Here is a 54,816-nt window from a genome sequence, read left to right as displayed (position 1 = left end):
CTGCCGCGATGGCGTTAACCATCGTGCAGGCATCACTTTGCGCCACGTAGCGGCACACCGTCTCAAAGCGCGCCGTTTTCACATCAATCCCGGTCTCCTCCGCAACCGTATCGGAGGGATCGGGCAGGTTGCTCTCCAGATCATATCCAAAGGAGATATCGAACCGGATCAACTGCTCGGCAGGAACCTCATGCGCCCAGATGCTGGTTTTGCGGCTCAAAGGATGACCGGATCGCACCCCGAGATAGAGCGGCTCAAGCCACAGCGATGTGAAATCCGTGGGCCGTTTTGACCCGCGATAAATGTGATCAAAGCTCTTGCGCGCGATAAAAGCCATGTCGATCACGCGGTCCTCGACCATTTTGGCGAGCGCCACAGGATACTCTTCGACAACGATGATCTTTCGACCCGGCGCGGCCTGCGCAAACACATCCCGAAAATAGAGCGACAGATAGGCGGCCAAAGTCGGGGTCATACCCAGACGGATGGGCGCGAGTTCAGTTGTCTGATGCTTGCGCGCAAGATCGCCAATGTTGTTGACGATTTCGACAACCTGCCTGGCTTGCGCAATCAGATCCTTCCCAAACGCGGTCAGATGCACACCATCCTTGCTGCGCTCGAAAATGGGGACACCCAATTCGGATTCGAGCTTTTTAATCTGGTTTGAAAGCGCTGGCTGGCTGACCGCCACGGCCTGGGACGCGCGGGTGAAGTTATGATGCTCCGCCACGGCGATGACGTATTGGAGGTCTCTCAGGTTCATGCGATATGTCGCCCTTTTGCGGTCGTGATGGTCACTCTTATCAGGCCACGGTCGAGGTTCCCGATCGGGCATGGAAGAGCCCGATGTCGCGCCCCGCCTTCACCCGCTCCCTAAATCTTGTCGGTATCGAGGGACACAATCAACGCGTATTGACCAACATCTCTTCTTCGTGAAACACCGTGTGATTTTCGGCAACCAGTTGAAACAAAACTGATCCCGAGAACGCGACACCGGGTCAAAGATGCCCAGAAGAAACCCGTAAGACATAACTCCCTTTCAAACCCATCAAGCGTCTGGAAGACAGATATCTTGTTGCGCGCATGCCTGGGTCGACATCTTATTTCGATATTTATCGAAGTAATGCTTGCGGCACGTGAATTATTTCACTATTTCTAGAATCATGAAAATGAAAGCACAGGATACCCCCGACCTGACAGTGGCGGCAGCGCAGTTTGCGGCCCTTGGCTCCGAGCAGCGGCTGAGCGTGTTGCGCACATTGGTACGGGCCGGCCCGGAAGGGCTGAGCATTGGCGAGCTGGGCAACAGGACCGGTGTAACCGGGTCGACGCTCACACATCACATGAAAATCCTGAACTCGGCGGGGCTTGTTACGCAGGCAAAGCAAGGGCGCAGCATCATCTGCGCTGCCGTTGCCTATGCCGACTTGCAAACGCTGTCGCAATTCTTGCTGAACGAATGCTGCGCTGACAGCACCACCCCAAGCGGAGACCATGATCATGGCTGACACGACAAACTCACAGATATTGTCGAGACGCCTCCCACGTCCCAGTGCTTGGGGAGCAACCTTAGTCCTTCTGGCGCTGGTTGCCGTTTTCGACGGGTCCGAGTTTGTGCCGACTGTGGTCTTTGCCACCAATGCACTACTGCACACGACACCTTTCATTCTCTTTGCCGTGTTTGCCGTCGCCTATCTGAAGGCATCTGGCGCAGAGACTCTGCTTGCAAAGGCCTTTTCCGGCAATCAGGCCCGAATGATCGTCATGGCTGCCTTGCTTGGTGGGCTTTCCCCATTCTGTAGCTGCGAGGTTATCCCCTTCATCGCGGCACTATTAGCCGTAGGCGCGCCCTTGGGTGCTGTCATGGCGTTCTGGCTGGCCTCGCCGCTGATGGACCCGGCCATGTTTGCCATCACCTCCGGGACACTGGGGTGGGAGTTTGCGGTGGCCAAGGCATTCTCCGCCGTCGGGCTGGGCATCCTGGGCGGCTTTGGCACCATGCTGTTCGCCAATTCCCCTGTCTTTGCTGATCCGCTGCGGGAACGGCCTGCTGTTGGCGGATGCTGCGGGGCCAAGAAACCCTTTAGCGGTGCGCCCCTGTGGCAGTTCTGGCAAGAGCCGGATCGCACACGCACTTTCCGCGAGACCACAATCGAAAACGGCATGTTCTTGTTAAAGTGGTTGACATTGGCCTACGTGATCGAAGCGATGATGCTGGCCTATGTGCCCGCCGAGTTGATCGCCAACGTTCTGGGTGGCACCGGCATCTGGCCCATTTTCCTCGGCGCTCTGGTGGGGGCACCCGCCTACCTGAACGGCTATGCTGCCGTGCCACTGATCGACGCCCTGCTGGCACAGGGTATGGCACCGGGTGCCGCGATGTCCTTTGTGATTGCTGGCGGGGTGAGCAGTATCCCGGCGGCTATTGCAGTCTGGGCATTGGTCAAGCCACGGGTATTCGCGGCCTACCTCTCTTACGCCCTGGTTGGTGCGGTCTTGGCGGGCATGGCTTGGCAGGCCATCGCCTGACGATAAATAGGACTTCGCGACCAGGCGCGCGTTGTCTTGTGGCGTTAGCAAGGCGCGCCAGTGGGGTGAGCGATGTGGAAGAATGCAACTGCTTTGCAGTGAAACTCGCGCGATACATGAGGCAATCAGGTTCACACAACTATAGGCCGTCATGCGCTGCGGCAATGAAGACACGGCGGCGAATTACCGCCGGTCTTTGCCTCCGTGCCCCACCGTTACAATTGCACTTTTGTTTCCAATTAAGACATAATTATGCCAAACACGGTAGATAATCCGTTGACAAAGTCTGAGTACAGAAAACAGGCAGACCCGTTACGCGGTCAGAGCAACCGGAGCAGTGATGCTGTCTTTCGAGAACGTGTCAAAATCATTTTGGACCGGGTCCCAACACAAGGTGATCCTGGACCGGGTGTCGTTCAAAGTTGAACTAGGCAACTCGCTGGGCGTACTGGCCCCGAATGGTACCGGCAAAACCACTTTGATCAACATGATTGCAGGTCTTGAGAAACCCGACGAGGGTGAAATCAGGCGTGGCTGCAACATCTCCTTTCCCCTGGGTTTCATGGGCGGAGTGGTGACCAAGGTCTCCGCGATGGAGAACGCCCGATACATTGCACGGCTTTACGGGCTTGATCCGGATTATGTCGAAAGCTTTTGTCGCTGGCTCTGCGGGTTGGGTGAGTATTTCGACCAGCCCATCGGCACCTATTCGGCAGGCATGCGCGCACGGTTTTCCTTTGCGCTGATGCTCGCGCTTGATTTCGACATGTACCTGATCGACGAGGGTATGCCCGGCACCACGGATGTAGAATTCAATCGCAAGGCAGGGGAAATCCTGCAGGAGCGCCTGCAAACCACCACCATTATCATCGTGTCGCATCAGGCACGTACGCTCGAGAAGTTCGCCCGATCAGCAGCAGTGCTGTTGAACGGTCAGCTCCATATGTTCGACACACTGGAAGAAGCGAAACGGCTTTATGACTACGAAACCGACAGCTAGAAAATTCCGCATCAAGCGGACGTCACCGGGGTTGAGCGCGAAGGACGCCAATCCTGCGGATCGTCCTCTGGCACCGGAAACTGCAGCTGAGGAACAAGAAGCCAAGGCGCAATCGCAGAAGCCGGCCGCGTCGGCTGACACCAACACCGAGAACGTGGCGCTGGAGCTGGATGCCATCCGCCGCGAAGGGCTGACAGGCCGGCAGCTGCGCATGGCACGGCGCGTGGCGCATAAAAACGGGTTGGCACCCACGTCGGATTTCGACGCGGTCCGCCTGTTGCGTGCACGTGGCATTGATCCTTTCCAACGGTCGAACATGCTGGAACTCGTGGTGCCCAAGAACCCGAACGATCCCACGCAGGAAACCGGGACCGAAGGCAAACAAAACGATGAGAACAAGAAGTCCGGGCGCATTCAACTGCCCCAAACAATGCCGGTAGACCGTGAAACCCTGCCATCGACTGAACACCTCAGCCCGGCTGAGATGCGTGATCGGCAAATCTCTGAAATTCAGCAGGACATTACGCGCCGCCGCCGCCGCAAGATGGGCATGCTGCTCGCACGATTGGCATTTTTTGTGATGCTGCCGACGGTGATTGCGGGCTGGTACTTCTATGCGGTCGCCACGCCAATGTACTCGACGAAATCGGAATTCCTGATCCTTCAGGCAGACAGTGCAGGTGGCAGCGCCATTGGCGGCCTGTTGTCTGGCACACAGTTCGCCACTTCGCAGGATAGCATCGCAGTTCAATCCTATCTGCAGTCCAAGGATGCCATGCTGCGTCTCGATTCAGATGTCGGATTCAAGTCGCATTTCTCGGCAGCCGATATCGATCCGGTCCAGCGCTTGGCCGAGAACCCCTCAAACGAGCAGGCCTACAAAACCTATAAGAAAAACGTGAAAGTCGGGTACGATCCGACCGAAGGTGTTTTGCGCATGGAGGTGATTGCGGCTGATCCCAATGTCAGCGCGAATATGAGCCAGGCCTTGATCGACTACGCCGAAGACCGTGTAAATAATCTAAGCCAGAAGAAGCGCGGCGACCAGATGGCCGAGGCGCAGACAAGCTTTGAAAATGCCGAAACCGAACGCCGAGAGGCGCAGGAAGCGCTGGTCACCTTGCAGTTGCAGGGTGACACGCTCGATCCGCAAGCGGTCATCGCCGGGCTGCGCGGACAAATCAATCAGGTGGAACTGCAACTGCTTGAAAAGGAACTGCAGCTGGCGGCGCTGCTCGATAATGCACGTCCGAACCAGTCCCGCGTCGATGGCGCGCGTGGCGACGTACGGCGGCTCAATGAACAGCTTGATGAGCTTAATGCACGGATGACGGATGCAAGTCAGGGCGAGAACTCTCTCGCTCAGCTCAACGTGCGTATCCAGATGGCACAGGCAGATCTTGCGACGCGGGACATGTTGTTGCAATCTGCGTTGCAACAAATGGAGCAGACGCGCATGGAGGCAAATCGGCAGGTGCGCTACCTGACCGTGAGCGTGAAACCTCTGGCCTCGGAGGAGCCAAGCTACCCGCGAAAGTTTGAGAACACGCTGGTGGCCTTCTTGATCTTTGCAGGTGTATATCTGATGGTCTCTTTGACTGCTTCCATTCTCCGTGAACAGGTGACCTCCTGATATGACGCATGTTTCCGTCGGCGATCTGACGATCGGCAATGACCGCCCGCTGACCGTGATCGCGGGCCCCTGCCAGCTGGAAAGCGCAGATCACGCGCAGATGATTGCCGGGGTGATGAAAGAGGCTTGTGTGGCAGCCGGCGCGCAATATGTCTTCAAGGCCTCTTATGACAAAGCCAACCGCACATCTCTTGACGGCGCGCGCGGTATGGGGATCGACGAGGGGCTCAAGGTTCTGCAGTCCGTCGGCAAGGCCAACGGTGTGCCGGTCATCACTGACGTACATTCCGAGGCGCAATGCGCCATCGCCGCCGAGGCTGTGGATATCATCCAGATCCCCGCCTTTCTCTGCCGTCAGACCGACATGCTGTTGGCCGCAGGCAACACCGGTGCTGCGATCAACGTGAAAAAGGGTCAGTTTCTGGCTCCCTGGGAAATGGACAACATCGTCACCAAGATCGAATCCACCGGCAATCGGCGCATTTTGCTGACCGAGCGTGGCACGACCTTTGGCTACAATACGCTGGTCGTGGATATGCGCTCCATACCACAAATGGCGCAGACGGGCTATCCGGTGGTAATGGACGCCACGCACTCGGTCCAGCAGCCGGGCGGGCGCGGCGGCTCCTCTGGCGGTCAGCGTGAATTCGCCCCGGTCATGGCACGCGCAGCCGTCGCCGTTGGCGTAGGTGCCGTTTTCATGGAAACGCATCAGGATCCGGACAACGCACCCTGCGATGGGCCGAACATGATCTACCTCGACCAGATGCCAAAACTCATTGAAACGCTAATGGCTTTCGACCGGCTGTCAAAGGCGAACCCTCTGACGCTCTAACGGTGTCACCTCTTGCGCCTAAGGTGGCCTGAAAGCCCACCTTACCTGCCGGTCGTGACCGCGATTTAGCAGGTAGGGTGGGCTTTCAGGCCACCCCTGTATTGCAGCCACGCCAACCCAAACGCCCGATGCGAATCAGCCCAGTTCGCCCCGTTCAGTCGAAGAGCTTGCGCAAAAGCTTTTCCTTGACCTTATCCTTCACCGCGTCCTCCGTCGATTGTCCGTCCTGTCCCGAAATGCCCAAGCGTTCGTTCAGTTTTTCCTTGGCCCTATTTTCCAACTCATCGGTTTTTGCACCGATCTCAGCCTCAAAGGCGGCCTCGAGGTCCGGTCTGATGGAGACGTCCGACCACGGCCCGGTGAAGCGCACAGGGATCGACACGCCCTGCCCGCTGTTGGCCCGCAGCGCGATAGGTGTGACGGTATAGTCCACTGTCTGCGCGCCCAGCCCCACAACACCTTCGCCAGTTGCCCGATAGTTTTTCAGCTGCAGCAAGAGATCACTGTTGCTCAGCACGCCCGAGGCGATTGACCATGTCCCGCCAAGGCTATCGAAAACGGTGGTCCCGCCGCTGGAGTCTCCCGACCGCATGAGCCGGTCCAGGTCAATCCCGAGGATCGTGCCCCGCCCGATCTGAACGGAGCCATCCCCCGACAGAGACCGCATGATCGCATCCACCGAGGCCCCTGCTCCGAGAAACGACAGCCGCGCATTGCCTTGGCCGGTCAGCCGGTCCAAGTCAGCGGCATCCCTCAGCAACGACTGCATCTGGATGGATTGAGCCGCAAGGCTGCCCCCCACGGACAGGCCGGATCGGTTGTTGATGACAAACTCACCGCTCAGGTTGCCACCGTAGGCGGCCACATCCCGCAAATCGAATACCATGCGCGACCGATCATTGCGCAAGAGCGCCCGTGTCGCTCCGAGCTTGAACTGACCCAGATCGATGCTCTGCGCCGTCAATACAATCTCGCCGTTGAACGCGGCAAGCCCGCTTGCGTCGATGGGTGTTTTCGGCCAACCGCTGCCGGCGTTGCCGCCAGCCCCAGCGCCGCCATCACCACCGCCGGTTTCAGGCGCGGCACCGGAACTCAGATCAAACACGCCCAAATTCAGTTGCGCATTAACCTGCGGCACACCGTTCAGCCCAATGTCAGCAGCTCCGGTAATTCGGTTTTTGCCCAACTCTGCAACGACGTCCCTCAATGCCAGTTGGCGATCGGGCGTCAGGGTCAACGCCGTGCTGAGATCAATGCTTCGACCCAGATTTTCAGGTAGTTCCGCGCCGGGCAACCCAAGCACTTGCAAGAAAGCGCCCGTATTGCTGGTTTTCAAGGTCAACGTGCCGGCAACGGCCCCGGTGGTACTACCGCGCCCGTCAAACGAAAGCGTCCCCACATCGGCGTCCACACTGGCGCGGAAAGTCTGCGTGTCGCCGGTGATGAAACCCGCAAAACCGTCGATAACCGCATCAACCGTCACCGGGTCACCGGTGGGCCGCAAGACGGCGGCAATCTCGGCAGGGCCCAGCCGTTCCGGCCAGTCGAGGGTCAGATCAACCCCTTCGTAAGAAACAAGATCACTGCCCTCAGCATCATAGATCAGCCGCGCATCCGTTACTTTCAGCCGCTCAATGCTGATCGGACGGGCGGGCCTACCGGGCGCGGTTTCAGTCTCGATCTGGGCCGCACCGCTTGCATCGGTGAATTGCCAGCTTGCGCGGCCATCCGCCCGCTGCTCCAGCCGAATCGTCGGGCTTTCCGCCTCGATATTGGTGATACGAATCTCACCCTGTAATAGCGCCATGGCATCCACACCAATGGCCGCGTTTGCGGCCTGCAGCATCGGGCCCTGATCCGCCCAGTCAGCATTACCCACTTCCAGACCGCCCGCACGCACCCCCAGCACCGGCCAGAACGTCAGCGCCACATCGCCCGTGATCGACACATCCCGCCCGGTCACGCCGCGCAATTGCTCTGCCGCGATACGTGCCACCCGGTCCGCCGGCAAAAAGAAAATCGAGACAACGCCCACCACGACAATCAGGACGACCAGCCCCAACAGACGGAAGATCCATTTCATGACAACACCTTTACTCTGATCCACCAGCCCTTTTCGGGGCTCCTCACTTCCACTATAGCGCAAGTCATGAGCACAAACCCACCCAATCTGCGCCCCGATCTCGCGCCAAAGGCACGGTTGCAGGACCCTGCACGCCCCGGACAGCCGACCATCGGCATGGTCAGTCTCGGGTGTCCAAAGGCACTTGTCGACAGCGAACGTATTCTGACCCGCCTGCGCGCGGAAGGTTACGGGATTTCACCCGATTACGCCGGGGCAAACGCGGTGATCGTGAACACCTGCGGCTTTCTCGACAGCGCGAAGGCCGAAAGCCTGACAGCCATCGGCGAAGCGCTGCAGGAAAACGGGCGGGTGATTGTCACCGGCTGTCTGGGCGCCGAGCCTGAATACATCACAGGCACGCACCCGAGCGTGCTGGCCGTGACCGGGCCGCATCAATACGAACAGGTGTTGGATGCCGTGCACGACGCGGTACCGCCCAGCCCCGATCCATTTGTCGATCTGCTACCCGCCTCCGGGGTCAGCCTGACACCACGGCACTTCAGCTACCTGAAGATTTCCGAGGGCTGCAATCACAAGTGCAAGTTCTGCATCATCCCCGACATGCGCGGCAAGCTGCAATCCCGCCCCGCCCATGCGGTGCTGCGCGAGGCGGAAAAGCTGGTAGAAAGCGGCGTCAAGGAGCTGCTGGTCATCTCGCAGGACACCTCCGCCTATGGCGTGGACATCAAACATGCAACGGATCGCGGGCATCGGGCACACATCACGGATCTGGCGCGGGATCTGGGGAGCCTGGGAGCCTGGGTACGGCTGCACTACGTCTATCCCTACCCGCATGTGCGCCAATTGATCCCGCTGATGGCGGATGGTCTGGTGCTGCCCTATCTGGACATCCCGTTTCAGCACGCGCATCCGGATGTGCTGCGCCGAATGGCCCGCCCGGCAGCCGCTGCGCGCACGCTTGACGAAATCGCAGCGTGGCGCGACATCTGCCCCGAACTGACCCTGCGGTCGACCTTCATCGTTGGCTACCCCGGCGAAACCGAGGCCGAGTTTCAGACTCTGCTGGATTGGATGGACGAGGCGCAGCTCGACCGCGTCGGATGCTTTCAATACGAAAATGTTGACGGCGCGCGATCAAATGCGCTGCCGGATCATGTGCCCGAGGAGGTGAAGCAGGACCGCTGGGAACGCTTCATGGCCACGGCACAGACAATTTCTGAGGCGAAACTGGCGGCCAAGGTCGGGCAGCGGCTTGAGGTTATCATTGATGAAATCGACGACGAGGCGGCCACCTGCCGAACCAGGGCGGATGCGCCGGAGATCGACGGAAACCTGTTCATCGATGAAGGGTTTGAGGGCTTGTCCCTTGGCGATATCGTAATGGTCGAGGTCGACGAAGCCGGCGAATACGATCTCTGGGGCCGGTTGATAACCTGACAGCAATCCTGTCCGTTGGTCGATCTGCGACAGTGCGCTATGCTCTACCTCACACGCTGATCAAGCCACAGTCTTTGCGCCAGAGAAAGCAACCATATGACCGATACGCCGAAGATCGCCCAGAAATCGCCCTACCGCGTCGAAGTGAGCGCCGGGAAAACCTACTTCTGGTGCACATGCGGCCAATCTTCGAAACAGCCTTTTTGTGATGGCTCGCACAAGGACAGTGCCTTCTCGCCCATGAAGTATGAGGCGCAGGCGGACAAAACCCTGTTTTTCTGCGGCTGCAAGGCGACCAAAACCGCACCTCTCTGCGATGGAACGCATTCCAAACTGTGACGATGCAAGGGCCAATTTAGCCTTGGGCTTGAAAATGTTCTCCATATGTTCTATTTATTAATGGAACTGTTAAGGGGGAGCATCCCATGTCTTTTGAACCCCAGATTCCCGGGCTTTTCGCACCCGGACAGGGTGCGCGTCCTGCCATAAACACTCTGGCAGCCACGGAAAAGCAGCTGCAATACGCACAGGCGATTGCCCAAAGAACCGGAACAGCGCTGCCGCAGGGATTGTCTGGCGATCGCGCCGCGCTTTCCGCCTGGATCGATGCCCATAAGACCAGGGCTCCAGGTGGCCGGTTTGCGAACTACCCGTCCTCCAAACAGGTTGCGTTTGCGGAAAGGATCGCCCGGATCAAGCGTCGTGATATCCCGCGAGAGTGCTTTCGGGACAAGGGCATGATGTCGAAATGGATTGACGGCAACAAGCCGCGCTAGTCTGCGACAATCAGGCGTCTGGACACATCATGGGAGCGATCTAGCTCCCGGCCATGAGCAAAACGGATATTCTCTACAACGGCACTTGCCCGGTCTGCAGCCGCGAAATTGCGCACTATCGGCGTCTCAGCACCGCGCGCGACTTGCCGCACCGCTATGATGATCTGGCGGATGCGGAAAACTTGCGGACATGGGGCGTAGATGCGGCTGACGCCGCGCGGCGCCTGCACGTGCGTAAAGACGGCCGGACTCACATCGGTGTTCCGGCGTTCATCGCGCTCTGGGAGGGCTTGCCCGGATATCGATGGCTGGCTCGTTTTGTGCGACTACCGGTCGTTTTCTTCCTGGCGAATTGGGCATACGACAGGATTCTTGCGCCGCTTCTCTACCAACGCCATGTGAAGCGTCAAAGTGAAAGCGCGGCGACAGATGCCGGACGCCATTCCAAACAGTGATTACAATCCTGCCGCTGTTCTGCGCACAGTCTCAATCCGCTGACTGTTCGGCGGATGGGTGCCGAGAAAGCGATCGCCCGGGTCCGGAATGCGGCTGAAGAACTGCGCCCCGCGCAGGGGATCGTACCCGGCCCGCGCGGTAATGATGGTGCCCAATGCATCCGCTTCCAATTCGAAATCCTTGGAATAGGTCCGCGCGCCGACCCTTGCACCTGTCCGTTGCGCTGACTCTACCGCTTCGCCGGTGCCGCCCAGGAGAACCGCCAGACTGCCCGCGATGACGGCACCTGCAACCGCATTTTGCTGCTGTCGTGCGATATGGCCTGCAATGTGGTGCGCCGCCTCATGCCCCATCACGAACGCCAGTTCATCGACATTGCGTGCATCCGCGATAAGCGCCTGCGTGAAAGCGATAATGGGTCGCCCGGATTTATCCAGTGTTTGGAACGCGTTGGGAGGCTGGTTCGGTCTGCTGTCGACGACGATCTTGAAGTCACAATTCACACGTGACGTACGCGCCCGGCACTCCCGCTCCGCCACAGGTTCGACAGTGCGCACCACTTGGCCAAAGCTTTGCACCGACGCGCGGTTAATCGTACCGCTTTGTCCGGCAGCGGGTGCCGTGGGTCCGGTTGGCCCGGACGTTGTTGTCACCTCGCACCCAGCGAGCACCATTGCGGCAATGATTGTGGCTATCGGCTTCCATCGCATGGGGTGACTCTCTCCGCGCTTGTTACTGCCGTGTATCTTAGCACCTTCACTCCCGGCGACCAGTCCGATCACACAGCTTTGTCCCCCTTGCATCGCGCGTCGCAACCCGTAGTCTGACCCCATGTTTACAATCGAACACGAATTCGACGCGACGGTCGTGACCCTTGTGGATGATGGCAAAGCACCCTTGCAGGAAGACGTGAGCGTGCATGCGACGGAGAGCGCCATTCTGCTGAACCAATACGACCCACGCACGGACCGCACCGTTTCCATCACGCTGTCCCCTGAACAGTGGCGCGATCTGACGGCAGCGCTGAACCTGCCGGAAGGCGTCTACCGCGCCGAGTAACCCTGACCAAAACGGGCTGCGAATTCCCTCTGGCCCCTCTCCCGGAGACCAATAAATGAGCGTCGGCACCAACATTCACACCTATTTCGACGGTCGCTGGCACAGGGGCGATGTGCCGGTGATGCAGGCGGCTGATCATGGCGCCTGGCTGGGCACGACGGTCTTTGATGGTGCGCGGTTCTTTGCGGGTCGCGCGCCGGACCTGGTGCCGCATTGCGCGCGGGTCAACCGCTCTGCCGAGGCGTTGATGATCAAGCCGACGGTCAGCACCGAAGACATGGTCGAAATCGTCCGCGAGGGCCTAAAAAACTACGGGGCTGGGGATGCTGTCTATATCCGCCCGATGTATTGGGCGATCCATGGAGATGACACCGCCATTGTCCCGCGCAGGGATGAGACCGGTTTCGCGATCAGCCTGGAACAGATCCCCATGGCGCCGGCGGATGCGGCAGCCACGCTTGGTCTCACAAGGTTCCGCCGCCCGGTGATGGAAGACAATGTCGTCAACGCCAAGGCGGGATGCCTTTACCCCAACAACGCGCGGATGCTGGCTGAAGTCCGCGCGCGCGGGTTCAGCAATGCGCTGGTGGCGGATGCGATGGGCAATGTCGCGGAAACGGCCACAGCCAACATCTTCATGGTGCGGGATGGTGAGGTCTTTACCCCGATCGCCAATGGCACATTCCTTGCCGGAATTACCCGAGCGCGTCACATCACGAATATGAAGGCCGACGGCATTGTCCTGCATGAAAAGGTGCTGACGTTTGATGATTTCCACAGCGCGGATGAGGTTTTCATGACCGGGAACATGTCAAAAATCACGCCGGTCAAAGCGCTGGAGGACACAACGTATCAGGTTGGTCCCATGGCGCGACGGCTGCGCGAGATGTACTGGGACTGGGCCGCCTCGGAACCTTTATGACGGGTCGTCCTGGGCTGACCTGAAAAAGACTTCGCGAATGGCCAGTTTGGAGGCCGCATGCAGCGCGCCCATGTGCACCTCCAGCGGCGACCAGAGCCAAGACACCGCAGGGTCGTGCTTCATCGCCCAATCGGGAAAGAGCCGGTCGGGCACGCCTTCGGACACCAGCGATGTCACTTCCACATGCCGATCATCCGCGCAAATCCGCTCGTATGTGGCCTCGACCTTCAACCGAGGGCCCTCAAGAAGCTGCAGAAAAACATCCGGCCGACAGATCAGCGCGCCGGTGATGTCGTCCCGCGCGTTTCGGGACCGTGCCGTTGCCAGAATACTGGCCAGCATGTTCAGGTCGTACCCAAAAGGACGCGAGGTATAGATCAGCTGATAGACGGACATTTTCCGGACCTTTCCGCTTGTCCCACCAGAATTGCGCCTTGCGTGCCTTCTGTCCAGAGGCAGCCGGACAGAGATTGCGATTGCGCCGCCCGGAAACTGAGGTCATGATCTGCCAAAAAGGGGGACATCGTAAGATGCGCAAGTTTCTTGTCGTGCTGGACGACAGTCGCGAATGCCTGAACGCCATGCGATTTGCGGCGATGCGGGCGGCCAATACCGGCGGCGGGGTCGAAATCCTCTCGGTCATTCCGCCGGATGAATTCAACCACTGGATCGGCGTTGGTGCTGTGATGCGTGAAGAAGCGCGCGAACGGATCGAAGTGCATTACGAGGTTTTCGCCAAATGGATGCGGGACCGGCAGGGCATTGATCCTGAACTGGTAATCCGTGAAGGCCCGCCCGTGGATGAGATATTGTCGCAGATTCACGAAGACCCGGAGATCGGCGTATTGGTCTTGGGTGCAGGGACCGACAAGAAGGGCCCAGGCCCGCTGGTCACGCAACTCACAAAAAGTGCGGGAACGCTGCCCATTCCGATCACGATTGTGCCCGGCGACCTGAGCAAGGAAAAGCTTGAGGCGATTACCTGAGCGTTTTTATTAATGTGCCGTGGCCCTGCCTAGATTAGAATGATTCCAAACCTTGACTTAACGGGGCACGACCCGCATATCTGAGGCATCCTCAGGAGAAAATCCATGTTCATTCAGACAGAATCGACACCGAACCCCGCCACCTTGAAATTCCTGCCCGGTCAGACCGTGCTGGAGATGGGCACGGCTGATTTCCCGACCGCTGAAACGGCGGATAAATCGCCTCTGGCGACGCGTGTTTTTGGGGTTGAAGGGGTCACCGGCGTCTTCTTCGGGACCGACTTTGTCACCGTGACCAAAAGCGACGCAGTCGACTGGGATCACATCAAGCCCGCCCTTCTGGGCGCGATCATGGAACATTTCCAATCCGGGCAGCCTGTCATGGCCGGGGATCACACACCGGCCTCCGGTCATGCGGAACACACCGGGGAAGACGGCCCGATCGTCAACCAGATCAAGGAATTGCTGGACAGCCGCGTACGACCTGCCGTGGCGCAAGACGGGGGCGACATCACCTTCCACGGCTTTGACCGCGGCGTTGTCTACCTGCATATGCAAGGCGCCTGCGCCGGGTGTCCCTCCTCCACGCTGACACTGAAGATGGGGATCGAAAACCTGCTGCGCCACTACATCCCCGAGGTCACCGAAGTGCGCCCGGTCGCCACGTAAGCAGATCATGGACAAGAACCCGCCGATCACCGGTCGGTGTTACTGCGGAAAGACCCGGTTTTCGGTTTCTGCCCTACCTTCCGTCGTTTCCTACTGCCACTGCTCGGACTGTCGGCGCGTTTCTGGCGCGCCGGTGGCTGCTTTTGCAGCCTTTGCGGATGGGTCCGTGCGATACACGCCCGACCCCGGCACGCCTGTGTCGCATTTTGACGGCGTAGAACGCTGGTTTTGCGACGCCTGTGGGTCACAGCTTGGTGCACGCTACGGCTATCTTCCGGGACAGATTTACGTGCCCCTTGGCCTCATTGATCAGGCGGCAGAGCTGCCGCCAAGCTTGCATTCCCATGCCGCGTCCGGATTGCCGTGGTTGCATATCCAGGACAAGCTTCCTCGAAATGAAACAACCGCCCGCGATGCGCTACGCCCCGGATCAGAGCAGTAATGACCCAACACGCGCCCGTAACCGTGCTGGCATTTGATACCGCCGCGCCGTATTGCGCGGCGGCGGTGTTATCGGATGGGCAGCTTGTGGCGCAGGCGGAAGAGCCCATGCAGAAAGGGCAGGCCGAACGGCTTGTGTCTCTCTGTGACGATCTGCTGACATCTGCGGATTTATCCTTTGGCGCGCTGACGGCAATCGGCGTGGGCATCGGCCCGGGAAACTTCACCGGCATTCGAATTTCTGTCGCGGCGGCGCGTGGGCTTGCCCTGGGTCTTGGCGTCCCCGCCGTTGGCGTGTCCAGTTTCGACGCCCTGCGATATGGCCACGATGGCCCTTGCGCCGTGGCAATCGATGCCCGCCGAGACCACCTCTATTTCCAGCGCTTTGATGGAGCGGCGACCACAGAGCCGCTTATGGCTCCCGCACTTTGCCTGCCCGCCTATGACGGGCCCCTTTTTGGCGCGACGGGTCAGTCGCCCACCTACCCGGTTGCGCAAGCCATCGCTCATCTGACGGCAGAACGATACAGCACGACAACCCAGCGCCCGGCGCCGCTCTACCTGCGACCGGCGGATGCGGCGCCTGCGCGCGACGCACCACCCGTCATCCTCCCATGACGCCGGCAGAGCTGGCCAATCTGCATCGTTCTGCTTTCCAGTCTGAACGAAACTGGTCGGCCGATGAATTTGCCGACCTTCTGCTGAGCCCGCATGTTACTCTCATCGCTCATTCGCAGGGGTTCGCCCTGATCCGCATCGTCGCAGGGGAGGCGGAGCTGTTGACCCTCGCGGTGCATCCCGACCACCACCGTCAAGGCATCGCTACCAGACTGATGACCCAATGGATGTCGGATGCGGCGGCGCAAACGGCATTTCTGGAGGTAGCTGCAGACAATCTCGCGGCGCAGAACCTTTACCGCAAGCATGGATTCGCCGAAGCCGGGCGGCGGCGGGGCTACTACAAGCGTTCTGACGGCACCACGGTCGATGCTGTGCTGATGACAGCGGCATTGCCCTGCGGTCAGGGGCCTGAATCCCCCCGCACACCTTGAAAAACCGGTTGACCCTGCCCGTCAGCTAGGCCCTAATTTGCACAGGAACAGATAAACTCTGCTCATACCGGGCGGCTTTGGGCTATGATTGGCCCGCCGGACGCCCCAAAATCACAAACTGGGAGACCCCTGAATGACTCTTATGCACAAATTTCTCGGCGCAACGGCTGCACTGGCTTTGTCCGCTGGTGCCGCCCTCGCCGAACCCGCGCTGATCTTCGATCTTGGCGGCAAGTTCGACAAGTCCTTTAACGAAGCGGCGTTCAACGGAGCCACACGCTGGGCCGAAGAGACCGGCAACTCCTTCCGTGACATCGAACTGCAGTCCGAAGCGCAGCGCGAGCAGGCTCTGCGCCGCTTTGCCGAATCCGGCGCCAACCCGATTGTCATGACCGGTTTCGCCTTCGGCGACGCGCTGGGTCAGGTGGCGAGCGACTACCCGGACACGGATTTCGTCATCATCGACATGGTGGTGGATGCGCCCAACGTCCGTTCCGTGGTCTTTAACGAACATGAAGGCTCCTACCTCGTTGGCATGCTGGCCGCCAAAGCCTCGCAATCCGGCACGGTCGGCTTCATCGGTGGCATGGACATCCCGCTGATCCGTAAATTCGCCTGCGGCTACGCGCAGGGTGTCAAGGCCGTCAATCCCGACGCCACGGTGATTGCCAACATGACGGGCACGACGCCTGCCGCCTGGAACGACCCGGTGAAGGGCTCCGAGCTGACCAAGGCGCAGATCAGCCAGGGCGCTGACGTGGTCTATGCCGCTGCGGGCGGCACCGGTGTCGGCGTGCTGCAAACGGCGGCGGATGAAAACATCCTCTCCATCGGTGTGGACAGCAACCAGAACCACTTGCATCCGGGCAAAGTGCTGACCTCCATGCTCAAGCGCGTCGATAACGCTGTCTTTGACGCGATGTCTGACGGCCCGGGCATGGAAAAAGGCTTTAACGTCATGGGGCTTGCCAATGGCGGCGTCGGCTATGCCATGGATGAAAACAACGCCGATCTGGTGAGCGCAGACATGCAGGCGGCGGTTGATGCTGCTGCTGACAAAATCGCAGCCGGAGATCTGGCCGTGCATGACTATACATCGGACGACAGCTGCCCGGCTCTGAGCTTTTAAAGCATGAACGGCAGCGATACGTCGGGGCGGCAGGAAACTGCCGCCCCCGCCATCGAACTCCAGGGCATTTCAAAGGCTTTTGGACCGGTTCAGGCCAACAAGGACATTTCCATCCGGGTCATGCCCGGCACGATTCACGGCATCATCGGAGAGAACGGCGCGGGCAAATCGACCCTGATGTCGATCCTTTATGGCTTTTACAAAGCCGACAAGGGCGAGATTTTTATCGCCGGGAAGAAAACCGACATCCCCGACAGCCAGGCGGCGATTGCCGCAGGCATCGGCATGGTCTTCCAGCACTTCAAGCTGGTTGAGAATTTTACGGTGCTCGAGAACATCATTCTCGGGGCCGAAGACGGTGGGCTGCTGACCCCCTCGCTCGCCAAGGCGCGCAAGACGCTGCTGGAGCTGGAGCATGAATACGGGCTCAACGTCGACCCGGACGCGGTGATCGAAGAGCTTGGTGTCGGCATGCAGCAGCGTGTCGAAATTCTCAAAGCCCTCTACCGGCAAGCCGATATCCTGATCCTCGATGAGCCCACCGGCGTGCTGACCCCGGCAGAGGCGGATCAGTTGTTCCGCATCCTCGACCGGCTGCGCGAAGAGGGCAAAACCATCATCCTGATCACCCACAAACTGCGTGAGATCATGGAAGCCACGGATACCGTGAGCGTCATGCGGCGGGGCGAGATGACGGCAACGGTCAAGACCAAAGACACCTCTCCGGCGGAACTTGCCGAGCTGATGGTGGGGCGCAAGGTCCTGCTGCGGGTTGATAAAAAACCCGCCGTCCCTGGCGATGTTGTTCTCGACATCAAGAACTTGCACGTGGTTGACGACAAGGGTGTCGAACGGCTCAAGGGGATTGACCTGCAGGTGCGCGCCGGGGAGATCGTCGGGATTGCCGGTGTGGCCGGGAACGGCCAGTCCGAGTTGCTAGAGGTACTAGGCGGCTATGCCGATGCCAGTGGCGAGATCCGCGTAAACGGCCAGCCGCTTGATCTGTCCGGCAAGCATTCTGACGGACGCTCGCGCCGGGCGCGTGGCATCGCCCATGTGCCAGAAGACCGGCAGCGCGAAGGGCTGATCATGGATTTCTCCGCCTGGGAGAACACCGCTTTTGGCTATCACCGCGATCCGGATTACCAGTCGGGCGTCTTGCTGAACAACGCGGCCATTCGCGCCGATACCGAAGCCAAGATGGAGCGGTTCGATGTCCGCCCGCCCAACCCGGGCCTGGCCGCCAAGAACTTCTCCGGAGGCAATCAGCAGAAGATCGTGCTGGCGCGTGAGATCGAGCGCAACCCCGATCTGCTGCTGGTCGGCCAGCCCACCCGCGGCGTCGACATCGGGGCAATCGAATTCATTCACCAGCAGATCGTGGCCCTGCGCGACAAGGGCAAGGCCGTGCTGCTGGTCTCGGTCGAGCTTGAGGAAATCCTCGCGCTGGCAGACCGGGTTGCGGTGATGTTCGACGGGCATATCATGGGTGAACGGGTATCGGCGGAGACGGACGAAAAAGAACTGGGGCTGCTGATGGCCGGTGTAGGGAACTAAAGCATGGAAGTGATGCCAAAATGGGCCGAGGTCACCCTCGTCCCGCTCATCTCGCTGCTGCTGGCCGCGATCCTGTCGGCGCTGGTGATCCTTGCCATTGGGGAAGACCCGATTGCGGCGGTGAACCTGATGGTCACGGGCGCCTTGGGCAGCACCTATGGCTGGGGCTACACGCTTTATTACGCGACCAACTTCCTCTTTACCGGCCTTGCCGTCTCGGTGGCCTTTCATGCGGGTCTTTTCAACATTGGCGGCGAAGGACAGGCCATGCTCGGCGGGCTGGGCGTCGCCTTGGCCTGCCTGCTGATCCCCTGGCCGCATTGGACGCTGGCCCTGCTGGGCGCGGCGGGCGCGGCGGCGCTGTTCGGGGCGGCGTGGGCCGCCATACCGGCGTTCCTGCAGGCCAAACGCGGCAGCCATATCGTGATCACCACGATCATGTTCAACTTCATCGGCGCGGCCGTGCTGAACTACGTGCTCGTGAACCTGATGCGCCCGGCGGGCAGCATGGACCCGGCCACCGCCCGCTTTCCGGAAACCACGCACCTGCCGACCTTGCATGACATCCTCGCACCCATCGGCATCAACTTCTCCAAGTCCGCGCCCGCAAATGTGACCTTCCTGATCGCGCTGCTCGCCTGCGTGCTCGTGTGGTTCCTGCTCTGGCGCACGTGGTTAGGATACGAAATCCGCAGCTACGGCAAATCTGAACCTGCGGCCAAATACGGCGGCATCTCTCCCACGGCCATCACCATGATCGCCATGCTGATCTCCGGCGGTCTGGCGGGGCTCATGGCGATCAACAACGTGATGGGCGAAGCCGAACGACTGGTGCTGAACGCGGTCGAAGGCGCGGGCTTCATCGGCATCGCCGTGGCCCTCATGGGGCGCAGCCACCCGTTTGGCGTTCTGCTGGCAGCAATCCTCTTTGGGTTCCTCTATCAGGGCGGGGCCGAACTCGCCCTCTGGACATCGATTCCCCGTGAGCTGATCGTAGTCATTCAAGCCCTTGTGATCCTCTTTACCGGCGCGCTCGACAACATGGTGCGCATGCCACTGGAACGGCTGTTCCTGATGATGCGGCGGAGGAATGCCTGATGGATTTCCTGACCCTCATCCAACTGCTCGACAGCACCGTGCGTCTGGCCACCCCGCTGCTGCTGGCCTGCCTGGCCGGACTGTTCTCTGAACGGGCGGGCATTTTCGACATCGGCCTTGAAGGTAAAATGCTTGCCGCGGCGTTCTTTTCCGCCGCGATTGCCGCGCTGACCGGCTCTGTCTGGATCGGTCTGCTCGCGGGCATCACCGCGTCGATGTTGTTCAGCCTGCTGCATGGGCTGGCCTCCATCACCTTCCGCGGCAACCAGTTGATTTCCGGCGTTGCGATCAATTTTCTGGCCGCGGGGCTGACGGTTCTGATCGCGCAGGACTGGTTCAGCCAGGGCGGGCGCACCCCCTCTCTGATGGGCGGCGCAAGGTTCGAGCCCATCACCCTGCCCTTCGCCGAAGCCTTCGGGTCCGTGCCCTTTATCGGCCCGATCTATCAGGAACTGATTTCGGGGCACTCGATCCTTGTCTATCTCGCTTTCGCCATGGTGCCGCTGACGTGGTGGATCCTGTTTCGCACGCGCTTCGGCCTGCGCCTGCGCGCCGTTGGGGAAAACCCTGCCGCCGTGGATACCGCGGGTGTTTCCGTCGTCGGGTTGCGCTACGCCGCCGTGATGATCTGCGGGATCCTCTGCGGCATCGCGGGCGCTTACCTCTCAACAGCTCTGCAGGCAGGGTTCGTCAAGGACATGTCCGCGGGTCGCGGGTTCATCGCGCTCGCCGCCTTGATCTTTGCCAAATGGCGGCCCTGGTATGCACTCTATGCCACGCTGCTCTTTGGTCTTTTTGGCGCGCTGGAGACCCGCCCGGACGTGATCGAAGCGCTATTCGGCATCAAGGTACAGGGGGCTCTCTTGGGCGCGCTGCCCTACGTCATGACCGTGATCATTCTGGCCGGTTTCGTGGGCAAAGCGATCCCACCTCGCGCAGGAGGCGAACCCTACGTCAAAGAGCGCTGATCCCATAAGGCCAGTTCGGCCTTTTATGTCAGTCCTGATTGCTGCAGGGCAGCAAGGGGCATTGATTTTGCACCCCCCTGTGCTCTAACAGAGGACATGCAAATTTACCTTCCCATCGCCGAAGTTTCGGTCAACGCTTTTTTGTTGCTCGGCCTGGGTGGGATTGTTGGCATCCTGTCGGGCATGTTCGGTGTGGGCGGTGGGTTCCTGATGACACCGCTGCTCTTCATGATCGGCATCCCGCCTGCGGTGGCTGTGGCCACCGAAGCCAACCAGATTGTCGCCTCTTCCTTCTCCGGCGTGCTGGCGCATTTGAAGCGAAAGACGGTCGATCTCAGGATGGGCACCGTGCTGCTCATAGGGGGCCTTGTCGGTGCTGCGCTGGGGGTCGTCGTATTCAACTACCTCAAGGCGCAGGGCCAGGTCGATCTGCTGGTCAAGCTCTGCTATGTCGTCTTCCTTGGCGTGATCGGCGGGCTGATGTTCATCGAAAGCCTGAACGCGATCCGCAAGACCAAATCCGGCAAACCGCCTGCCCGCAAGAAGCACAACTGGATCCACGGGCTGCCCTTCAAGATGCGGTTCCGGGTCTCCGGGCTCTACATCTCCGTGATCCCCCCGCTGCTGGTGGGCGTGGCCGTCGGTATTCTGGCAGCGATCATGGGTGTGGGGGGCGGTTTCATCATGGTGCCCGCCATGATCTACCTGCTCGGCATGCCGACCAAGGTTGTCGTGGGCACATCGCTTTTCCAGATCATTTTCGTGACCGGCTTTACCACGCTGCTGCACGCCACGACGAACTTTACCGTGGACATCGTGCTGGCGGTACTGCTCTTGGTCGGGGGCGTGATCGGTGCGCAGATCGGGACGCGCATCGGCGTCAAGATGAAGGCCGAACAGCTGCGCATCCTTCTGGCCCTCATGGTGCTTGCGGTATGCGGCAAGCTGGCCCTCGATCTGCTTTTGATGCCGTCGGAGCTCTACTCCGTCGGTGCGGCCGCGGGGCATTGAACGTGATGCCCCGTTTTCTGACCGCTCTCCTGGCGCTTTCTCTGCTCTGCACAGGACCGCTATGGGCCGAAGAAGTCGTGTTGGGCCTCAGCAAGGACAAGGTGTCGATCACCACGAGCTTTGACGGCTCTGATATTCTTATCTTCGGCGCCGTGAAGCGGGAAAAGGCCATTCCAGAAGGGCCACCCATCGAGGTCATCGTAACCGTTGCAGGCCCGTCCATGCCTCTGACTGTACGGCGCAAAGCCAAACGGTTGGGGATCTGGGTGAACACGGATGCCGTCGAAGTGGATCGCGCGCCCAGCTTCTACGCTGTGCAGACCAGCGGCCCGTTGCGTGAGGTGCTCAAGGATGTGGAGGACCTGCGCCACAAGATATCCGTGCCGCGCGCCATCCGCTCGGTAGGTGCGCCCTCGAACATCAGCGATGCCGAAAGCTTCACCGAGGCACTCATCCGCATCCGCAGCCGATCAGATCTCTACCAGCTGCGCGAGGACGCGGTTACCGTCAGCGAACAGACATTGTTTCGCACGGCCGTCCGCCTGCCGGCCGCACTGACAGAGGGCGATTACGTGACGCGTATTTTCCTGACGCGCGATGGTCAGGTGATCTCCAGCTATGACACGACCATCGATGTGCAGAAAGTTGGTTTGGAACGCTGGCTCTTTGAGCTTTCTCGGGGGCAACCTCTGCTTTACGGGATTATGTCCATCGCCATCGCCATTGCCGCAGGCTGGGCTGCATCCGCCGTCTTCAGGATGTTCCGCGCCTGAGCTCCAAGGGTGGCCTGAAGCCCACCTTTGGTATCACCCGCGCCCGATATACGGCATTGTGGTCGCCATGACGGTCATGAATTGCACATTCGCTTCCGGGGGCATCCCGGCCATATGCAGGACGGATCGCGCGGCATTCTGAACGTCCATCGTCGCAGTACCTGGCTGTGTCTTTTTCAATTGCGCAAGCAGGTCGGTTTCCGCGTTACCTATATCGATTTGCCCGCAGGCAATGCCGAAGGGCCTCCCATCCAGTGACAGGGTTTTGGTCAACCCGGTCACCGCATGTTTGGTCGTGGTATAGCACACTGAATTCGGGCGCGGCACGTAGGCTGACAGTGAGCCATTGTTGATGATCCGCCCGCCCTGTGGTTTCTGGCTGCGCATTTGTGCAAAGGCCAGTTTCGCGGCAATGAACATGCCACCAACATTCACCTGCATCACCTCGGCCCAGTCCTGCAGATCGACCTCGTCGATTGTCGCCGAAGGTCCAAAAAGTCCCGCGTTGTTGAAAAGCAAATCAAGATGGCCGAAAGCATCGAACGCCGCCTGCATGCCCGTTGCATCGGTCACATCGGCAGGCAGCGGCACTGCGGTTTCAAACCGGTCGGCAAGAGCCTCAAGCCGGTCCGCGCGCCGCGCGATCAGACCGACGCGCCAGCCTGCCTCCAGAAACATCTCCGCCGTTGCATGGCCAATGCCCGAGCTGGCGCCTGTAATGATGACCGATTTCATAGCAATTCCTCCGGTTGGGGTTCGGACAATGCCAGTGGGGCTGCGGGCACCGCGCGCAAATCATCCACGGCGAGCGGCCCGGTCGGTTTCGACAGCCGATTGCGCACCACCCAGATAAGCCTCTCCTGCGCCCGCGTGATCGCCACATAGGCCAAGCGCTTCCAGAGCGGCTGTCCCGCCTCTGAGCGCCCCATCCGCGCTGCGGCGTAGAGATCAGGCGCAAAGACTTGCACCGTATCCCACTGGCTGCCCTGAGCCTTGTGAATGGTGACCGCCGCGCCATGCAGAAAGGTCGCGCCCATCCGGGCTGCAAAGGGGATGAAGGGCTCCTCCTCATCCGGCTTTTCGATTTTCACGATCGATGCGGCGGAGACCTGAGGATCTTCTGCTCCCATTACATGCAGGCGGCTGAACCCCGGTTTGCGCCCCTCGCCCAGATAGATCACCTGTGCCCCCTTGATGAGGCCCCGCGCCTCAAGATCCAAACGCTTCTTGCGGTGCTTCAGCGGCAACTCCAGGCCGTCGCAGATCAGGGGTTCACCCTCCAGCAACGCATCCTCCGGCGCTCCATGAACCTGACGAAAGGCATTGATGAGCCGGATGCGCGTCGCGTTGCGCCAGACCAGCACAGGACTGCGCGCCATCAGATCGACCTCGACCCGCTGGCCCCAGACCACCCGTTCATCGCGTGCTGCTGCCTCCTCTACCATCCGCTCGAATTGCTCAAACCCCAGATCGGGATCACCAAGCGCATGGGCGAGATCAAGGATCGGGTTGTCCGCCTCCTGCCGGTGGATACGGTTCAGGGCCAGCACCCGTTTTTCAGGCAGCTTCTCGAACACCATCGCGCCTGATTGGTTAACCGGCGCAAGCTGAGCAGGATCACCGAACAACAAGAGCGTCGGGAAAATCTCCCTGAGATCCTCGAATTGCTTGTCGTCCAGCATCGACGATTCATCGACAAAACCAATGTCCAGCGGCTCTTCCCGCCGTTTCCAGCCGGTGATGAAATCCGACCCGCGCAGACCCGCCGCCGCCAAGGCACCGGGAATCGACTTGTTGGTGGCATAAAAGGCTGCTGCCCGGTCAAGGGCCACATCGGTCAGCCCGTCGATCTCAGGACGCTCTCCATTGGCCGCCAGCCACTCCGCGATGCGTTCATATTCCGGATCATAGACCGGCGTGTAAAGGATGCGGTGAATCGTGGTCGCGGGCACACCGCGCAGACGCAGAACACTCGCGGCCTTGTTGGTTGGTGCAAGAATGGCCAGCGTGCGCTTGTCGCGGCGTTTGCGGGATTCGTAATCGCCCGAGACGACCTCGACACCTGCGCCTTCCAACGCCTTGTAAAGCTCTGCCAACAGCAGCGTTTTGCCCGATCCCGCCTTGCCGGTGATGGCCATGACAGAGGCAACCGAACTTTTGGGCGGTGTCAGAAGTTGATCATCCAGATCAATGCCCGACCCGCGCAGGACCTCTGTCACGCTATCATAAGCTGCGGCCTGGTCGTCGGAGAAAGTCAGCGCGGGTGTGGTCATGGCGCGACCCTACAGGGGCCGCGCGACAGGGACCAGATGCCACCTGAGCGGATTTAGCCCGCGCAGGCCAATTGGCGTGCCACTTCGCGTCCGAATGCCCGGTCGAACCAGAGGCGGGAGAGCTCCGGTGAGACACCGGCGCGCAGGGCAACCTTGGCCTGCGCTTCGGGCGCAAATTCCCACAGGCCGATGCTGATGGCGTCGCGCCCCTTGCCTTCGCTGCCCAGAACCTCCGGAGAGGATCCGATCATGCGATAGATCCGTACCATGCGCGCGTCGAAGACCCCGACAAAATGCTTCACGCCAAAGCCGCTCATGATTTCACCGCCGCCCAGCATCAGGGCCGCTGCCACACGGCTTGGCGCCTCGCGGTTCAGGCAAAAGCGCGTGCATTCCCAGATGAGCGGGCTGGTGATGGTGCCGCCACCCATCAGGCGGGTGAAGTGATCGTTGACCATGGTCCGTTCCGTTGTCGGTAGGAACCGCATGGACCCGCCATGGGTGCCGTCGGGCATTTCCCAGATCACGTAGAGCGGGTTCATCGCGTCATACTCATCCCGCTCGAACCCTTGTTCGTCCACGCTGACTTCCCACCCCAGGCGCGTTTTGAACTGATCCGCACGATCCTGAAACATGGATTGAGCAAGTTTTTTGTGGCGGGACAGCTGATCGGCGTAGATGTAACGAAGCATTTTAGTTCCTTTGGTCAGAGCGCGGGATGAGCAAAGGATTAGCTTGAGGATGTTTAACGGTGGCCGACCACGGCGTGCGTCACGTTAACGGATGAAGCCGTTTCAGGTTGCGTTTTCACACGACGATGAGACCGCGGCTGAGCGCCCTGGCGACCGCGTGCGTGGTGTTGGATGCGCCCAGTTTAAAGCGGGCACTTTCGATGTAGACACGCAGCGTGTGTTCGGAAATCGAAAGCGTTTCAGCCACTTGCGCCCGGCTGTAGCCGATTGCAAGCAGGGTCATTGCGTCAATTTCACGGGGAGACAGTGGCTGTGATTGTTCCGGCGCCCGGTTCGGTTCGAACTCAAGCGCCTTTTGGTTAAAATAGTGCGCGATCAGGATCAGTTCGCGCCTGTTGTCCTCCGTAAATTTTTCCCAGTCCGCATCGTCGCAGGTGTGATTCACCGTAAAGAGGGCGAACTGACCGTTAGGCCCCCGGATGGGAATGGAATAGCCCTGATTGCCAATGCCGTACTCCAGCGCTTCTGCCTGAAAGGCGCGCACAGCCTTGCTGGACCAATCCAGCTTTTTCCAATCCACAGGATGAAAGCGTTTGTAGCACCCGGCAATGACCGGATCGATCCGGATGTAGTTCTGCTCTTGATATCTTGTGGCCCACTCGAGCGGGTAGGTGCCGTAGCCATATTGTTCCCCAGCACTGTCCACCCAATGGTAGACCATGTTCTCGACCTGAAAATACTCCCTGAGTTTGAGGATGGCGTCCTGTATGGATTCAAGCGTGTCCGCCTGCTCCAGCTCCGCCAAGACTTCCTCCACCGTCGTGTTCGCTACCATGTGCCGTGCCCTGCGTCCTTTCGTGAAGGGCGGCGATCTCGGCAAGAGCAACAATTGCGGTGTCATCCAACTGTTCGGCAAGCACCGGCAAGTCGTTTGCTGTCGCAAATGTTTTCAAGTCCGTGAGAACGTCCAAAATCCAATCACTTCGCATAGCAGACTCGCCTCTTAAAGGTTAATGAAAGATTAACACAACTCTAACATGTATGAACGTCTGCTGAAAATTCGCAGTTATTAACTCCCCAGAAATAGCGAGGTCGAAATTTCTAAGTGATTGATACTAAAGAGCGTCACAACTATAACGAGAAACGCCCGCGCAACCTATACGTGATTCGCGGGCGTTCGTCATGTTTAATCGGCTCGATGTTAGGTTAACGGCCTGCCTCCAAGGCATCTTCGAAGGTACGCAGTCCGGTGGTCGGCGCCTGCACCAAGACGGACATGTTGCCGGGTTTGTGCTCGTTGCGCATCATCTTCATATGTGCCTGTGGCAGGTCCGCCCAGGTAAACACCTCGGACATACAGGGATCGAGCCGCCGCTCCAGCATCAGCTTGTTGGCCGCCGACGCCTGCTGCAAATGCGCAAAGTGGCTGCCCTGCAGGCGTTTCTGGTGCATCCACATGTAGCGCACATCAAAGGTCAGGTTGAACCCGGTGGTGCCCGCACAAATGACAACCATGCCGCCCTTCTTCACCACGAAGGTGGAGACAGGGAAAGTTGCCTCGCCCGGGTGTTCGAACACCATATCGACGTTCACGCCCTTGCCGGTGATGTCCCAAATCGCCTTGCCGAACTTGCGCGCTTCCTTGAACCACTCCGCGTATTCCGGGGTATTAACGGTCGGCAACTGTCCCCAGCAGTTGAAATCCTTACGGTTCAGAACGCCCTTGGCACCGAGGTCCATGACAAAATCGCGTTTGCTTTCATCCGAGATCACACCAATCGCGTTGGCCCCTGCCGTATTGATCAGCTGGATGGCGTAGGATCCCAGACCACCTGACGCGCCCCAGACCAGCACGTTCTGGCCGGGCTTGAGGTCGTGTGGTTCATGGCCGAACAGCATCCGGTAGGCGGTTGCCAGCGTCAGCGTGTAGCAGGCCGCTTCTTCCCATGTCAGGTGCTTGGGTCGCGGCATCAGCTGTTGGCTTTGCACCCGCGTGAACTGTGAAAACGACCCGTCCGGCGTCTCGTATCCCCAAATGCGCTGGCTGGGCGAATACATGGGGTCACCACCGTTACATTCCTCATCGTCGCCGTCGTCCTGATTGCAGTGAATGACCACCTCGTCACCAACTTTCCAGCGCGTGACCCGGTCGCCGACGGCCCAGACAATGCCGGACGCGTCCGACCCGGCAATATGGTAAGGCTGCTTGTGCCCGTCAAACGGGCTGATCGGCACGCCCAGAGCGGCCCAGACGCCGTTGTAGTTGACCCCGGCGGCCATCACGAGCACCAGCACATCCTGGCTGTCGAGCTTCGGGACCTCCACGACCTCCTGCAGCATCGCGCTGTCGGGTTCGCCGTGACGTTCCCGGCGGATCGCCCACGCGTACATCTGTTTGGGCACATAGCCCATGGGGGGCATTTCACCCATTTCATAGAGGTCTTTTTCCGGCGCCTCGTAGTGCGCGATGGTGGTATCCAGTGCCATGCAAGCCTCCTGCTTAGCGACATACTCAAATCAATGATGCCGCAATGCAGAATCGCGGCTTGTGGGGATTGAATATGCAGTGCCGCGCAACATTGCAACATCTAGAGGTCTATTTTTGTAACTTTATGACTTCGCAATCACAGCATTTATGCTGCAGTTGCATCCGCCTGAAAGCGATGTGCAATCGAATTCGCGTAGTATTCGATGACAGAACGCTGACCCGGAACGATCCGCCACCCCTGCGCCTCCTCACTAACCACCCCGTGCTTGCGCATCTGTGCAAGCGCGTTGTGGACCGCGGCGTCGAGGTCCTTGCCCAGTTTCTCGGGCATGAATGGTTCGACCTGTTCAAAAAGGTCTTTGACGCAGTTCACAAGTTCCGACTGAGAAACAGGTTTGTCCTTTTGAGCCAGCACGCGTGAGATCAGCGGCACGACAAGCACCGGCATCACCGCCTCAATCCGCTGCATCAGGCTGCGGGCGAGGTCTTCCACCGGTTTGTCCGCTCCGAACGTACGCAAAGAGACTGGCTCGCCAAAGACAACGGCGGCTGTCCCGAACCGCGTCACGCGTCCCCGCAAGCCCTGCCAGAACTTGCTCAGGATGAACCGCACAACAACCGAAATACGGGCACCGAACCGCCGGTCACCCCGGGCTGCCGCCGCGATCAGGACCCTGTCTTCCAGCACCCGGTCGTAGTTGATTGCCACGGGCACAAAGACCACATCGCGGCCCTCCGGATCGTGACCTTCCAACACATAGGACAGCAATCCCATGCGTGGCGGCATCAGTCGCCCATTCAGGCTGAGCCCGCCCTCGGGAAAGATGGCCTGTGCCACCCCACCGGCAATGGCCATCTGGACGTAGCGCGCCAGGACCTTGCGATAGAGCGCACCACGCGATTTGCGCCGGATGAAGTACGCCCCCATCATCCGAATGAGCCGGCTAAGCGGCCAGACCCGCGCCCATTCACCTACCGCGTAAGATAGGGCCGACGTCCGCGCAGCGAGGTAGGTCACCAGGACATAGTCCATGTTCGACCGATGGTTCATGATGAAGACCACAGTCGCATCTTTGGGGATGGACCGAATTATCTCGTCATTGCGGGGCCCGGTCCAAACCGAATAGATCGAATTGACCAGCAGGCGGGACATGCGTGTGCCAAGGCCGAAATAGGTAAAGGCGCTGAAGCTTGGCACGATTTCCCGCGCGTAGGCCCGGGCCCGCTCGAAGGCCACATTTTCAGGCACCTTGTTGGACTGCGCATGATTGACGATTTCGCGCGTGACCTCCGGATCGTAGATCAACCGCTGGATCATGTCGTACCGCCGGGCCAGCTTGAAGGGCTCAATGGGCCGGGTCAGACGCTCGTTCAAGCGCGTCACCGCGCGCTCCAACCTTCGCCGGAAAAACCAGCGGACGGATGGAAACAGAAAGTGCGACGCGAAGGTGACGGCTGCAAAGAGCACGATCAGCACAAACAGCCACAACGGTATTTCAACGACTTGCGTCATGGGGCGACCCTTGCAGGACAGGGCGGCAAGAACAATATCAAATGCATGGCATACGAAATATCATCCGGGTTCGACACCGATGAGAGGCCCATCGTTGCTGCCCTCTACTGGCAAGCCTTCGGGTTCAAACTGGGGCGGGTGCTGGGACCAGATGCGCGGGCGCAGCAATTCCTGCGGGCCGTGATCGATCCGGCGTTTGCGCTGGTCGCGCGCGGATCGGATGGCCGCATACTGGGTATTGCGGGGTTCAAAACGGGTGAAGGGGCGCTGGTTGGCGGCGACTTCAAGGATTTGCAGGCCGTCTACGGCTCCTGGGGAGCAGTTTGGCGCGGTCTGACCTTGTCATTTGTAGAACGGGACGTAGCACCCGACGTATTGCTGATGGACGGCATATGTGTGCATGAAAGCGCCCGCGGGCTGGGTGTCGGCACGGCCCTGCTCGAAGCCGTCAAATCACAGGCCCGCGCCATGGGGAAACCCACGGTGCGTCTTGATGTGATTGACAGAAATCCCCTTGCCAAGGCGCTCTATCTGCGGGAAGGCTTTGTACCGCATGGGATTGAGCACACCGGACCCTTTCGCCATGTTTTTCGGTTCAAGTCTGCGACCCAGATGCTCTGGCAGAACCCGGTAAAATAACCGATCATGCCGCAATGCAGCGAATTGACATCGGCATAATATTCCAAGTATCAGTCTTGTGACGTAATAAAATTGCTTTGCCTGATTCACGAGGTTACCATGTCCGACGCCAAGAAAGACCGCCCCTGGTTGATCCGTACCTATGCGGGTCACTCCACTGCCCAGGCGTCCAATGCGCTTTATCGGTCGAACCTCGCCAAGGGCCAGACTGGTCTGTCGGTGGCCTTCGATCTGCCCACGCAGACGGGGTATGACAGCGATCATGTGCTCGCGCGGGGTGAAGTGGGCAAAGTAGGTGTTCCGGTCAGCCATCTGGGCGACATGCGCACGCTCTTTGACCAGATCCCGCTGGAGCAGATGAACACCTCCATGACAATCAACGCCACGGCCCCGTGGCTGCTGGCGCTCTATATTGCGGTGGCCGAAGAACAGGGCGCCGACGTCTCGAAGCTGCAGGGCACGGTGCAGAACGACCTGATCAAAGAGTATCTGAGCCGCGGCACTTATATTTGCCCGCCTGCGCCCAGCCTCAAGATGATCGCGGATGTGGCCGAGTATTGCTATACCAACGTGCCCAAATGGAACCCGATGAACGTCTGTTCCTACCACCTGCAAGAGGCCGGTGCGACGCCCGAGCAGGAACTGGCCTTTGCCCTGGCCACAGCGACAGCTGTGCTGGATGCGTTGAAACCGCGTGTGGCGGCAGAGGACTTCCCGGCCGTGGTCGGCCGCATTTCATTCTTCGTGAATGCAGGCATCCGCTTTGTGACAGAGATGTGCAAAATGCGTGCCTTTGTGGATCTCTGGGACGAGATTTGCCGCGAGCGCTACGGGGTGGAAGACCCCAAGTTCCGCCGCTTCCGCTATGGCGTGCAGGTGAACTCGCTCGGCCTGACAGAACAGCAGCCCGAGAACAACGTCTACCGCATTCTCATCGAAATGCTTGCGGTGACGCTCAGCAAAAAGGCCCGCGCCCGCGCCGTGCAATTGCCTGCGTGGAACGAGGCGCTTGGCCTGCCCCGCCCCTGGGATCAGCAATGGTCGATGCGGATGCAGCAGATCATGGCCTATGAGACCGATCTGCTGGAGTTTGACGACCTTTTTGACGGCAATCCGGCGGTAGATGCCAAGGTCGAGGCGTTAAAGGAAGGCGCGCGGCACGAGCTTGCCAACCTTGACGGCATGGGTGGCGCTATCGAGGCCATCGACTATATGAAAGCGCGGCTGGTCGACAGCAACGCGGAACGGTTGGGCCGGATTGAGGCGGGTGAAACCATCGTCGTCGGCGTAAACAAGTGGCAGCAGGGCGAGCCTTCACCCCTGATGACCGGCGACGGCGGCATCATGGTGGTGGATCCGGCAGTCGAAGCAGAGCAAATCACACGCTTGGACGCATGGCGTGCCGACCGGGATGAAGGGGCAGTGAAACAAGCCCTGGCTGATCTACGCGCTGCTGCCGCCGACGGGCGTAACGTGATGGAACCCTCCATCGCCGCTGCGAAAGCAGGTGTGACAACCGGCGAATGGGCCACCCAGATGCGGGCTGTGCATGGCGAGTACCGGGGCCCGACGGGTGTGTCGGGGGCGCGGTCTAACAAGACCGAAGGGTTGGATGATCTGCGCGAGGCGGTGGACGTCGTAAGTGACAAACTCGGTCGGCGTCTCAAGTTTCTTGTGGGCAAGCCAGGGCTCGACGGTCACTCGAACGGGGCCGAACAGATCGCCGTGCGTGCGCGGGATTGCGGTATGGATATCGCCTATGAAGGCATCCGCCTGACACCTGCGGAAATCGTTGCGGCGGCGCAGGAGGACAATGCCCATGTGGTGGGCCTGTCGATCCTGTCCGGCAGCCATATCCCGCTGGTGGAGGATCTGATGGATCAGATGCGGGCTGCAGGCTTTGGCCATATCCCTGTGATCGTCGGCGGCATTATCCCGGACGATGATGCAGAACGGCTGCGGTCCATGGGAGTTGCACGGGTCTACACACCCAAGGATTTCGAGCTCAACACCATCATGATGGACATTGTGACTCTTGCCGACCCACAGGCCGTCGCGGCGCAATAGTGTGACATGAGGTGCATTTGACGAGACGCACTTGTATCCCGGCGGTGCGTAGTTGTATCAATCGCCGACCATTCAAGGGAGAGGCGCAATGGCAGACCTGTCGAAAATGACGCGTAAACAGTTGGAAAAACTGATCAAGGACGCGCATAAAGCACTGAAAACAATCGAAAACAAAGAGCGGCGCGAAGCAAAGAAAGCGGCTGAAGCAGCGGCCGCGAAATTCGGATTTAAACTTGAGGAACTCACGGCTGGCTCTGCGCCGGCGCCAAAACGAACAGCAAAAGCCGCTCCTAAAAAGGCGCGCGCGCCAAAATATGCCAATCCGGCGGACCCCAAGCAGACATGGAGTGGCATGGGGCGTCAACCCGGCTGGTACCGGGATGCTCTAGCGGCAGGCGTCGATCCCAAGACGCTGGAAATCTGAACGCATGACCATCCACATCGGTGCCGCCCCCGGTGATATTGCCGAAACCGTTTTGATGCCGGGCGATCCGTACCGTGCAAGATGGGCGGCAGAGACATTTCTGGACGATGCCAAGCTGGTCAACGAAGTTCGTGGCATGCTGGGATTCACCGGCACCTACAAAGGGAACCGGGTCACGATCCAAGGCTCGGGGATGGGCATGCCGTCGCTGTCGATTTATGCCAACGAGCTGATTTCCCAGTATGATGCGCAAACGCTGATCCGCATCGGCTCCTGCGGCGGGATGCAGCCGCATGTGTCCGTCCGTGACGTGATCATTGCCATGTCGGCAACCACGATCACCTCGCCCTCCTCGGGGATTTTCAGGGAGGTAAATTTTGCGCCAACAGCCAGCTACGACTTGCTGGCTGCTGCCGTTGCGGCAGCGAAGACGCGCGGCACGACAACCCACGTAGGCGGGATCTATTCTTCGGATGTCTTCTACGCGGAGCGCCCCGATCTGGACGAGCAGATGGTGCGCCACGGTATTCTGGGGGTTGAGATGGAGGCGGCGGAGCTTTACACGCTCGCGGCACGCCATGGCCGCCGGGCCTTGGCAATCCTGACGGTCAGCGACCACCTGCAAACGGGTGAAGCACTGCCCGCGGAAGATCGCGAGCAGACCTTTGGCGATATGGTCGAGATCGCGCTTGAGGCTGCTTTCAGCTGATCACGCCCCGTGGCTGCGATCATAGCCGTTGACCGCAGGCGATTGCCATCCGGTCAAGCTGCCCTCCGCGGGGCGAAAAACCTCGACCAGCAGCGGGTGGCAAGAGGCGGTATCGCTGGAATGCTCGGACGAGCAGTCCCCACCCGGACAGGCAGAGAGGTTTCCGAGCAAATCAATCTCGGCAAAGAACTCCAGAAAATCACCGGGGCGCACGGGGCTCGCTTTCATGAAATACTGCCCCGTATCGCGGGTGAACCCGGTGCACATGAAGACGTTCAGCACGTCATGCACCAGGGGCTCCGCTTCAACGCGCGGAACGCCCAGATATGCCGCAAGCGACCGCGTGAGGTTGGAGTGACAGCAATGATGGTACTGCCCGCCGTCCGACAAGAGCGCGTGGGTATAAGGATCGCAGCGGGTGCCGATCACGTCATGCACCGAGCCGCCGAAGGCATCGATTCCATACCAGCCCAGCGTATCATGCGTGATCGTCGCCATGGGGCGCAGATACGGGAAAGACGACCACATCCGCTCCCCCTGCGTGATGTGGGTGCCATGCAACGCACGGGTCTTGCCGGAATAAAACCGTTCGCTGAGGTCCGCCGCATTGTGCAGATTCAAATCACCTACCTGAGGTCCCTCGACACTGGTGATGCGAAAGAAATGCCCGGCGGGCACGGTAAAACAGCATGCCTCGCGCGCAGGTACCAGCACCTCATCGATTTTGGTCAGCTTCTGGCGCGCCTGATCGTAAAGGGCCATGTCAGGCGCAGGCAGCGCCTCCACCGGGTAGCAGATTACGGGTTTGACGGCGCGGCGCGTTTCGGCATCGGCAGGTGTGGTCACGGCGTATCGGTCCTTTACTGAACGGAGCCTGTTCTCATACAGGCGGCAGATGAGATTTGCAGGTGTCGGGTGGCCCTTTGGACGCAGTAAAGGCCTCGGCCCCGCAGGCGGCGCATTTGTACTTCCGAAGGTTGCCCCGATCACCCGCCCGGTCTTCGCGCCAGCGGCAACGGCGGGTGGTGCGATTGCGGCGCGCGAAGATCGCAACGATGATGAAGGCGATGATCAGGCCGATAACGATGTGCATGGCGATGGCCTTTACGTCGGAGGGTCGCAGGTGACAACCTGGCCGTCGACCGTAGCGACGACGTCCTCGGGCAGGCGGTACCAGCCCATCTGGCTGTAGCTCCAGCCATATCGGTGGCCACCCGCTTCAGTCTGGGCGTGGCTCCTGCGACGGAACATGCCGCCGGTCCTGTTGCCGATACTCGATGCCAGCGGGATGCGCGTGATCTCCGTGGCGCCCAAAGCACGCGCCTCGGTGCACATGGCGGTTTGGCTGATGCGTTCGCCTGCAACGAGTGTGACACCCCCTAGTGTCGCCAACCCGACACCAACGGCAATGACCCGCAGCGGACGACAAGCGACGCACAGCCACACGGCAGCCAAAGTCGCCGGCACGGCGATGACAGCAATCTGTCCGAGAAACCCGGAGACATGCCCGCGGAACAAGGCATCGAAAAACACAATCGGCGGAAGGCCCGCAAGCAGCAAGGCGTATTTCGGAGTATAGACGATCAGCCCCAGGACCAGCACCACCAGCGAAATCTGCAGCGGCGCCCAGGCATACCAAGGGGGCCGCGCGCCCCGGGAAAGGCGCCACACGGGGCGCAGCGCCAGCCAGAGCCAAAGGCCAACGAGAATGGCGCCGATCGCCAGACCGGCCATAGCGGAGACCAAGAAGTTCATTGCCCGCCCCCTCTGGCCGATTTAGTGGGCGCGTTCCACCATCATTTTCTTGATATTTGCAATCGCCTCCGCCGGGTTCAGCCCCTTGGGGCAGGTCTTGGCGCAGTTCATGATGGTGTGGCAGCGGTAGAGCTTGAACGGGTCTTCCAGATCGTCCAGACGCTCGCCTGTCGCCTCGTCGCGGCTGTCGATGATCCAGCGATAAGCGTGCAGCAGGGCCGCGGGCCCGAGATAGCGGTCGCCGTTCCACCAGTAGCTGGGGCAGGAGGTGGAACACGACGCGCACATGACGCATTCATAAAGCCCGTCGAGCTTCTTGCGGTCCTCGATGGACTGTTTCCACTCTTTCGCGGGGCGGTTGGTCTTGGTTTCGAGCCACGGCATGATGCTCGCGTGCTGTGCGTAGAAATGGGTGAGGTCCGGGATCAGGTCCTTGACCACCGGCATATGCGGCAGCGGGTAGATGCGCACATCACCCTTCACCTCGTCCATGCCGTAGATGCAGGCGAGCGTATTGATCCCGTCGATGTTCATGGCGCAGGAGCCGCAGATGCCTTCGCGGCAGGACCGGCGGAAGGTCAGCGTCGGGTCAATCTCGTTCTTGATCTTGATCAGCGCGTCCAGGATCATCGGACCACAGCTGTCGAGATCTACAAAATAGGTATCCACACGCGGGTTCTCGCCATCGTCCGGGTTCCAGCGATAGATTGTAAACTTCCTGAGATTATTGGCGCCTTCCGGCTTGGGCCAGGTCTTACCCTTGGTCATCCGGGAGTTTTTCGGCAGCGTCAGTTGAACCATGTCGGGTCTCCTGTTCAGTCTATAGTGTCGCGAGCGCCGACGGGGCGGCAGCACGGAGGCATTGTTGCGCTTCGGGGCGCGACAGAACGGTGCGAATGGTATCTGCCGTACCCTGATCCACCCCGGTCAGGGCGTCCGCAGCCAGCGACTGTACTTCGCTGGCGTCGGCATTATCCACCACGCAATTCGTAAAGGGGGTGAATAGCTGCTTGGGCACCTGCGGGAAATAGATCGCCAGCGCCTCGGGCAAGATGGTCTTGGCGGTGTTGCGCCCGGCAGTGTCCGTCGCCTGCTGCACATCTGCGCAGGCTGCCAGCAGGAATGCGGCGGGAAGAAGAATTCGGATCATGAAGTCCACCTTGTAAAAAGTACGTCCATATGGCTTGGCCGGGCTTTTTTGCCCTGACCCCCGCCGAAACTCAGCACATCGCGCCATTCGAGACCGGCTTCGGCCAGCAGGGCGATGACCTCGGAGGGTAAGCCGACACCGGCAAAGCGCGGGGTCATCGAAATTTCCAGAATGGCAAAGTCACAGCGTTTCAACGTCTCAGATGCGCCTTTCAGCACATCCAGTTCGGAACCTTGCGTGTTGATCTTGAGTCCGATCCGACCTGGATAAGCCACGGAAATCTCGTCCAGAGGCCTGACATTTACGTAGGACTGTTCAGTTCTTATGTAGGTCTCGGCCCGTTTGTCGATGCGCCGTTTGAGGCTGGCCATCGCCACATGCTCCCCCTTCTCGGAGTGCGGCACCATCAGGGTTGCCTTCCCTTCCCGCGCACCAAGTGCGGTGGCGTGGAAATGAAAGTCCTTCGGCAGACCCTTGGCGCGCACCGCCTCGGCAGAGCTTTCCAGCGGATCGATCAACACAAAGCGCGCATGCGGAAAACTGCGGTAGAGCCAGGGAGTGCCCTGCGCCACCCCGACGTCAATCACCACATCCGGTGCGAAACCATAAGACCGAATATAGGGCGCGCGCGTCTTGATGGGATGAATGGCCATCCCTTCAGATTTGAGCGTACGCCTGATTTCCTGCAGCATCGGGCTCAGAACGTCCGCTTTTTGGGCGCGATCTTCTTGGGGTCGATCCCGCCGTCGTTGTGGCTGGTGAGCGGTTGCTCGTGCACACCGCGATAGCCCAAGCTTGCCTTGTTGCCCTTGAACCAGATCAGCGAGTGCTTACGCCAGTTCTTGTCGTCGCGTTCAGGGAAATCCTCGTGGGCATGGGCGCCGCGGCTCTCCTTGCGTGCTTCGGCGCCGGTGATCGTGGCCACCGCGTTGGGGATCAGGTTCGCCAGTTCCAGCGTTTCCATCAGATCGGAGTTCCAGACGAGGCTGCGGTCCGTCACGCCGACGTCAGACCACTTGCCAGCGACCTCATCCATCGCTTTCTTGCCTTCGGCCAGCGTGTCGTTGGCACGGAAGACAGCGGCGTCCTTCTGCATACACTGCTGCATCTCCAGTCGCAGCTCAGCCGTGGGCGTGTGGCCCTTGGCGTAGCGAGTGTTGTCGAAACGGTCGAGCGCGGCCTGCACCGAGGCGGTGTTGGGCGTGGGCACCGGCGCCTCGGGATCGACCACCTTGCCCGCGCGGATCGCGGCGGCGCGGCCAAAGACCACAAGGTCGATGAGCGAGTTGGAGCCGAGGCGGTTCGCGCCGTGCACCGAGGCACAGCCCGCCTCGCCCACGGCCATGAGGCCGGGCGACACCCGGTCTGGGTCGTCCTTGGTGGGGGCCAGCACCTCACCCCAGTAGTTCGTGGGGATGCCGCCCATGTTGTAGTGCACCGTGGGCAGCACCGGGATCGGCTCCTTGTTGAGGTTCACGCCAGCGAAGATACGTGCACTTTCCGAAATGCCCGGCAGCCGCAGTTTCAGCGTCTCGGGCGGCAGGTGGTTGAGGTTCAGGTGAATGTGGTCGCCGTCCTTGCCGACGCCGCGGCCCTCGCGGATCTCCATCGTCATGCAGCGGCTCACGTAGTCGCGGGGCGCGAGGTCCTTGTACTGCGGCGCATAGCGCTCCATGAAGCGCTCGCCCTCAGCGTTGGTGAGATACCCGCCCTCGCCGCGCGCGCCTTCGGTGATGAGGCACCCGGCACCATAAATGCCGGTGGGGTGGAACTGCACGAACTCCATATCCTGCAGGGGCAGCCCGGCCCGCGCGGTCATCCCGCCACCGTCACCGGTGCAGGTATGCGCCGAGGTTGCCGAGAAATAGGCGCGGCCATAGCCGCCGGTCGCAAGCACCACCATCTTGGAGCTAAAGAGGTGCAGCGTGCCGTCATCCAGTTTCCAGCAGAGCACGCCCTGGCAGACACCGTCCTCGGACATGATCAGGTCGATGGCGAAATACTCGATGTAAAATTCCGCATTGTTCTTGAGGCTCTGACCATAAAGCGTGTGCAGGATCGCGTGGCCGGTGCGGTCGGCGGCGGCACAGGTCCGCTGCACCGCAGGGCCTTCGCCAAACTCGGTGGTATGCCCGCCAAAGGGGCGCTGGTAGATCTTGCCCTCCTCAGTCCGCGAAAACGGCACGCCGTAATGCTCCAGCTCGTACACCGCCTTGGGCGCCTCGCGAGCGAGGTATTCCATCGCGTCCGTGTCGCCCAGCCAGTCGGAACCCTTGACGGTGTCATACATGTGCCACTGCCAGGTATCGGGGCCCATGTTCGCAAGGCTCGCGGCGATGCCACCCTGGGCGGCAACGGTGTGCGACCGCGTCGGGAAGACCTTTGTCACACAAGCTGTGCGCAGCCCCTGTTCGGCCATGCCCAGCGTGGCCCGCAGCCCGGCGCCGCCCGCTCCGACCACCACGACGTCGTATTCATGTGTTTCGTATTCATATTCAGCCATGGATCAGTCTCCTGGGTCTCATGCAGGACATGCCCGCACGGTCATTGGGGTCAGAGTGCGAGCCGCACGATTGCGTAAAGGCCCACGGCCATGGCCGCGTAGCTGACACAGGTCATCGCCACGATTGCGACTTTCTGTGCCAACCCATGCACATAGTCCTCGATCAGCGCCTGCACACCTCCGGCAAAGTGTTTGAAGGTCACAATGATGGTCAGGCCGGCGACAATCGCCGGGAACGGGCGATTGAAGTATGCCGTGACTTCTTCATAAGAGGCACCCAGCATCGGGCCAAAAGTAAAGACAAAGAGCGGGATCAGGATCAGCAGAGCGCCGGAACTCACAGTCATCGACCAGTGATGCGCGGTGCCAGATTTGGCGGACCCCATGCCCACGGCGCGTTTGCGGTCTGTCAGATAGCTCATGGCGGCCCCCTTAGATGATCACGATGGTCAGGAATGTCAGCAACACCGAGCCGGCGATCACTGCATAACCCAGTTTGTAGGCCGTATCGAGATCGAGGCCGATGCCCTGATCCCAGATCAAATGCCGCAGCCCCGCCAGTGTGTGATACCACAGCCCCCAGAGCGACAGGGTCATCACCAGATCACCGAACCAGCTGGTCAGCACGCCATTCGCATAAGCGAAATACTCGGGCGAGGTCGCCGCGGCCAGAAACCACCAGACAACCAACAAGGAAGAGATCAGAAGCGCATTGCCGGTGATGCGCGTCAGAATGGAGGTCATGGAGGTCAGCTGCGGACGATAGATCGTCAGATGCGGCGACAAGGGGCGGTTGCCCCGATTGACATCAGCCATGTTAGATTCCTTTTGTTCCCTGCATTTCTTTTTACTGCTTATTACGGGCTTGTCACGTGTCTGCGCCATCTGAAGGCGCGGTTAATTGGCGCGTATTGTACAAAAATCATTAACTTGACGTTATTTGTGATCACACGAGAACAGCGTGTGATCACATTATGGCAGATGGCTGAGCTGTCGCGTGGTCTCGCGCTGTAATTTGCGCTTGATCTGTGCAGGATAATCCTCGAACCCGTCAGCGGTGATCACGAATGCGCCGTCGCCCAGGATCAGGTTTTCATAAAACCAGCCGGTCAGGTCGCCTTCATCGGTCTCGATCGCCAGCGCATTCACCGTCACGCCCATGGCCGAGAGCGCAGGATGTCGGGTCAGGGGCAACACACCTTCGTTGGAAATGCCGTCGCCGGAAACATCCACGACCTTGCGGGTACACTCCGGCACCTCGATCAGGGCGGCCTCAGCCGCGACAAGCGCTTCGCCGATGGCCGTGGAATAGTTGCGCCACACACGCCGGTTCGTGGCGATGGCCTCCGCCAGCGCCGTCACGTCGGCATCGGTCCGGATCTGTGTCCAGGGCACGGTCTGCCGCTGGCGGGAAGAGCCGGTCCACTGGATCAGCGTGACCTGCGCCTCCTGCTCGATCAGTGCATCGACAACGGTGCCGTCGCGCAGCGCCGCGGCCAGCCCCTGCATCTGGATGTCATATTCGCGGCTGTCGACGGATCCCGATACATCAACGGCGAGCACCAGCGCCAGCTGGCAGGCAAGAGCGCCCTGCCCGCCGAGCATCATCATCGCCAGAAAGGAGATCAGCCGTTTCATTGGGCCAGACTACGCAAACTGGCCGCCAATCCCAGATCATTTTTCTAAGGGGCCTCAGAATTCCGCCAGTGCGCGCAGATAACTATCCAATTCACTGCAAATGATGATCTCGCGTGTTCCCGGATCATAAAAGCCGTTGGCCTCGCCACAGACCTCTGCCCGGAGGATCAGAGTCTCTGGTAGATCAAAGTCTTCGTTCAGCGCGCGGACCTCATCAACCATCAGCTGGCCAATCAGCGTGTCATCCGTGCTCTGGAGTACCATCGATACGCCGGGTTCTTCCGCCGTGATCCCGTCCAGCACCGGACCCCAGCTGTCATAAGCAAGCTCGAACTCCTCAACGCAGGTTTCCGCCCGCTCCTCCGGCAAATCCAGTTCGATTGCCAGCGCCTCGCGGGCCTCTGGATTGGCACCATAAAAAAGGCAAACCATCGTGTAATAGCGCTGCAGATCGGGGCCGTGCACATCCCAAGGCGCGGGCTCGTTCCCTTCCGCCTCTCCGAGGAAACCAAAAGCCGCATCATAGATAATGCCCGCAGCGGCCTCTTCTTCGTAGAGGTCATGGATCAGCAGGACGCTAAGCACGTCTGCTGCGTCCTCCTCCTGACCGAAGACCGGCAGGTTCAGGATGTCGATCAGGGCGTGGCCAAGTTCGTGGTAGAGAATGGCCAGCACGTTCGCCGCCACGAAATCATCCTCGCGCGATTGCGCGGCAGCCGACGTGGCCGCTACGGCCGCCAGCACCCCTGCCAAAATTGTCCGCCTCACCATCGCCTGTCCCTTCCTTTGCGGTTTCTACGTCGGAATCAACGCCCAGTAGTCCAGATCGAGCAGAACATCGGACAGATACTTCCCATCCTCGCCTTTCAGCCTGAAGGGATCACCGCCCTTGGTCGCCACCAGCCGCAGGCGCAGTGCGCCGACACCCGGCGCGGATGTCTCTGCCTTGTCCAGCACTTCGGACCACGCGCGAATGGTGTCGCCAGCAAGACAGGGATTGGCATGCGCGCCCCCGTTCAGCCCCACCACCATCTGCGCATTGGCCAGCCCATTGAAGCTGAGCGCGCGCGCCATAGAAATCACGTGACCGCCGTAGATCAGGCGGGACCCGTCGGGCCGGGCAGAGGTATCGAAATGCACCTTGGCGGTGTTCTGCCAGAGCCGCGTCGCCATCATGTGTTCCGCCTCTTCGACGGTCACACCATCCACGTGGTCGATCTGCTCGCCGACGGTATAGTCACCCCAGCGGTGTGGCTCACCCGCCAGCGTGCAATCGTAGTTGGTAAAATCGAGGCCCTTCGGGATCACCAGATCCTCTGCCGCCACGGCCTTGGGCAGATCGGGTACTACCGTCTCCGGCGCGGGCGCATCCGTGTCGCGTTTGCGCACCATCACCCAGCGCACGTATTCCAAGACGGTCTCATCATGCTGGTTGAGGCCGGTGGTGCGCACCCAGACCACACCGGTCTTGCCGTTGGAGTTCTGCTTGACCCCGATTACCTCGGAGACCGAGCGCAGCGTGTCCCCGGGCCAGACCGGCGTGATCCAGCGACCCTGGGCATATCCGAGGTTGGCCACGGCGTTCAGCGACACATCCGGCACGGTCTTGCCGAAGACCACGTGGAAGGCGATCATGTCGTCAAGCGGGCTGAACGGCAGCCCGCAGCTTTGCGCAAACTGATCCGAGGAATAGAGCGCGTGACGCGCGGGGTAGAGCATGTGGTAGAGCGCCCGCTCGCCCATCTTGACAGTGCGCGGCACCGCGTGATGGATCATCTGGCCGACAGCATAGTCTTCGAAGAACCGGCCCGCGTTGGTCTTCACCCCCATCACTGCGCCCCCAGCTTGATGTCGGGCGTGTAGGTCCCGTCCACCTCTTTCACCACCGCCTGTCCGCAGCGCATGACACCTGCAGCATGGTCCCAGGTTTGCGTTGGGCTGCCGTGCAAATCCCACCCTTTGTTCAACGCCTCTGTTACCTTGTGGCAGAAGGCCGATGTGTCCTCCTCAGAGAGGAAGCGGTAGAGTTTCATGAGCTATCTCCGAAGATCAGACAGGAAAGGGCCAGACGCCGAGCCAGATGTGAATGCCGGCGACGAGTGCGAAGAGGACAAGCGAAATGACGGCCAGACGCACATAGGTCGCGGTGCCCGCGGGTTCTGGTGCCGTCCAATCCGGCTCGGCGCGGTTGATCAGGACCACTTGACCCACGGCCCAAGCCAGCAGGCCGCCAAAGAGCAGAATGGATGCGAGATCGCCGTTGGCCAATAGATGCGCCGTCGCCCAAATCTTGAACCCGGTGAGTTGCGGGTGGCGGATTTTATAGGCAGGCCAGGCTTTCGCCCCTTTCGCCGCGCTGGAGCCATAGACCCAGAACGCCAGCAGCATCAGTGTGTTATTGACATGCACCATGAAAGCAGGCGGCTGCCAGACGGGGATGAAATCCGCCGCGCGGTAACCGATGATCATCAGAATGAGCCCGGCGACAATGCCCAGCGCGACAAGGCCCTTGCCCGGCGCGCCAAGGGCCGCGCGCTGATCCGGGGCTAGTCGTTTGAAGTAGTGAACAAGGGTCCAAAGGACCAATCCGGCGATGAGAAGTGTCATTGGCTTACCCCGCGTTGAGAGCTGCTATCGCGTCCATCTTTGCCAGTGTTTCGCGTGCAGTTGCAACATGCAGATTTTCGACGATGCGCCCGTCGACCACGGCGACCGCCTGACCGCTGGCAATCGCCTCCTCATAGGCGGCAATCTGGCGACGGGCGAGGTTCACGTCCTCCTCGGATGGGGAAAACGCCGCATTGGCGACGTCCAGCTGGGCCGGGTGGATCAGCGTCTTGCCATCAAACCCCATATCGCGACCCTGCGCGCATTCCGCCGCAAGACCGTCCGTATCGCGAAAGGCGTTGTAGACCCCGTCGATGATGGCCAGGCCGTACGCCTTTGCCGCAAGTAAACACAGGCCCAGCCCGGTCATCAGCGGCATGCGGTCTGCACGAAAACGCGTGCCCATATCCTTGGCGAGATCGTTTGTTCCCATAACCATGCCCTGCGACAGCGGATGGGCGGCAATCTCCGCGGCGCGCAGCATGCCCGCGGGCGTCTCCATCATTGCCCACAGCGGCAGATCGCCCGTGATCTCTGCCAATGCATCAAGCTCCGCAGGCCCATTTACCTTGGGCAGCAACACTGCATCTGCCCTCATCGACAGAACCGCTCGCGCATCCTCTGCCCCCCATTCGGTTCCCAGGTCGTTGATGCGCACGATCTTCATGCGCGCACCATAACCGCCGTCGGAAAGCGCCTGCGCCAGCGTGCTGCGCGCGGTCGATTTTTCGTCCGGTGCCACCGCGTCTTCAAGATCGAATATAATGGCATCCGCAGACAAGCTCCGGGCTTTTTCCAGTGCCCGAGGTTTTGAACCGGGAATGTAGAGAACAGAACGTAAAGGGCGTTGAGAGACAGTCATCGGCAAGGGTCCACGCAAGCAAGCAGGTCACAAAATTGCGCGGAATGGGGCATTTTTTGAAAGAAACTGCAAGCAAATTTGTGCCGCAATGCAGCAAATTTCAAATTCAATCTATATCCGTACGGCGGGTTAACCATTATTTCAGCCCTAAAGCGGATGGTGTTTGCGTCGGATATCTCGGCAAAGCACTGCTACGGCCTGGCCGCTGGACGCAACTGAGTTCGTGATATCGCCGGCATTTATCTTGAACCGGGGCCGCCCGGTCATCACCGGTAAAACCGGTTGGGCCAGATGACAGCGGGTGCCGCCTTTGACATGAAGGCAGACACATTATGACACGCATATCCAAGATGCTGCATTTGGGCGCGCTCAGCGCGGCAGCCGCACTTTACATTGCTTCCACAACAGATGCTGCAGCGCAAAATGCGCGGAATTGCGCACCACGCGACGCCGTTGTTGACCGGCTTGCCGAGGGCTACGGCGAATCCCGCCAATCCATGGGTCTGGGTGCCAACAACGCGGTGATCGAGGTTTTTGCTTCCGATGAAACCGGCACATGGACAATTACGGTCACCACGCCCAACGGGCTGACATGTCTCGTTGCGTCTGGACAGTCCTATGAAACACTTGCTGAGGCGTTGCCCGCCAAAGGCAACGACGCCTGAGCTACAATGGTGGGCCAGCGGCCCACCTGGCAGACATTGCCAAAACTCGAGCGCCTTTGGCGCGGGCCTACGCCCGCCGGCCGCTCAGGTTAGACCATCCCAGATCAGTTTGATCCCGGTCAGGGTTAACAGCACATAAGTAAGACCAAAGAACAGCTGCTCCGGCACCAGCCGATGGGCGCGCACCCCCAGCCAGGCGCCAAGCAGGGCAAAGGGTGCCAGCACGAGATTTGCCACCCCCGTCTCCAGCGTGAACATCCCTAGAAATGCGTAAGGGATGAATTTGGCGATATTGATCACCCAGAAAACAAGCACAGTTGTCGCCTGGTACTGGGTTTTCGTCAGCTTCATGGAAAGCAGATACACCGCAGCTGGCGGCCCGCCTGCGTGGCTGACAAAGCTTGTGAAGCCGGCCACCAGCCCGGCAAAGCCCCCTGCCCAAGACGGAAGTCTGCGTGCCGACCGCGCCATCAATTTCGGGGCGAGGCCCACCTGCCACAGGACGAAGGCGATGGAAATCGCACCGATCAGAACTCGGAGTACATCAGGTTCTGCGATCCTGTAGAGTGCAGCGCCCAGCGCCACACCCGGCATCCCCCCAAGGATCAACAGCAACGCCGCTTGTCCGTCCCATTTGCGCCAGTATGGGCGCAGGGAAGCGACGTCGATCAGCATCAAGAGCGGAAGCATAACGCCCAGCGCCAGCCCCGGTTCGACCACAAGTGCCAGTATACTCGCAGCGGCAAACGCCGCACCGGACCCGAACCCACCTTTGGAAATACCTGCAAAGATAACAGCCGGGCCTGCTACTGCAAAAAACATCCAATCCAGTGTGAGCACTCCGCCGCCTTTCCTATGATGCCCTGCGCAATCGATGAGCACCCTGCCACCGGTACGTGCACAAAGATGCGCGATTCGGCACGCACAGATCACGACAGCGCCGGGCCGAACACAACCACGCAAGTGAACTTGCGCAAGCGGGCGTTAATGGGTAGCAGAGGGCGCAACTTCAACCCAATGCGGAGCATATTCCATGGCAAGACCCAAAATCGCGCTGATCGGCGCTGGTCAAATCGGCGGCACACTTGCCCATCTGGCAGCGCTGAAGGAACTGGGCGACGTTGTCCTTTTTGATATTGCCGAAGGCGTCCCGGAAGGCAAAGCGCTCGACATCGCGGAGAGCGGCCCCTCTGCCAAGTTCGACGCCACCATGTCCGGCACACAGACCTATGAAGACATTGCGGGCGCTGACGTCTGCATTGTGACCGCTGGCGTGGCTCGTAAGCCGGGCATGAGCCGCGATGATCTGCTGGGCATCAACCTGAAGGTCATGAAATCTGTTGGCGAAGGCATCCGCGATCACGCGCCGAATGCCTTTGTCATCTGCATCACCAATCCGCTCGATGCGATGGTCTGGGCGTTGCGCGAATTCTCCGGCCTGCCGCATGAGAAGGTTTGCGGCATGGCGGGTGTGCTGGACTCTGCGCGTTTCCGCCATTTTCTGGCGTCCGAATTCGACGTCTCGATGAAGGATGTCACCGCCTTTGTGCTGGGCGGGCACGGCGACACGATGGTTCCACTCGTGCGGTATTCGACCGTCGCCGGGATTCCACTGCCCGATCTGGTGAAAATGGGGTGGACCACGCAGGAAAAGCTTGACGCCATCGTGCAGCGCACCCGTGACGGCGGTGCCGAGATCGTCGGCTTGTTGAAAACTGGCTCCGCCTTCTACGCGCCAGCGACCTCGGCGATTGAAATGGCCGAAAGCTATCTGAAGGATCAGAAACGTGTTCTGCCATGTGCGGCCTACGTCAGCGGCGCTTACGGCCTGAAAGGCTTCTACGTCGGCGTTCCGACCGTGATCGGCGCGGGCGGTGTCGAGCGCATTGTCGAGATTTCGATGAACAAGGACGAACAGGCCATGTTCGACAATTCGGTAAAAGCGGTCAAAGGCCTGGTGGAAGCCTGCAAGGGCATCGACGGCAGCCTGTCCTGACCTTTTCCGAACAAGGATGATTGCGAAAGAGCCCGTTCCGCCGGGCTCTTTTTTTGGCCGCGTCCATGAGGCGTCAGCTTGACTTTGCGCCGCGGGTCTGTTCATTGACGCCATGTCAAGAGAGCGCCCCCTTACGCGAGAGCGGATTGTGAATGCCGCACTTGCCCTGCTCGGAAGCGAGCGGCGCGACGCCACGCGGCTGTCGGATATCGCCAAGAAGGCCGGCGTGAGCCGTCAGGCGATTTACCTGCATTTCGGCTCCCGCGCCGAAGTCCTGATCGCCGCAACCAAAGCGCTCGATGCGCAGCTTGATATGGACAGTCAATTGCAGGCCAGCCGCACCGCACCATCCGGACGCGTCAGGCTAGAGGCGTTTGTCCTTGCCTGGTGCAGCTACGTGCCGAAAATCTACCGTGTCGCGAAGCCACTCATGGACATGGCGGCCACGGATACCGAGGCCGCATCCGCCTGGTCACAACGCATGTCCGACATGCGTGAAGGGTGCGCGGCGGCTATCCAGGCGCTGCATGGGGACGGCGATCTGCCCGCAGGTCTGGACCCGGAAATTGCTACTGACCTGATGTGGTCCATGCTGTTGGTGACAACATGGGAAGATCTCGTCCTGCAGCGTGGCTGGACGCAATCGACCTATGAAAACGAGATGGTCGCCGCCTGCCAACGGCTCTTTGTCGCGTAACCCGAGCCCCCAAGCTGCGAATCCCTTGCATTATATGAAAATTGTTGCTCCAGCACATTTTGTGATCACAGCTCAAAATCCTGTGATCACAAAATGTCGATTTCTCACTTTGAAGCAATAATAAAGGTCAAAACGGGTTCCATCGTGGAAATTTCGGGTTTTATATCGGCGAAACGATCCGATCCAACAAAACGGGACCCTATCCATGAACATCCACGAATATCAGGCGAAAGCATTGTTGCGCAGCTATGGCGCGCCGGTCTCGGACGGTCGGGTGGTCCTGCGGGCGGAAGAGGCCAAAACAGCCGCCGGTGCGATGGACGGTCCGATGTGGGTGGTCAAGGCGCAGATCCATGCGGGCGGACGCGGCAAGGGCAGCTTCAAGGAACCGGACGCCGGTGACAAAGGCGGCGTGCGTCTGACCAAATCGGTGGAAGAGGCGGCGGAGGAAGCCAAGAAGATGCTGGGCCGCACGCTGGTCACACATCAGACCGGGCCAGCTGGCAAGCAGGTCAACCGCATTTACATCGAGGATGGCTCGGGCATCGAGACGGAGATGTATCTCGCCCTGCTGGTAGACCGCCAGACCAGTCGCGTCAGCTTTGTCTGCTCCACCGAAGGTGGCATGGACATCGAAGAAGTTGCCGCCGCGACGCCCGAAAAAATCCTGTCATTCAGCGTCGATCCGGCCTCGGGCTATCAGGCCTTTCACGGACGCCGCATCGCCTTTGCGCTGGGGCTGGAAGGCAAACAGATCAAGCAATGCGTCGGCCTGATGGGCCTGCTCTACAAGGCCTTCATGGAAAAAGACATGGAGATGCTGGAGATCAACCCGCTGATCGTGACCGACAGCGGCGATCTCAAGGTGCTGGACGCCAAAGTCAGCTTTGACGGCAACGCGATCTATCGCCACCCGGATGTGGCGGAGCTTCGCGACACCACCGAGGAGGACAGCAAGGAGCTGGAGGCCTCGAAATACGATCTGAACTACATCGCGCTCGACGGCGAGATCGGCTGCATGGTGAATGGCGCGGGCCTTGCTATGGCGACGATGGATATCATCAAGCTCTACGGGGCCGAGCCTGCCAACTTCCTCGACGTGGGCGGCGGGGCGACCAAGGAAAAGGTCACCGAGGCCTTCAAGATCATCACCTCCGACCCGAACGTCAAAGGCATCCTGGTCAACATCTTCGGCGGCATCATGCGCTGCGATGTCATCGCCGAAGGCGTGGTGGCCGCGGTGAAGGAGGTGGGTCTGCAGGTGCCGCTGGTGGTGCGGCTCGAAGGCACCAACGTGCAGCAGGGCAAGGACATCATCAACAATTCCGATGTCGACGTGATTGCCGCCGATGACCTCAAGGACGGCGCGCAGAAGATCGTGAAAGCCGTCAAGGGCTGACCCGGTGCACAGGCTTTTCCGCGGGATCGTGACTGGCGCCTTCGTTGCGCTGGCGGGCTGTACGACTGTACAGCCTTTCGATCCCGTTGCGGACAAGCTGAGCAGTTCCGATCTCACGCTGGCGACCCAGACATTTCGCGAGATCTGCCTCGACACACTGCCCGATTTTTCACAGGTGAACGCCGTGGCGACCGCGCGGGAATTCGAACCCCTGAGCATCCCCGGACAGGGGCGTTTCGCAGCGCAGACGTATCGGACAAATCTGAAATCGGTGATCGCGCTCACCGCGCGTTTTGACGAAAGCACGCCGGTCTGTGGCGTGGCCTTCCTGGGTCCTGACGATGACAAGCGGGTTCAGGAAGCATTTGTTGCGACAACAACACGCGCCCTGGGGGGCCAGCCCCGGGCGAAGCTGCGCGCATCGCAAGATGATGCGGCTTATCATCTGCGCAATCAGAGCACGATGATCTTTGAGGCGCGCGCCAAAAGCGACGGAGCAAGCCACTACGTTTATCTGACACCACCGGTCTCCCGGGAAGAAGCAGAGAGGATTGTCGCGCCGTGACAGCAGGCATGGGACAATCGGGAAAGGCTTTCCGCCTGGTGTCGGGCAGTTCCGTGCTGGCGGGATGCCTGATGCTTACTGCCTGCTCGGCGCAGGGCGTCTCCTCTGACACTGCCGAGTTGCGCAACATGTGGCGGGCGAACCTTGTGCCCAAGTCAAGCCCGGCCCTGATGGTCAGCGCCTTTGACCGCTTTTGCGCGCAGGGTCCGCGCGACGATGCGACCCTGCGGGCGGCGGGCTATGTGGCCCTGCCGAAACGCAGCCCCGGTGCACGTGCCTATGTAATCGATGATCGCCGCCCGGCGGTAGCCGTCTCGGACGGAATGTGCGTCGTGCAGGCGGAATCGCGCACCGGCCAGACCGCGCGGTTTCAGAACTACGTGGCCGCCACCTACCCCGGAGCCCGCCCGATTGACCCCGCCTCCCTTGGCAGGAACATCGAACAGGCGTGGTCCCTGCCCACTGATCCCCCATCGCTCATTGCCACGGAACGTACGGTCAGCCTGGGCTGGTACCGCTATGCGCTGATCTTTTTCAGGCCGGAGGCGACATGATCCGCGCCTTGGTCATCTCCGCCGTGTTGGCGACGCCCGCAGCCGCCGGGACCGTTGCCGAACAGGCAATCGCCACGTTCAACGCGGTCTGTTTCAAGGCGGGGCAGACCGCTGACCAGGCGCGCAGCCGCATGGAGGCCCGCGATGGCACGCCGCTGCCCTACACGCTGACCTTCTGGGACAGGTCGCTGGCACCCGCGCCACAGGCCCCGACCCGGATCGAGCGCCGCTGCGAAGTGAGCTTTGCCGGCGATCATACAGAGGCAGCCATTGCCGCCTTGCGCACCCAGATGGCCCGCCCGCCGGTGTTCGGCTTCAGGATCGACCTGCCGGAAACGCATGCGCCCCAGACGGGCACCGCGCTGATCGAGGGGCGTGAATTGCTGCGCGGACGCATCGCGGTGGTGCATGTCGGCCTGCGGGAGGGTGAGACCTTCATCGGCGTGGACCGCCTGCCCGACGGATGGGAGGACAGCTGAGATGCTCGACACCGGCCCGCGCCCCTGCCCCTGTTGCACCGCCACCGACACCGAGCCATGGGACCGGTATTCGCCGGATGACTGGCAGGTCGTACGCTGCATCACCTGCGACATGACCTATCTGCGCAATCCCGTCGCCTATGAGGCACTGGAAGAGGATTTCGCCTGGGAAAAGACCTACGAGGCAAAGAAGGACGTCTCCAAGGGGTCTACCGCACTCAGCCCCGGCATCCGGTCGCTGCGCAAGAAGCTGGGCCTGACCCACCGCGACAAACACGACATGTACCGCACCTGGTTCAATGATGGCCACGTGCTGGATATCGGCTGTGGTCTGGGCGCGCGCGTGCGCCCGCCGATGACGCCTTACGGGATCGAATTGTCCAAGGCACTTCACGCCCATGCGGATGCCTATATGCGTTCGCACGGCGGGTTCTGCGCCCATGGTGCGGGCGCGGAGGCGATCTGGGAGTTCGACGAGAGACAGTTCGACGGCATCATCATGAACTCCTACCTGGAGCATGAAACCGAGGCGATGGCGGTGCTGAAAGGCGCGCACCGGGCGCTGAAGAACGACGGCGCGGTCTATGTCCGCGTGCCCAATTTCGGCTCGCTCAACCGCCGGGTCATCGGGGCCAACTGGTGCGGCTTCCGCTATCCCGATCACGTCAATTACTTCACGCTCGCGACGCTCACGGACATCGCGCGCCGCGCTGGCTTCACCACGCAGCTGGTCAACAGGATCGCGCTGCCCGTAGACGACAACATCACCGTGCTTTTGCACAAGGCAGGCACGCAATGATGCTCTGCCCCTCTCTCATCCGGACCTTGAAATACCAAAAAGGGAACCAAAATGGCCGTACTTATTGACGAACACACCAAGGTGATCTGCCAGGGCCTCACCGGCTCGCAGGGCACGTTCCACACCGAGCAGGCCATTGCATATGGTACAAAGATGGTCGGCGGCGTGACCCCCGGCAAGGGTGGCCAGACGCATCTGGATTTGCCGGTGTTCAACTCCGTGCATGAGGCGAAAGCCAAAACCGAGGCGAATGCCAGCGTAATCTACGTGCCGCCGCCCTTTGCCGCGGATTCGATCCTCGAGGCCATCGATGCGGAGATGGAACTCATCGTCTGCATCACCGAAGGCATCCCGGTTCTGGACATGATGAAGGTGCAGCGCGCGCTGGAAGGGTCCAAATCCCGACTGGTCGGACCGAATTGTCCCGGGGTGATCACACCCGATGCCTGCAAGATCGGCATCATGCCCGGACATATCCACAAACGCGGATCCTGCGGCGTGGTCTCGCGGTCGGGCACGCTGACCTATGAGGCGGTGAAGCAAACGACCGATCTGGGCTATGGCCAATCCACGGCCGTGGGCATCGGCGGTGACCCGATCAAGGGCACCGAGCACATTGACGTTTTGGAAATGTTTCTGGCCGATGACGAGACGCAGAGCATTATCATGATTGGTGAAATCGGCGGCAGCGCCGAAGAGGATGCCGCGCAGTTCCTTGCCGATGAGAAGAAAAAAGGCCGCTGGAAGCCCACGGCGGGCTTCATCGCGGGCCGCACCGCCCCTCCGGGCCGCCGCATGGGCCACGCGGGCGCGATTGTCGCCGGTGGCAAGGGCGGTGCCGAGGACAAGATCGAAGCCATGCGCGCCGCAGGCATCGTGGTTGCAGACAGCCCAGCGACGCTGGGCGAAGCCGTGAAAGAGGCGATTGAGAAGGGGTGAGCCGCGACCCGAGCATAAGCGAGGCGAAAGCGCCAGTGGCGCTTTCGAGCGGCGAACGGGCGGAGCCCAGGCCTTGTCCCTACATACGGGCGGCAAGGGCTCAATGGACCGTTACGCCATCCCGGCGAGCGGGGCCTCGGCCTATCATCAGCCGTCTTGCAGATGCACTGTGGGCAACCCCCGACCGCGGGCACGGGGCTGAAAGCCCCCGCTCGTCAAACCAAAGGTTTGCCTTCGGCAAAACGGGGCGCTCGGGGGCTACCCGGCGGTGCCGTTGGGCGGGGGATCGCGCAAGATGATCACCACTCAAAAAGACGCAAGGCAGTTGTTTTTTGATCTCGTTTCAAGACGAGGGCGGTTGCCTGCGGAAAGATTTAGAACAGCATATTTTGCCAATTTAGCCGCAATCGTCGTGATCGCTGCGCTGTCGCTTCTGGTTTCGCGCGAGATATCAACCATTCTAACCCTCGTGTGCGTGTTCCTAACCTTTTTTATTGCTGTAAATGTAGCGACGAAAAGGCATCGCGACACTCTTCCGTTGCACATTCCGCCGCCTGCACCCTTTCGCATATTGCCAGTTTTGCCTTTCCAAAGTGGCCCAGGTTTCTTTTGCGGCTTTGGACTGGCGCTGTTGGCGTATGCACTTCTTATATTACTCAATTTTGAACTTGATGAAGTTGCCTTACAATTTTGCGCCATGATCTTTGTTCTCGGCAGCACCGCCACTCTCGCCAGACGATTTCTCTGGGTGGCCCCATCCTATCCCCGCACCAACGAATACGGTCCCAACCCACATGAGGTAACCCCATGACCGAACACACCCCCAACGATCAGTTCCATGCCTCCTCCTTCATGCAGGGGCACAATGCGGAGTACCTCGAACAGATGTACGCGCGATACGCCAATGACCCCAATGCGGTGGATGACGCCTGGCGGGCCTTCTTCAAGGCGATGGGGGATGATGAGGTCTCGGTCAAAAAGGAGGCCACCGGCCCCTCCTGGGCGCGCACCGACTGGCCGCCGCAGCCGGGCGATGACCTGACCGCAGCGCTCACCGGCGAATGGGCGCCGGAAGCCGAGCTCAAAGGGGCAGACAAGAAAATCCGCGCCAAGGCGGCTGAGGCTGGCGTCGCCGTCACCGACGACCAGATCAAACGCGCTGTACTGGATTCCATCCGCGCGCTGATGATCATCCGTGCCTACCGCATCCGCGGCCATCTGGTGGCCGATCTCGACCCGCTGGGCATGCGCGAGAACACACCGCATCCAGAGCTGGACCCGAAATCCTATGGCTTCACCGAGGCCGACATGGACCGTCCGATCTTCATCGACAACGTGCTGGGGCTGGAGACCGCCTCGATGCGCGAAATCCTGTCGATTGTGAAACGCACCTACTGCGGCACCTTCGCGCTGCAGTACATGCACATCTCCAACCCCGAGGAGGCGGGCTGGCTCAAGGAGCGGATCGAGGGGTTCGGCAAAGAGGTGTCGTTTACCCGCGAAGGGCGCAAGGCAATCCTCGCCAAGCTGGTCGAGGCCGAGGGGTTCGAGAAATTCCTGCATGTGAAATACATGGGCACCAAGCGCTTTGGCCTTGATGGCGGCGAAAGCCTTGTCCCGGCGATGGAGCAGATCATCAAGCGCGGCGGCGCTCTGGGCGTCAAGGACATCGTGATCGGCATGCCGCACCGCGGGCGTTTGTCGGTGCTCGCCAATGTGATGGCCAAACCTTACAAAGCGATCTTCAACGAGTTCCAGGGCGGCAGTTTCAAGCCGGAGGATGTCGATGGATCGGGGGATGTGAAATACCACCTCGGCGCCTCCTCCGACCGGGAATTCGACGGTAATACAGTGCACCTGAGCCTCACGGCGAACCCCAGCCACCTTGAGGCCGTGAATCCTGTGGTACTGGGCAAGGCGCGCGCCAAACAAGATCAGAACAACGACCCCGAGCGCACGTCCTGCATGCCAATCCTGTTGCATGGTGACGCAGCCTTTGCGGGGCAAGGCGTGGTGGCTGAATGCTTTGCGCTGTCGGGTCTGCGCGGGCACAAGACGGGCGGCACCATGCATCTGGTCGTGAACAACCAGATCGGGTTCACCACCGCCCCGCACTTCAGCCGCTCCTCGCCCTACCCTACTGACAACGCGCTGGTGGTCGAGGCACCGATCTTCCACGTGAACGGGGATGATCCGGAGGCGGTTGTGCATGCGGCGAAAGTCGCCACCGAGTTCCGCCAGAAGTTCCACAAGGACGTGGTGATCGACATCTTCTGCTACCGCCGGTTCGGACACAACGAAGGCGACGAGCCGATGTTCACGAACCCGGTGATGTACAAAAAAATCAAGGGCCACAAAACCACCCTGAGCCTTTACACCGAGCGTCTGGTCAAGGACGGGCTGATCCCCGAAGGCGAGATCGAGGACATGAAGGCCGCTTTCCAGGCCTATCTGAGCGAGGAGTTTGAGGCTGGCAAGGAGTACCGCCCGAACAAGGCCGACTGGCTCGATGGCAAGTGGTCTCATCTCGACAAGCAGAAAACCCAATACCAGCGCGGGCGCACCGCAATTTCCAAGGCCGCGCTGATGGAAGTCGGCAAGGCGCTGACCACGGTTCCGGACGGGTTTCCCATACACAAAACCGTAGGTCGCCTCTTGGACTCCAAGAAACAGATGTTTGACAGTGGCGAAGGTATCGACTGGGCCACGGCCGAGGCGCTGGCCTTTGGTTCGCTACTGACCGAAGGATACCCAGTGCGACTGGCCGGTCAGGACAGCACCCGCGGCACCTTCTCGCAGCGGCACTCCGGGCTGGTGAACCAAAACACCGAGGAGCGCTACTATCCACTCAACAACATCAAACCAGGGCAGGCGCACTACGAGGTCATCGACTCGATGCTCAGCGAATATGCGGTGCTGGGCTTTGAGTACGGCTATTCGATGGCGGAACCCAATGCGCTGACGCTCTGGGAGGCGCAGTTTGGCG

At 60.3% G+C, this 54,816-nt stretch carries 63 protein-coding genes (2 of these 63 running past the window's edge); 37 read left to right on the top strand and 26 right to left on the bottom strand.

From position 1 onward, the window contains the following. Positions 1-763 carry the 5' portion of a LysR family transcriptional regulator gene (locus Q1A07_RS12945; protein WP_299781321.1) on the bottom strand. The gene continues 212 nt to the left of window position 1, outside the view, so the window shows 763 of its 975 coding nt (coding positions 1-763); it begins with the start codon at positions 761-763; its stop codon lies beyond the left edge, outside the window. Positions 764-1,163: 400 nt separating this feature from the next. Between Q1A07_RS12945 and Q1A07_RS12940 the strand changes: the two genes are divergently transcribed. The 5 genes from Q1A07_RS12940 (at position 1,164) to kdsA (ending at position 5,997) form a co-directional block, all read left to right on the top strand. Next, positions 1,164-1,508, top strand: a complete 345-nt coding sequence (locus tag Q1A07_RS12940; RefSeq protein ID WP_299781319.1) for a metalloregulator ArsR/SmtB family transcription factor — start codon at positions 1,164-1,166, stop codon at positions 1,506-1,508. Then, positions 1,501-2,529 carry a permease gene (locus tag Q1A07_RS12935; RefSeq protein ID WP_299781317.1) on the top strand — a complete coding sequence of 343 codons (1,029 nt, stop codon included), beginning with the start codon at positions 1,501-1,503 and terminating at the stop codon, positions 2,527-2,529. The genes Q1A07_RS12940 and Q1A07_RS12935 overlap by 8 nt, the downstream gene beginning before the upstream one ends. Positions 2,530-2,869: 340 nt before the next feature. Beyond that, positions 2,870-3,529 carry an ATP-binding cassette domain-containing protein gene (locus Q1A07_RS12930; protein WP_299781316.1) on the top strand — a complete coding sequence of 220 codons (660 nt, stop codon included), beginning with the start codon at positions 2,870-2,872 and terminating at the stop codon, positions 3,527-3,529. Then, a complete protein-coding gene (locus tag Q1A07_RS12925; RefSeq protein ID WP_299781315.1) occupies positions 3,507-5,162 on the top strand; it encodes a capsule biosynthesis protein in 1,656 nt (551 codons plus the stop codon). The genes Q1A07_RS12930 and Q1A07_RS12925 overlap by 23 nt, the downstream gene beginning before the upstream one ends. A 1-nt stretch (position 5,163) precedes the next feature. Further along, entirely contained in the window at positions 5,164-5,997 is an 834-nt protein-coding gene (gene kdsA / locus Q1A07_RS12920; RefSeq protein ID WP_299781314.1) for a 3-deoxy-8-phosphooctulonate synthase, read from the top strand. A 154-nt stretch (positions 5,998-6,151) separates the two neighbouring features. Here the strand turns inward: kdsA and Q1A07_RS12915 are convergent, their stop codons facing one another. Continuing rightward, on the bottom strand, positions 6,152-8,080 hold the full coding sequence (locus Q1A07_RS12915; protein ID WP_299781313.1) for an AsmA family protein: 1,929 nt from the start codon (positions 8,078-8,080) through the stop codon (positions 6,152-6,154). Between the two features lie 66 nt (positions 8,081-8,146). On the opposite strand from Q1A07_RS12915, the gene rimO reads away from it, so the two are divergent. The 4 genes from rimO to Q1A07_RS12895 all read left to right on the top strand — a co-directional run bounded on the left by rimO (position 8,147) and on the right by Q1A07_RS12895 (position 10,751). Further along, positions 8,147-9,520: a 30S ribosomal protein S12 methylthiotransferase RimO gene (gene rimO, locus Q1A07_RS12910; protein ID WP_299781311.1), complete on the top strand. Its 1,374-nt coding sequence runs from the start codon at positions 8,147-8,149 to the stop codon at positions 9,518-9,520. A gap of 96 nt (positions 9,521-9,616) precedes the next feature. Beyond that, positions 9,617-9,859, top strand: coding sequence for a CDGSH iron-sulfur domain-containing protein (locus Q1A07_RS12905; protein ID WP_299781309.1), 243 nt, complete (start codon positions 9,617-9,619; stop codon positions 9,857-9,859). Between the two features lie 86 nt (positions 9,860-9,945). Continuing rightward, a complete protein-coding gene (locus tag Q1A07_RS12900; protein ID WP_299781307.1) occupies positions 9,946-10,296 on the top strand; it encodes a hypothetical protein in 351 nt (116 codons plus the stop codon). 53 nt (positions 10,297-10,349) lie between these two features. Continuing rightward, positions 10,350-10,751, top strand: a complete 402-nt coding sequence (locus tag Q1A07_RS12895) for a thiol-disulfide oxidoreductase DCC family protein (protein WP_299781305.1) — start codon at positions 10,350-10,352, stop codon at positions 10,749-10,751. Here the strand turns inward: Q1A07_RS12895 and Q1A07_RS12890 are convergent, their stop codons facing one another. Next, a complete protein-coding gene (locus tag Q1A07_RS12890) occupies positions 10,752-11,462 on the bottom strand; it encodes a M48 family metallopeptidase (RefSeq protein ID WP_299781303.1) in 711 nt (236 codons plus the stop codon). A 121-nt stretch (positions 11,463-11,583) separates the two neighbouring features. Here Q1A07_RS12890 and Q1A07_RS12885 point away from each other — a divergent pair, with 121 nt between their 5' ends. Continuing rightward, entirely contained in the window at positions 11,584-11,811 is a 228-nt protein-coding gene (locus tag Q1A07_RS12885; protein WP_299781301.1) for a hypothetical protein, read from the top strand. Positions 11,812-11,866: 55 nt separating this feature from the next. Then, positions 11,867-12,733, top strand: a complete 867-nt coding sequence (locus Q1A07_RS12880) for a branched-chain amino acid aminotransferase (RefSeq protein WP_299781299.1) — start codon at positions 11,867-11,869, stop codon at positions 12,731-12,733. Here the strand turns inward: Q1A07_RS12880 and Q1A07_RS12875 are convergent. Next, positions 12,728-13,129 (bottom strand): BLUF domain-containing protein, encoded by a 402-nt coding sequence (locus tag Q1A07_RS12875; protein ID WP_299781297.1) that lies wholly within the window; start codon positions 13,127-13,129, stop codon positions 12,728-12,730. The two genes, Q1A07_RS12880 and Q1A07_RS12875, sit on opposite strands and share 6 nt — an antisense overlap. A gap of 134 nt (positions 13,130-13,263) precedes the next feature. On the opposite strand from Q1A07_RS12875, the gene Q1A07_RS12870 reads away from it, so the two are divergent. The 11 genes from Q1A07_RS12870 (at position 13,264) to Q1A07_RS12820 (ending at position 22,417) form a co-directional block, all read left to right on the top strand. Then, positions 13,264-13,719: a universal stress protein gene (locus tag Q1A07_RS12870; RefSeq protein WP_299781295.1), complete on the top strand. Its 456-nt coding sequence runs from the start codon at positions 13,264-13,266 to the stop codon at positions 13,717-13,719. Positions 13,720-13,824: 105 nt separating this feature from the next. Beyond that, on the top strand, positions 13,825-14,388 hold the full coding sequence (locus Q1A07_RS12865) for a NifU family protein (protein ID WP_299781293.1): 564 nt from the start codon (positions 13,825-13,827) through the stop codon (positions 14,386-14,388). 25 nt (positions 14,389-14,413) lie between these two features. Beyond that, positions 14,414-14,830 (top strand): GFA family protein, encoded by a 417-nt coding sequence (locus tag Q1A07_RS12860; protein WP_299781993.1) that lies wholly within the window; start codon positions 14,414-14,416, stop codon positions 14,828-14,830. Then, positions 14,830-15,447 (top strand): tRNA (adenosine(37)-N6)-threonylcarbamoyltransferase complex dimerization subunit type 1 TsaB, encoded by a 618-nt coding sequence (gene tsaB / locus Q1A07_RS12855; RefSeq protein WP_299781291.1) that lies wholly within the window; start codon positions 14,830-14,832, stop codon positions 15,445-15,447. Before Q1A07_RS12860 ends, tsaB begins: the two co-directional genes overlap by 1 nt. After that, on the top strand, positions 15,444-15,881 hold the full coding sequence (locus Q1A07_RS12850) for a GNAT family N-acetyltransferase (RefSeq protein WP_299781289.1): 438 nt from the start codon (positions 15,444-15,446) through the stop codon (positions 15,879-15,881). Before tsaB ends, Q1A07_RS12850 begins: the two co-directional genes overlap by 4 nt. Positions 15,882-16,014: 133 nt before the next feature. Continuing rightward, entirely contained in the window at positions 16,015-17,010 is a 996-nt protein-coding gene (locus tag Q1A07_RS12845) for a BMP family ABC transporter substrate-binding protein (protein WP_299781287.1), read from the top strand. 3 nt (positions 17,011-17,013) lie between these two features. Then, complete coding sequence (locus Q1A07_RS12840; RefSeq protein WP_299781285.1) at positions 17,014-18,567, top strand: ABC transporter ATP-binding protein; 1,554 nt, start codon at positions 17,014-17,016, stop codon at positions 18,565-18,567. A 3-nt stretch (positions 18,568-18,570) separates the two neighbouring features. Next, complete coding sequence (locus Q1A07_RS12835; RefSeq protein ID WP_195821767.1) at positions 18,571-19,665, top strand: ABC transporter permease; 1,095 nt, start codon at positions 18,571-18,573, stop codon at positions 19,663-19,665. Beyond that, complete coding sequence (locus Q1A07_RS12830) at positions 19,665-20,633, top strand: ABC transporter permease (RefSeq protein WP_299781282.1); 969 nt, start codon at positions 19,665-19,667, stop codon at positions 20,631-20,633. The genes Q1A07_RS12835 and Q1A07_RS12830 overlap by 1 nt, the downstream gene beginning before the upstream one ends. 96 nt (positions 20,634-20,729) lie before the next feature. After that, positions 20,730-21,644, top strand: coding sequence for a sulfite exporter TauE/SafE family protein (locus Q1A07_RS12825; RefSeq protein ID WP_299781280.1), 915 nt, complete (start codon positions 20,730-20,732; stop codon positions 21,642-21,644). Positions 21,645-21,649: 5 nt separating this feature from the next. Beyond that, the gene (locus Q1A07_RS12820) at positions 21,650-22,417 is read left to right on the top strand and encodes a TIGR02186 family protein (RefSeq protein WP_299781278.1); all 768 of its coding nucleotides are present in this window, start codon (positions 21,650-21,652) and stop codon (positions 22,415-22,417) included. Positions 22,418-22,450: 33 nt separating this feature from the next. Here Q1A07_RS12820 and Q1A07_RS12815 read toward each other — a convergent pair whose 3' ends face one another. From Q1A07_RS12815 to Q1A07_RS12790, 6 genes are all read right to left on the bottom strand, one after another. Beyond that, positions 22,451-23,152: an SDR family oxidoreductase gene (locus Q1A07_RS12815; protein WP_299781276.1), complete on the bottom strand. Its 702-nt coding sequence runs from the start codon at positions 23,150-23,152 to the stop codon at positions 22,451-22,453. Further along, positions 23,149-24,690: an AAA family ATPase gene (locus Q1A07_RS12810; RefSeq protein WP_299781274.1), complete on the bottom strand. Its 1,542-nt coding sequence runs from the start codon at positions 24,688-24,690 to the stop codon at positions 23,149-23,151. Before Q1A07_RS12810 ends, Q1A07_RS12815 begins: the two co-directional genes overlap by 4 nt. 53 nt (positions 24,691-24,743) lie before the next feature. Then, positions 24,744-25,382, bottom strand: coding sequence for an acyl-homoserine-lactone synthase (locus Q1A07_RS12805; protein WP_299781272.1), 639 nt, complete (start codon positions 25,380-25,382; stop codon positions 24,744-24,746). Between the two features lie 115 nt (positions 25,383-25,497). Continuing rightward, positions 25,498-26,217: a LuxR family transcriptional regulator gene (locus tag Q1A07_RS12800; protein ID WP_299781270.1), complete on the bottom strand. Its 720-nt coding sequence runs from the start codon at positions 26,215-26,217 to the stop codon at positions 25,498-25,500. Positions 26,218-26,588: 371 nt separating this feature from the next. Further along, the gene (gene ccrA / locus Q1A07_RS12795; protein WP_299781268.1) at positions 26,589-27,869 is read right to left on the bottom strand and encodes a crotonyl-CoA carboxylase/reductase; all 1,281 of its coding nucleotides are present in this window, start codon (positions 27,867-27,869) and stop codon (positions 26,589-26,591) included. 146 nt (positions 27,870-28,015) lie between these two features. Then, entirely contained in the window at positions 28,016-29,383 is a 1,368-nt protein-coding gene (locus tag Q1A07_RS12790) for a 1-acyl-sn-glycerol-3-phosphate acyltransferase (protein ID WP_299781266.1), read from the bottom strand. A 45-nt stretch (positions 29,384-29,428) separates the two neighbouring features. Between Q1A07_RS12790 and Q1A07_RS12785 the strand changes: the two genes are divergently transcribed. The 4 genes from Q1A07_RS12785 (at position 29,429) to deoD (ending at position 33,222) form a co-directional block, all read left to right on the top strand. Next, entirely contained in the window at positions 29,429-30,022 is a 594-nt protein-coding gene (locus tag Q1A07_RS12785) for a GNAT family N-acetyltransferase (protein WP_299781264.1), read from the top strand. A gap of 99 nt (positions 30,023-30,121) precedes the next feature. After that, on the top strand, positions 30,122-32,089 hold the full coding sequence (locus tag Q1A07_RS12780) for a protein meaA (RefSeq protein WP_299781262.1): 1,968 nt from the start codon (positions 30,122-30,124) through the stop codon (positions 32,087-32,089). 88 nt (positions 32,090-32,177) lie between these two features. Beyond that, positions 32,178-32,513 (top strand): H-NS histone family protein, encoded by a 336-nt coding sequence (locus tag Q1A07_RS12775; RefSeq protein WP_299781260.1) that lies wholly within the window; start codon positions 32,178-32,180, stop codon positions 32,511-32,513. 4 nt (positions 32,514-32,517) lie between these two features. After that, positions 32,518-33,222 (top strand): purine-nucleoside phosphorylase, encoded by a 705-nt coding sequence (gene deoD, locus Q1A07_RS12770; RefSeq protein WP_299781258.1) that lies wholly within the window; start codon positions 32,518-32,520, stop codon positions 33,220-33,222. Here deoD and Q1A07_RS12765 read toward each other — a convergent pair whose 3' ends face one another. The 15 genes from Q1A07_RS12765 to Q1A07_RS12695 form a co-directional block, all read right to left on the bottom strand. After that, positions 33,223-34,068 carry a DUF1989 domain-containing protein gene (locus Q1A07_RS12765; RefSeq protein WP_299781256.1) on the bottom strand — a complete coding sequence of 282 codons (846 nt, stop codon included), beginning with the start codon at positions 34,066-34,068 and terminating at the stop codon, positions 33,223-33,225. It lies immediately after the preceding gene. Between the two features lie 34 nt (positions 34,069-34,102). Then, positions 34,103-34,315 carry a hypothetical protein gene (locus Q1A07_RS12760; RefSeq protein ID WP_299781254.1) on the bottom strand — a complete coding sequence of 71 codons (213 nt, stop codon included), beginning with the start codon at positions 34,313-34,315 and terminating at the stop codon, positions 34,103-34,105. Between the two features lie 11 nt (positions 34,316-34,326). After that, the gene (locus Q1A07_RS12755; protein ID WP_299781252.1) at positions 34,327-34,977 is read right to left on the bottom strand and encodes a hypothetical protein; all 651 of its coding nucleotides are present in this window, start codon (positions 34,975-34,977) and stop codon (positions 34,327-34,329) included. 21 nt (positions 34,978-34,998) lie between these two features. Continuing rightward, positions 34,999-35,778, bottom strand: coding sequence for a succinate dehydrogenase iron-sulfur subunit (locus Q1A07_RS12750; protein WP_299781250.1), 780 nt, complete (start codon positions 35,776-35,778; stop codon positions 34,999-35,001). Positions 35,779-35,797: 19 nt separating this feature from the next. Then, positions 35,798-36,127 (bottom strand): hypothetical protein, encoded by a 330-nt coding sequence (locus tag Q1A07_RS12745; RefSeq protein ID WP_299781249.1) that lies wholly within the window; start codon positions 36,125-36,127, stop codon positions 35,798-35,800. After that, on the bottom strand, positions 36,124-36,780 hold the full coding sequence (locus Q1A07_RS12740; RefSeq protein ID WP_299781247.1) for an FkbM family methyltransferase: 657 nt from the start codon (positions 36,778-36,780) through the stop codon (positions 36,124-36,126). The genes Q1A07_RS12745 and Q1A07_RS12740 overlap by 4 nt, the downstream gene beginning before the upstream one ends. A 44-nt stretch (positions 36,781-36,824) precedes the next feature. Beyond that, a complete protein-coding gene (sdhA, locus tag Q1A07_RS12735) occupies positions 36,825-38,630 on the bottom strand; it encodes a succinate dehydrogenase flavoprotein subunit (protein ID WP_299781245.1) in 1,806 nt (601 codons plus the stop codon). Between the two features lie 50 nt (positions 38,631-38,680). After that, positions 38,681-39,052: a succinate dehydrogenase, hydrophobic membrane anchor protein gene (gene sdhD / locus Q1A07_RS12730; RefSeq protein ID WP_299781243.1), complete on the bottom strand. Its 372-nt coding sequence runs from the start codon at positions 39,050-39,052 to the stop codon at positions 38,681-38,683. Positions 39,053-39,062: 10 nt separating this feature from the next. Beyond that, positions 39,063-39,446 (bottom strand): succinate dehydrogenase, cytochrome b556 subunit, encoded by a 384-nt coding sequence (sdhC, locus tag Q1A07_RS12725; protein ID WP_299781241.1) that lies wholly within the window; start codon positions 39,444-39,446, stop codon positions 39,063-39,065. 156 nt (positions 39,447-39,602) lie between these two features. Continuing rightward, the gene (locus tag Q1A07_RS12720; RefSeq protein WP_299781239.1) at positions 39,603-40,268 is read right to left on the bottom strand and encodes a DUF1194 domain-containing protein; all 666 of its coding nucleotides are present in this window, start codon (positions 40,266-40,268) and stop codon (positions 39,603-39,605) included. A gap of 54 nt (positions 40,269-40,322) precedes the next feature. After that, on the bottom strand, positions 40,323-41,039 hold the full coding sequence (locus Q1A07_RS12715) for a DUF4344 domain-containing metallopeptidase (protein WP_299781237.1): 717 nt from the start codon (positions 41,037-41,039) through the stop codon (positions 40,323-40,325). Between the two features lie 24 nt (positions 41,040-41,063). Then, on the bottom strand, positions 41,064-42,098 hold the full coding sequence (locus tag Q1A07_RS12710; protein WP_299781235.1) for a MaoC family dehydratase: 1,035 nt from the start codon (positions 42,096-42,098) through the stop codon (positions 41,064-41,066). Beyond that, positions 42,098-42,301: a DUF1737 domain-containing protein gene (locus Q1A07_RS12705; RefSeq protein ID WP_299781233.1), complete on the bottom strand. Its 204-nt coding sequence runs from the start codon at positions 42,299-42,301 to the stop codon at positions 42,098-42,100. The genes Q1A07_RS12710 and Q1A07_RS12705 overlap by 1 nt, the downstream gene beginning before the upstream one ends. A gap of 16 nt (positions 42,302-42,317) precedes the next feature. Continuing rightward, positions 42,318-42,875, bottom strand: a complete 558-nt coding sequence (locus Q1A07_RS12700) for an NnrU family protein (RefSeq protein ID WP_299781231.1) — start codon at positions 42,873-42,875, stop codon at positions 42,318-42,320. A 4-nt stretch (positions 42,876-42,879) separates the two neighbouring features. Continuing rightward, on the bottom strand, positions 42,880-43,737 hold the full coding sequence (locus tag Q1A07_RS12695) for a CoA ester lyase (RefSeq protein ID WP_299781229.1): 858 nt from the start codon (positions 43,735-43,737) through the stop codon (positions 42,880-42,882). 332 nt (positions 43,738-44,069) lie between these two features. Between Q1A07_RS12695 and Q1A07_RS12690 the strand changes: the two genes are divergently transcribed. Beyond that, positions 44,070-44,402 (top strand): hypothetical protein, encoded by a 333-nt coding sequence (locus Q1A07_RS12690; protein ID WP_195821741.1) that lies wholly within the window; start codon positions 44,070-44,072, stop codon positions 44,400-44,402. Positions 44,403-44,486: 84 nt separating this feature from the next. Here the strand turns inward: Q1A07_RS12690 and Q1A07_RS12685 are convergent, their stop codons facing one another. Continuing rightward, positions 44,487-45,242 (bottom strand): sulfite exporter TauE/SafE family protein, encoded by a 756-nt coding sequence (locus Q1A07_RS12685; RefSeq protein ID WP_299781226.1) that lies wholly within the window; start codon positions 45,240-45,242, stop codon positions 44,487-44,489. Positions 45,243-45,435: 193 nt separating this feature from the next. Here Q1A07_RS12685 and mdh point away from each other — a divergent pair, with 193 nt between their 5' ends. From mdh to Q1A07_RS12635, 10 genes are all read left to right on the top strand, one after another. Further along, on the top strand, positions 45,436-46,398 hold the full coding sequence (mdh, locus tag Q1A07_RS12680; RefSeq protein ID WP_299781224.1) for a malate dehydrogenase: 963 nt from the start codon (positions 45,436-45,438) through the stop codon (positions 46,396-46,398). A 112-nt stretch (positions 46,399-46,510) separates the two neighbouring features. Next, complete coding sequence (locus tag Q1A07_RS12675; protein ID WP_299781222.1) at positions 46,511-47,095, top strand: TetR/AcrR family transcriptional regulator; 585 nt, start codon at positions 46,511-46,513, stop codon at positions 47,093-47,095. A 205-nt stretch (positions 47,096-47,300) separates the two neighbouring features. After that, positions 47,301-48,494 (top strand): ADP-forming succinate--CoA ligase subunit beta, encoded by a 1,194-nt coding sequence (gene sucC / locus Q1A07_RS12670; RefSeq protein WP_299781220.1) that lies wholly within the window; start codon positions 47,301-47,303, stop codon positions 48,492-48,494. A gap of 4 nt (positions 48,495-48,498) precedes the next feature. Further along, complete coding sequence (locus tag Q1A07_RS12665) at positions 48,499-49,059, top strand: hypothetical protein (protein ID WP_299781218.1); 561 nt, start codon at positions 48,499-48,501, stop codon at positions 49,057-49,059. 8 nt (positions 49,060-49,067) lie between these two features. Continuing rightward, positions 49,068-49,613, top strand: a complete 546-nt coding sequence (locus tag Q1A07_RS12660) for a hypothetical protein (protein WP_299781216.1) — start codon at positions 49,068-49,070, stop codon at positions 49,611-49,613. Further along, positions 49,610-50,092, top strand: a complete 483-nt coding sequence (locus tag Q1A07_RS12655) for a hypothetical protein (protein ID WP_299781214.1) — start codon at positions 49,610-49,612, stop codon at positions 50,090-50,092. Before Q1A07_RS12660 ends, Q1A07_RS12655 begins: the two co-directional genes overlap by 4 nt. 1 nt (position 50,093) lies before the next feature. After that, positions 50,094-50,891, top strand: coding sequence for a class I SAM-dependent methyltransferase (locus tag Q1A07_RS12650; protein ID WP_299781212.1), 798 nt, complete (start codon positions 50,094-50,096; stop codon positions 50,889-50,891). Positions 50,892-50,942: 51 nt separating this feature from the next. Continuing rightward, positions 50,943-51,830: a succinate--CoA ligase subunit alpha gene (sucD, locus tag Q1A07_RS12645; RefSeq protein WP_299781210.1), complete on the top strand. Its 888-nt coding sequence runs from the start codon at positions 50,943-50,945 to the stop codon at positions 51,828-51,830. A 295-nt stretch (positions 51,831-52,125) separates the two neighbouring features. Then, positions 52,126-52,641: a hypothetical protein gene (locus Q1A07_RS12640; RefSeq protein WP_299781208.1), complete on the top strand. Its 516-nt coding sequence runs from the start codon at positions 52,126-52,128 to the stop codon at positions 52,639-52,641. After that, positions 52,638-54,816: the 5' portion of a 2-oxoglutarate dehydrogenase E1 component gene (locus Q1A07_RS12635; RefSeq protein ID WP_299781206.1), read on the top strand. It continues 779 nt past the right edge of the window; 2,179 of the gene's 2,958 nt are visible here — the first part of the coding sequence; it begins with the start codon at positions 52,638-52,640; the stop codon falls past the right edge of the window. Before Q1A07_RS12640 ends, Q1A07_RS12635 begins: the two co-directional genes overlap by 4 nt.

This window comes from uncultured Roseobacter sp., assembly GCF_947492555.1.
Taxonomy (GTDB): Bacteria; Pseudomonadota; Alphaproteobacteria; order Rhodobacterales; family Rhodobacteraceae; genus Roseobacter.
This window is presented reverse-complemented; position numbering and strand designations above follow the sequence as displayed.

What these genes read in the sequence shown, in the direction of transcription:
- Q1A07_RS12940 (WP_299781319.1), top strand. Translation starts at nt 1,164, where the DNA reads ATGAAAATGAAAGCACAGGATACCCCCGACCTGACAGTGGCGGCAGCG.
- Q1A07_RS12935 (WP_299781317.1), top strand. Translation starts at nt 1,501, where the DNA reads ATGGCTGACACGACAAACTCACAGATATTGTCGAGACGCCTCCCACGT.
- Q1A07_RS12930 (WP_299781316.1), top strand. Translation starts at nt 2,870, where the DNA reads ATGCTGTCTTTCGAGAACGTGTCAAAATCATTTTGGACCGGGTCCCAA.
- Q1A07_RS12925 (WP_299781315.1), top strand. Translation starts at nt 3,507, where the DNA reads ATGACTACGAAACCGACAGCTAGAAAATTCCGCATCAAGCGGACGTCA.
- kdsA (WP_299781314.1), top strand. Translation starts at nt 5,164, where the DNA reads ATGACGCATGTTTCCGTCGGCGATCTGACGATCGGCAATGACCGCCCG.
- Q1A07_RS12915 (WP_299781313.1), bottom strand. Translation starts at nt 8,080, where the DNA reads ATGAAATGGATCTTCCGTCTGTTGGGGCTGGTCGTCCTGATTGTCGTG.
- rimO (WP_299781311.1), top strand. Translation starts at nt 8,147, where the DNA reads ATGAGCACAAACCCACCCAATCTGCGCCCCGATCTCGCGCCAAAGGCA.
- Q1A07_RS12905 (WP_299781309.1), top strand. Translation starts at nt 9,617, where the DNA reads ATGACCGATACGCCGAAGATCGCCCAGAAATCGCCCTACCGCGTCGAA.
- Q1A07_RS12900 (WP_299781307.1), top strand. Translation starts at nt 9,946, where the DNA reads ATGTCTTTTGAACCCCAGATTCCCGGGCTTTTCGCACCCGGACAGGGT.
- Q1A07_RS12895 (WP_299781305.1), top strand. Translation starts at nt 10,350, where the DNA reads ATGAGCAAAACGGATATTCTCTACAACGGCACTTGCCCGGTCTGCAGC.
- Q1A07_RS12890 (WP_299781303.1), bottom strand. Translation starts at nt 11,462, where the DNA reads ATGCGATGGAAGCCGATAGCCACAATCATTGCCGCAATGGTGCTCGCT.
- Q1A07_RS12885 (WP_299781301.1), top strand. Translation starts at nt 11,584, where the DNA reads ATGTTTACAATCGAACACGAATTCGACGCGACGGTCGTGACCCTTGTG.
- Q1A07_RS12880 (WP_299781299.1), top strand. Translation starts at nt 11,867, where the DNA reads ATGAGCGTCGGCACCAACATTCACACCTATTTCGACGGTCGCTGGCAC.
- Q1A07_RS12875 (WP_299781297.1), bottom strand. Translation starts at nt 13,129, where the DNA reads ATGTCCGTCTATCAGCTGATCTATACCTCGCGTCCTTTTGGGTACGAC.
- Q1A07_RS12870 (WP_299781295.1), top strand. Translation starts at nt 13,264, where the DNA reads ATGCGCAAGTTTCTTGTCGTGCTGGACGACAGTCGCGAATGCCTGAAC.
- Q1A07_RS12865 (WP_299781293.1), top strand. Translation starts at nt 13,825, where the DNA reads ATGTTCATTCAGACAGAATCGACACCGAACCCCGCCACCTTGAAATTC.
- tsaB (WP_299781291.1), top strand. Translation starts at nt 14,830, where the DNA reads ATGACCCAACACGCGCCCGTAACCGTGCTGGCATTTGATACCGCCGCG.
- Q1A07_RS12850 (WP_299781289.1), top strand. Translation starts at nt 15,444, where the DNA reads ATGACGCCGGCAGAGCTGGCCAATCTGCATCGTTCTGCTTTCCAGTCT.
- Q1A07_RS12845 (WP_299781287.1), top strand. Translation starts at nt 16,015, where the DNA reads ATGACTCTTATGCACAAATTTCTCGGCGCAACGGCTGCACTGGCTTTG.
- Q1A07_RS12840 (WP_299781285.1), top strand. Translation starts at nt 17,014, where the DNA reads ATGAACGGCAGCGATACGTCGGGGCGGCAGGAAACTGCCGCCCCCGCC.
- Q1A07_RS12835 (WP_195821767.1), top strand. Translation starts at nt 18,571, where the DNA reads ATGGAAGTGATGCCAAAATGGGCCGAGGTCACCCTCGTCCCGCTCATC.
- Q1A07_RS12830 (WP_299781282.1), top strand. Translation starts at nt 19,665, where the DNA reads ATGGATTTCCTGACCCTCATCCAACTGCTCGACAGCACCGTGCGTCTG.
- Q1A07_RS12825 (WP_299781280.1), top strand. Translation starts at nt 20,730, where the DNA reads ATGCAAATTTACCTTCCCATCGCCGAAGTTTCGGTCAACGCTTTTTTG.
- Q1A07_RS12820 (WP_299781278.1), top strand. Translation starts at nt 21,650, where the DNA reads ATGCCCCGTTTTCTGACCGCTCTCCTGGCGCTTTCTCTGCTCTGCACA.
- Q1A07_RS12815 (WP_299781276.1), bottom strand. Translation starts at nt 23,152, where the DNA reads ATGAAATCGGTCATCATTACAGGCGCCAGCTCGGGCATTGGCCATGCA.
- Q1A07_RS12810 (WP_299781274.1), bottom strand. Translation starts at nt 24,690, where the DNA reads ATGACCACACCCGCGCTGACTTTCTCCGACGACCAGGCCGCAGCTTAT.
- Q1A07_RS12805 (WP_299781272.1), bottom strand. Translation starts at nt 25,382, where the DNA reads ATGCTTCGTTACATCTACGCCGATCAGCTGTCCCGCCACAAAAAACTT.
- Q1A07_RS12800 (WP_299781270.1), bottom strand. Translation starts at nt 26,217, where the DNA reads ATGGTAGCGAACACGACGGTGGAGGAAGTCTTGGCGGAGCTGGAGCAG.
- ccrA (WP_299781268.1), bottom strand. Translation starts at nt 27,869, where the DNA reads ATGGCACTGGATACCACCATCGCGCACTACGAGGCGCCGGAAAAAGAC.
- Q1A07_RS12790 (WP_299781266.1), bottom strand. Translation starts at nt 29,383, where the DNA reads ATGACGCAAGTCGTTGAAATACCGTTGTGGCTGTTTGTGCTGATCGTG.
- Q1A07_RS12785 (WP_299781264.1), top strand. Translation starts at nt 29,429, where the DNA reads ATGGCATACGAAATATCATCCGGGTTCGACACCGATGAGAGGCCCATC.
- Q1A07_RS12780 (WP_299781262.1), top strand. Translation starts at nt 30,122, where the DNA reads ATGTCCGACGCCAAGAAAGACCGCCCCTGGTTGATCCGTACCTATGCG.
- Q1A07_RS12775 (WP_299781260.1), top strand. Translation starts at nt 32,178, where the DNA reads ATGGCAGACCTGTCGAAAATGACGCGTAAACAGTTGGAAAAACTGATC.
- deoD (WP_299781258.1), top strand. Translation starts at nt 32,518, where the DNA reads ATGACCATCCACATCGGTGCCGCCCCCGGTGATATTGCCGAAACCGTT.
- Q1A07_RS12760 (WP_299781254.1), bottom strand. Translation starts at nt 34,315, where the DNA reads ATGCACATCGTTATCGGCCTGATCATCGCCTTCATCATCGTTGCGATC.
- Q1A07_RS12755 (WP_299781252.1), bottom strand. Translation starts at nt 34,977, where the DNA reads ATGAACTTCTTGGTCTCCGCTATGGCCGGTCTGGCGATCGGCGCCATT.
- Q1A07_RS12750 (WP_299781250.1), bottom strand. Translation starts at nt 35,778, where the DNA reads ATGGTTCAACTGACGCTGCCGAAAAACTCCCGGATGACCAAGGGTAAG.
- Q1A07_RS12745 (WP_299781249.1), bottom strand. Translation starts at nt 36,127, where the DNA reads ATGATCCGAATTCTTCTTCCCGCCGCATTCCTGCTGGCAGCCTGCGCA.
- Q1A07_RS12740 (WP_299781247.1), bottom strand. Translation starts at nt 36,780, where the DNA reads ATGGCCATTCATCCCATCAAGACGCGCGCGCCCTATATTCGGTCTTAT.
- sdhA (WP_299781245.1), bottom strand. Translation starts at nt 38,630, where the DNA reads ATGGCTGAATATGAATACGAAACACATGAATACGACGTCGTGGTGGTC.
- sdhD (WP_299781243.1), bottom strand. Translation starts at nt 39,052, where the DNA reads ATGAGCTATCTGACAGACCGCAAACGCGCCGTGGGCATGGGGTCCGCC.
- sdhC (WP_299781241.1), bottom strand. Translation starts at nt 39,446, where the DNA reads ATGGCTGATGTCAATCGGGGCAACCGCCCCTTGTCGCCGCATCTGACG.
- Q1A07_RS12720 (WP_299781239.1), bottom strand. Translation starts at nt 40,268, where the DNA reads ATGAAACGGCTGATCTCCTTTCTGGCGATGATGATGCTCGGCGGGCAG.
- Q1A07_RS12715 (WP_299781237.1), bottom strand. Translation starts at nt 41,039, where the DNA reads ATGGTGAGGCGGACAATTTTGGCAGGGGTGCTGGCGGCCGTAGCGGCC.
- Q1A07_RS12710 (WP_299781235.1), bottom strand. Translation starts at nt 42,098, where the DNA reads ATGGGGGTGAAGACCAACGCGGGCCGGTTCTTCGAAGACTATGCTGTC.
- Q1A07_RS12705 (WP_299781233.1), bottom strand. Translation starts at nt 42,301, where the DNA reads ATGAAACTCTACCGCTTCCTCTCTGAGGAGGACACATCGGCCTTCTGC.
- Q1A07_RS12700 (WP_299781231.1), bottom strand. Translation starts at nt 42,875, where the DNA reads ATGACACTTCTCATCGCCGGATTGGTCCTTTGGACCCTTGTTCACTAC.
- Q1A07_RS12695 (WP_299781229.1), bottom strand. Translation starts at nt 43,737, where the DNA reads ATGACTGTCTCTCAACGCCCTTTACGTTCTGTTCTCTACATTCCCGGT.
- Q1A07_RS12690 (WP_195821741.1), top strand. Translation starts at nt 44,070, where the DNA reads ATGACACGCATATCCAAGATGCTGCATTTGGGCGCGCTCAGCGCGGCA.
- mdh (WP_299781224.1), top strand. Translation starts at nt 45,436, where the DNA reads ATGGCAAGACCCAAAATCGCGCTGATCGGCGCTGGTCAAATCGGCGGC.
- Q1A07_RS12675 (WP_299781222.1), top strand. Translation starts at nt 46,511, where the DNA reads ATGTCAAGAGAGCGCCCCCTTACGCGAGAGCGGATTGTGAATGCCGCA.
- sucC (WP_299781220.1), top strand. Translation starts at nt 47,301, where the DNA reads ATGAACATCCACGAATATCAGGCGAAAGCATTGTTGCGCAGCTATGGC.
- Q1A07_RS12660 (WP_299781216.1), top strand. Translation starts at nt 49,068, where the DNA reads ATGGGACAATCGGGAAAGGCTTTCCGCCTGGTGTCGGGCAGTTCCGTG.
- Q1A07_RS12655 (WP_299781214.1), top strand. Translation starts at nt 49,610, where the DNA reads ATGATCCGCGCCTTGGTCATCTCCGCCGTGTTGGCGACGCCCGCAGCC.
- Q1A07_RS12650 (WP_299781212.1), top strand. Translation starts at nt 50,094, where the DNA reads ATGCTCGACACCGGCCCGCGCCCCTGCCCCTGTTGCACCGCCACCGAC.
- sucD (WP_299781210.1), top strand. Translation starts at nt 50,943, where the DNA reads ATGGCCGTACTTATTGACGAACACACCAAGGTGATCTGCCAGGGCCTC.
- Q1A07_RS12640 (WP_299781208.1), top strand. Translation starts at nt 52,126, where the DNA reads ATGATCACCACTCAAAAAGACGCAAGGCAGTTGTTTTTTGATCTCGTT.